Genomic DNA, 55,609 nt, shown 5'->3' with positions numbered 1-55,609 from the left:
TGACGGCCTGGCCCTTGACGGTCAGGGTCATGGCGCCGCGGCGGAAATAGATGGTGACGAGATCGTTGCGCGCGACGGTCAGTGGCCTGGTTACATCGGCAGGCTTGAGGATCATGCCTTGGCGGCTTTGGCGATTGAGCTGCATGCCCACGAGTTGATCGGGCTGCGCCACCCCGAGGCTTTCGGCGTAATGGGCGGGGATCGGGCGCATCACAATATCGGCCGGGGTGAGGACCGTGCCGGCGGCAAGATTGGCGGCGAGGTGGGGAGCCTCGACCAGAAGTTCGATCGAGCCGGCCAGATCGAGGGGAGCGGGATGGCCGGCAATGGCGAAGCGGGCGGTAAAGGCGCCGCTTGCGGGCAGGTAGCGCAGGCTTTCGATGCGGGCGGGCTCATCCACCGCTTCAGCGGCGACGGTGGGGACGGGGGTGCTGAAGAGGATTTCGGCTGAGGTGCCCGCAGCGGCGATGCCGCGGGTCTGCAGTTCGCGGGTAAGGAGGTCGGCCAGGACGGCTTCGTCGACCGTGGCGGCGGCGCGGCTGACGCGGACCGAGAGGGCGCCATTGTTCTGGAAGGCGACAAGGCCGGCGCGGGTTGCGGCGGCGGTGACTTCGGCGAGGGAAACCTGGCCGCTGGTGCCGGGCTGGGGGGCGCGGAACAGGGGTTGTTCGGCAACTGGACCGGCATCCGCGAACATGTCGCCCACGGTGACGATGGGGGCCGCGACCACAACCTCGTTGCGCAGCACCGGGGCGGCAATAGCCGTAGTGGCAAGTAGGGCGGTAGCCATGAGGGCGAGGATAGGACGGATCATGGGGCGGCTCCTCAACGCAGCTGGCTCGTGGCCTGCATCATCTCGTCGGCTCCGGAGATGACGCGAGCGTTCATCTCATAGGCGCGCTGAGCGGCGATCAGGTCAGCAATTTCGGTGACGGAATTGACGTTGGCCATTTCCAGATTGCCCTGGAGCAGATTGCCCATGCCTTCGCTGTTGGCGGTACCGATCTGGGCGGGTCCGCTGGCGGCGGTTTCGGTGAACAGGTTGTCACCGGCTGATTCCAGGCCCGACTTGTTGACGAAGCGGGCGAGCTGGAGTTGGCCCAGCTGGGTGGGGGTGGCGGCGGTGCCGATAAAGGCTTCGACCGTACCATCGGCAGAGATGGACACCGAATTGGCGTTGTCGGGAATGGCGATGCCCGGCTCGAGCTGGTAGCCGCTCGAGTTGACCAGGGTGCCATCGGGGCTGCGCTCAAACGAGCCGTCGCGGGTATAGCCCATGCGGCCATCGGGCATCTGAACCATGAAGAAGCCCTCGCCGCGGACGGCCAGATCCAACTCGCGGTCGGTGGGGGTAACGGTGCCCTGGCTCATGACGCGGGGTGTGGCGACAGTCCGCACACCAGAGCCAATCTCGAGGCCGGCCGGGATCATGGTGCCCTGAGCCGAGGTCTGCGAGCCGGCGCGGTTATATTGCTGGTAGAGCAGATCCTGGAACTCGGCACGCGCGCGCTTGTAGCCGGTGGTGCGCATATTAGCGATGTTGTTGGAGATGACTTCGACGTTGCGTTCCTGGGCACTCATGCCGGTGGATGCGATATAAAGCGCTTTCATGGCGGGTTCCTCAGGTTCAAGCGTTGGTGTCGCCCAGGCGCTGGATGGCGGAGCGGCGCAGCTCATCCTGCTTCTGGGTCAAGGACACGACGGATTCATAGGCGCGGGTGACGCGGATCATTTCGGCCATTTCGGCTACGCCCGAAACATTGGAGCGTTCGATAAAGCCTTGCATTACCCTGGTGCCGGTGGCGGGAACGGGTGTGCCACCGTTGAACAGATTGGCGCCGTCCCGCGTCAGCTGCTGGGCATTGGCGAACTCGACGAGACGGAGCTGACCCTTGGGGCCAGCGCTGGAGGTGACCGAGCCATCGGTGGCGACCGAGACGCCGGTTTCCTCGGGGCCGAACTGGAAGGGACCGCCTTCACCGAGGACGGGGTTGCCGTTCAGATCAACGAGAGTTCCGGTATTGTCGATGGCAAAGGAGCCCGAGCGGGTCCAGCGTTCGCCGGCCGGGGTTTGCACGGCAAAAAAGCCGTCGCCACTAAGGGCGAGATCGAGTTCGTTGCCGGTCTGCACCGTGGCACCGGCGGACAGATCGTGCATGGTGGCCCAATCCTGCACATAGGAGAGGGTCTGGTCGCCCCGCGGAAAGTCGCGGTTGCTGGCCACCGGCATCTTGTATTGCTCGAACAGGATGTTCTCGGCCTTGAAGCCTGTGGTGTTGATGTTCGCCATGTTGTTGGCCACCACATTCATCTGCCGCTGCAAGGCGATCTGCCGTGACAGGCTGATCAGTTGCGCATTCTCGATCATTCCGATCCCCATCGGTTACGAGACCGCCGCTTCCCCAAGCCTTGGTCTCGTTGTTTACCTTGCGAGAACCATGCCATTCCAGTTTGTCGTTACATTTCAACGATGTAGAAGAACGGGTGTGCGGCAATGCTTGCGGGAAGCGTAGGGCGTGCGGCAAAAGCTGCCCGGCAAAATCTGCCGCCCGCGCGCTAATGGTAACGGCTCGTTAACCATCTCGCCCTTAGCTGGAGCAGAGCCGGATTCCTCCGGTTTTTTCCGAGTCCGAGCACAGAACAAGCATGGCCGCAGAAGCAGAAGCCGGTGAGGCCGTGGCCCCCAAGAAATCGCGCAAGCTGATGATTATCGGCGCAGCAGCAGTCGTGGTGCTGCTCGCAGGCGCCGGGCTCTACATGTTCCTGTCGGCGGGCAGCGCGAGCGCCAGTGCCGAGGGGCACGGCGAGACCGCGCATGCCGAAGCGGCTGCCCCAAGTTTCATCTTCAACTTGCCCCCGATGACGGTGAACCTCAACTCGGAAGGCGAGGCTGCTCCCGCCTTCATGAAGCTGAGCGTGGCGCTGGAAGTGGCGAGCGAAGCGGTGATGGTCGAGATCCAGCCTCGCATGGCCAAGGTGGTCGATGCCTTTCAAGTTTATCTGCGTGAGTTGCGGCGCAGCGATCTTGAAGGATCGGCGGGAATTTACCGGCTGAAGGAAGAATTGCTGCGGCGGGTCAATGTTGCGATCTATCCCGCCCAGGTGGACAGCGTGCTGTTCAAAGAAATCCTGGTGCAGTGATGGCGAGCGACGACGACAAACTCGCTGAAGAATGGCCGCTCGATGAACTCGAAACTGCGGTGATGGCAAACGGGGTCAGGGAAGCATCTCGAAACGGGGGCTCCGCCGTAGCGGGCCCTGGCTTTGAGCCAGCCGCCAAGGGTGACGTGGAAGTCACGGGCGTTCAGGCGCTGATCAATTCGGCGCTGGTGAGCTATGAACGCTTGCCGATGCTCGAAATCGTGTTCGACCGTCTCGTGCGGTTGATGACGACGTCGCTGCGCAATTTTACGTCCGACAATGTGGAAGTGACGCTGGACGCCATTTCCTCGGTCCGGTTCGGCGACTACATCAATTCCATTCCCCTGCCGGCGATCCTTTCGGTGATCAAGGCTGAGGAATGGGAGAATTATGGCCTGCTGACCGTGGACTCGGGCCTCATCTATTCCATGATCGATGTGCTGCTGGGTGGCCGGCGCGTGACCAGCCCGGTTCGAGTCGACGGGCGACCCTATACGACAATCGAGCTGGCGCTGGCGCGGCGCATGATCGAGGTGATCCTTGATGATACCCACCGCGCGTTTGAGCCGCTGACCCAGGTCAATTTCAAGCTGGAGCGGATGGAAACCAATCCGCGCTTTGCTGCAATCTCGCGCCCCGCCAATGCGGCGATCCTGATCGAGCTCAGCATCGAAATGGAGGAGCGGGGCGGCAAGATCGAGATCCTGTTGCCCTATGCCACGATCGAGCCGATCCGCGAGCAATTGCTGCAGATGTTCATGGGCGAAAAATTCGGCCGAGACCCGATCTGGGAAGGGCATCTGGCGACGGAAATCTATGCCGCCGAGGTCGAGATCGATGCCGTTCTGCATGAGCAGCAGCTGCCGCTGTCGCGCATGCTGGCGCTCAAGGCGGGGGACACGGTGATGTTCGAGCGTGCGCCTACCGATCCCATCTTGCTGCGGTGCGGCGGGGTGGAGCTGACCGAAGCGATTATGGGCCATATTGGCAGCCATGTTTCGGTGCGGGTGACCCGGCCGCTCAACCCGCCCAAGGTGACGATGGCAGAATTCGAAGCGCTGGGCGAAGTGGGGGAAGGGCGATGATGGCTGGATTTTCTTTGGGGCTGGTGATCGAAGGCGCCGTGGCGGTGCTGCTGGCGCTAACCATCGGTTATTGCGTCGTACTGAACGGCCGCCTGAAGCGGCTCCATGCCGATCGCGATGTATTGCGGCAGATGATTTCCGACCTGGTGGGGGCGACCAATCTGGCCAACCAGGCGATCAAGGAGCTCAAAGCCACCGCGGTCGAGGCCGATGTGACGCTGAACACCCGGCTCGAGGAAGCCGAGCGCTTCGGGATCGAACTCGCCAATCATGTAAGTGCCGGCACGGCGCTGATGGAGCGCATCGTCAAGATCACCACGGCGGCCCGGGCGGCAAGTCCTGCAGAGCCGGCGGCATCCGTCCAGATGGCCGAGCAGCCAAGCAAGCTGCAATCAGCATTGGCGCAGCTGCAAACGCGGCAGCGCGAGCGGGAGAACGCGGCGTGAAATCGATCCGCCTGCTGCCCGTCCTCGTGGTAGCGATTTCGTCGCTGCTGGTGCTCAAGACCGCTGGACTGGTGTTCAACGGTTCATATGTGCTTGGGCCGATGCCAGCGCTTGCTGCCGGTGGTGGCAGTTCGGGCGGGCATGGCGCTCCTGCAGAGACCTCCGGAGCGGGGGAGGCCGGCGCAATGCTGAGCGAACCCACAATGAGCGATGCCAGCCCCACCATGGCTGATCCCGCACCCGTGCTCGGATCTTCGGGCGCGGCTGGCGGCCACGGTGCGCCGTCGGCACCTGCGGCCGAGCATGGTGCGCCTGCCGAGCACGCTGCCGAAGCCGAGCATGGTGCCACAGTGGCGGCGGAAACCAGTTGCGCAGAAGCGGTGACCACAGCGACGCATGGAGAAAGTGAGCCGGCGGAAACTGCTGGTGACGGGCACGGCACTGCCAATCCGCTCGCCGAGAGCCTGCTCAGCACCGAATGCGACACGGGCGGGGACGCTGTTCCCATGCAGTTCGACGCGCAGGGCAACAAGGTACCTCTCACGGGCCCCGACGGCGCATCTGCCGCTCAAGCCGCGCTGCTGGAGCGCCTGTCGGGGCGGCGCGGCGAGCTTGATGCCTATGCCGAAGAGCTGGCGATGCGGCAGGCGCTGGTGGATGCCGCCGAAAAGCGACTTGAAGAACGCCAGGGAACGCTCCAGGCCATGGAAGCGCAGATCACGGCTCTGGTCGACCAGCGCGAGAAGCTGGAAACCGGGCAGTTTGCCGGGATCGTGGCGATGTATGAGGCCATGAAGCCCAAGGACGCCGCCAAGATCTTCAATACGCTCGAGATGGAAGTGCTGCTGCGGGTCGCCAAGATCATGAGCCCCCGCAAGATGGCGCCCATCCTGGCGGCAATGGAGCCGGCGCGAGCGCAGGAGCTCACCGTGCGCATGGCCGATCTGGCGGACCAGCCTGCCGGGCAGATGACAGCCAATGACCTGTCGCAACTGCCGCAGATTGTGGGGCAGTAGCGCCTGCACACTGCGCGGCGGTTGCGTAAGCGGGTGTTAAGCCGAAGGAGCTAGGGTGGCGCTCTGATGTGTCGCCTGCGTGGGTTCGGTGGTTGCAAGCCTTGCCCGGAACCGCGCGGCTGGGTGCGGTAGGCAGTTGGTGAAGAGCGGCAAACAGAAGATTTTGTGCGGGTTGGGCGGCGTGTTGTGGCTGGCCACGCTGGCCATCCCCGCGGCGGCCCAGGAGCAGGGGCAGCTCTTTGCAACCGCCGAAGAGGGCTATGCCCGGCTGGTGCTGAGCTTTCCTGGCCGTGACGATCTGCCAAGGCACAAGCTGCGCGTTGAAAATGGCGTTCTGTCGGTTGAGTTCGATGAAGCGGTGCAACTCGTGCTGCCCGATGTAGGCACGACGCTGCCGCAATATCTGTCCATCGCCCGGCTCGATGCCAATGGGCGCGGCTTGCGCGTCGGGTTGAGATCGAGCTTCAATTTCAATCGCACTGAAGCGGGCGAAAAGCTGTTTATCGATCTGTTGCCGGCCGATTGGCAGGGCATGCCGCCGGCGCTGCCGCAGGAGGTGCTCGATGAACTGGCGGAGCGTGCTCGCCTCGAAGCCATCGAGACCGAGCAGGAGCGCAAGGCGCGGCAGGCGGCCGAGCTTGGAGCCACGCCCAGCGTTCGGGTGGGGCGCAACCCGACCTTTCTGCGCCTGCAGTTCGACTGGAACGTGCCCACCTCTGGCCAATACCTGCCCGAGGGCGAGCACGGGCTGATCGCCTTTGAATGGCCGGTGCCGGTGGATTTGCGCGATCTGCTGGTCGACCTGCCGGCCGAGATCGTGGCGGCAGATAACGTGGTCACGCCTGATGGGTCGTCGGTGCAAATGCAGTTTGCCAAGGGCGTGGTACCGCGCTTTTACCAGAACTCGGACCGGCAATATGTGCTGGATGTGGATCTGGCGGGGCAGGGGCTGCCCAGCCTTGATGCTGAAGATGTTGTCGCTGAGGTAGCACATGCCGAGGCGGAGGCGCATGGGACGGAACATGCCGCCGCCGGCAGCGAGCAAACCCGCTATCCGGCAAATCCCGCAGCGGTTGTGACGCCGTTTGCCAGCGTGCTGGGCTCCACGGTGCGGGTGGTATTTCCGTTTGAGCAGGAAACGCCGGCAGCAGTGTTTCGGCGCGGCGACACTGTCTGGCTGATGTTCGACACGGTGGCTGGCATTGCCGCGCCAACCCAGTCGCCCGAACTCGACACCATCGCGCAAGAGTTCAGCGTGGTGCCGGCTGCGGATACGCAGGTGGTGCGGATCGATCTGGCGCAGGATCGGCTGGCAACGCTTGGCTCGGAAGGCATGGCCTGGGTTCTCTCGCTGGGCGATGTGGTTTTGACCCCGACCCAGCCGATGCAGCTGACGAGACGGCGCGATAATGCTGGTTCGTTCGAGATGGTGGCCGATGTGTTGCGGCCCGCTCGCGTGCACGAGTTCCGCGACCCGCTGGTGGGCGATACCCTACAGGTGGTGACGGCTTATCCGCCGGCCCGCGGCATCACCCGGCTGCTCGACTATGTGGAATTTTCGGCGCTGCGCAGCGTGCATGGGCTGGTGATCAAGCCCGAAGCCGGCGATCTGGGCGTCAAGATCGAAGAGCAGCTGGCGGTGATCTCGGCGGCGCGTGGGCTGAGCGTTTCCGCCTATGATGCCCCACGGGGCGCAGGCCAGGGCGCGGGGGACGGCGCGAGGAACCGGTTCATCGACTTGGCGGCGCTGGAACAAAGCGATCCGAACGGCTTCATCGAGCGGCGCCAAGAGCTGATGCGCGCGGCCGCGGCGGCCGAAGGGCAGCAGCGCGACGTAGCGCGGCTGGATCTGGCGCAATATCTTGTCGCCAACCGGTTTGCCCATGAGGCGCTCGGCGTGCTCCGCACCGTGGCGGGTGAAGCCAGTGCGGAAGAACTGACCCGCCGGATCGGCATGACAGAGGTCATCGCCAATACGGTGGCCTCGCGATCGGCGGATGCGCTGAAGGTGCTCAATGCGCCGGCGTTTAACGGGGATGTGGATGCCCTGTTTTGGCGCGCCATTGCTCGGGCTGATCTCGCCGACTATCAGGGCGCTCGGCAGGATGCGCGGGAGGCGCAGGGCGTGCTTGCGAGCTACCCGCAATGGGCGCGCAATCGATTCCTGCTCGCCGCCAGCGGGGCGAGCTTGCAAACCGGGGATCGCACATTCGCAGAACAGTTGCTGGACAAGGTTACCCCGGCCGAGTTGAGCGCGGAGGAGTCGAGCCGCTACCATCTGCTGACCGCGCGCCTCCTGGAAGAAGGCGGGGCGGTGGAAGAAGCGATCGATGCTTATGGCCAGGTGATTGCTGCCGATTTTCGGCCTACGCGGGCAGAGGCGGTTTACCGCACCTTGCTGCTGTTGGATGGAAAGGGGACACTCAACCTCGAAAAGGCAACGCACACTCTGGCCGCTGAGGCACTGATGTGGCGCGGCAATGCGCTGGAAGCGGAAATGCAAAAGCTGCTGGCCGACCTTTACTTCAGGTCGGGCGAATATCGCTCGGGGTTTGAAGCGGTAAAGCAGGCGGTGGCCCAGCATGGCGCTGATCCCTCGATCAATGCGCTGGGCGATCGGGCGCAGCAGGTGTTCGAGGAATTGTTCCTGGATGGACAGGCCGACAAGCTCGGGCCGGTGGATGCGCTGGGATTGTTTTACGACTTCCCGCAGCTGACGCCGCCGGGCGCGCGCGGTGACGAGATGATCCGCAAGCTGGCGCGCCGGCTGGTCGGGGTGGATCTCCTAGCGCAGGCGGCCGAGCTGTTGCAGTATCAGCTGGAGAACCGCCTCCGTGGGGTGGCGCAGACGCAGGTGGCCGCTGACCTGGCGGTGATCTACCTCGCGGACCGGCGGCCGCAGGACGCCTTGCGCGTGCTCAACGCCTCACGCTTACCGGACCTGCCGGCCGGGCTGGCGCGGCAGCGACGGCTGCTCGAAGCTCGGGCGATGATCGATGGCGGACGCAACGAGCTGGCGCTGCAATTGCTGAGCGACATGGATGGACGCGATGCCGACCTGTTGCGGGTGGATGCCCAGTGGCGGGCCAAGCGCTACAGCCAGGCCAGCGGGTTGCTGGAAACCATGTATGGGCAGGCAGGCGTCAGCGAGCCGCTGAGCCAGCCGGCGCGCATGGACCTGATCAAGGCGGCCGTGGGCTTTGTGCTGGCCAATGACAATAGCGGCCTGTTGCGCTTGCGCGAGAAGTTTGCCGAGCGGCTGGTCAAGACACCGGAATGGGCGATGTTCGACTTCGTCACCGGGCCGATCACCGCCTCCAGCCTTGAGTTCAAGAGCGTGGCCAATGAGGTGGCCGGTCTCGATGGCCTTAATGCGTTTCTTGCGTCCTATCGTGAATTCTATGGCAAGGACGGCGCCTTGACGCCGCTGGCGGCAAGCAAGGCCGATGGGGATCTTGCATCGGCGAACTAGGCACTAGCCGCTGACAAAGCTGCGCACCAGCGATCCGGCGACCAGATACCAGCCGTCCACCAAAACGAAAAAGATCAGCTTGAAAGGCAGCGAGATCACCACGGGCGGCAGCATCATCATGCCCATGGACATCAGCACCGACGCTACGACCATGTCGATGATGACAAAGGGCAGGAAAAGCAGAAAGCCGATCTCGAAGGCGCGCCGCAGCTCGGAGATCATGAAGGCGGGGATCAGGAGCTGGAGCGAGATCGCCTCGGGATCGGCGGGAGGTTCGGCTTCGGTCAGGTCGTAGAAGAGCTCGAGATCCTTGTCGCGCACATTGGCGCGCATGAACGCATGGATGGGGGCGCTGCCCAGCTCAAAGGCCTCGGGGGCTTCAATCTCCCCGGCAATGAGGGGAGCAATACCCAGGTCATAGGTCTGCTGCAGCGTTGGCTGCATGACAAAGATGGTGAGGAACAGGGCTAGCGACACCATCACCGAATTGGGTGGAGCGGTTTGCAGGCCAATGGCGGTCCGCAGCAGCGACAGCACTACGACGATGCGGGTGAAACTTGTCACCATGACGAGGATCGAGGGCGCCAGCGCGAGAATCGTGACGAGGCCGATCAGCTGAACGGCACGCTCGGTCAGGCTGGCATCATCGCCGAAATCAATGTTGACGTCCTGGCCAAATGCCAGGCTCGGCGCCAGCAGCAAGATGATGCTGGCGAGGGGAAGAAGATGAGCGGCGCGCAACCGCCGCCGGCCTGGCTGCGAGTTATCGATCGCCTTTGGTGGTGCCGCCGACACTCTCCGCGTTTTCCCTGCTCTTCGCCCCAGTGTTCTCTTTAGCTGAGTCGAGCGGGTGCGCAGCCGAATTGTCGGGGTTATGCGCCGGGTGATTGTCGCCGTTGCTGCCGGGCTTGAGCAGGCCGGTGTGGCGCAAGGAAACTGGCTTGGGCTGAGTGCCCCGGCCGAAATCGCGCAAACGCTCGATGGCGGAAGGGGGCGGTGCCGCAACAGGAGCCACCGGAGCAGGTGCTGCCGGGGCGGGAGCAACTGCCGGTGTGGCCGCCTGAGGCGCCGGCGCGGGCCGGGTGCGGCGGGAGGGGACCACGGGGACCGGACGACGCGTCGGCGTGGGAAGGTCATCAACCGGGATACCCGCTTCAAGCAGCAGGTCCTGGGTACCGCCGGTCAGCACGAGATGTTCGACATTGTCGCGGCGAACGAGGAGCAATTGGCGCCGGCCATCGAGCTGCAGGGTTTCCACCACACCCAGACGTGGGCCGCGGCCGGCGCGCGCCGGCTTGCCGGTGGCGGTGAACACGAATTTGAGCAGCCATACCGCAAGCACGATCAGGACCAGCACCGCGCCCAGGGCGAACAGGGCGGTAAGGAGCGTTGCTCCCGAGTCGCCCAGTATGCTGGTGATGAAACCCATGATCATTCTCCTCCAAACCGCTTTGCCGGCGGTAATTCTTGCCGAGTAAACGCTGCAATCGCCGCTAATACGAGGCCGCACGAGCTATGACGACAATCAGATTAACGCGACGTTAACCATGGACCCGGCAAGAATTGCCCATCGCTCCCACCTAAAGGGTTTGCTGGCCATGGGCCTGATGGATCTGCCGGTCTTTAATGCCTTGACCGACAAAATGCGCTGGCACCAAGCCCGTCAAGGCTTATTGGCCGAGAACGTTGCCAATGCGGAAACGCCGGGCTATCGCGGCCGCGATTTAGCGCAGTTCGAATTCGGGGCGCAGGGTCCCAGCTCATCCGCCAGCATTGTCACTTCGGCGACGCAGCCCACCCATTTCAGCGTTTCAAGCAGCAATGGGGGCTTTGGCGCCCAGCGCATGGCCAATTTCGAGATCACGCCGGAAGGCAATGGGGTGACGCTGGAAGACGAGATGATGAAGGTGACCACCAATCTGATGGATTACCAGGCAGCCACCTCGCTCTACCAGAAGAGCATCAAGATCATTCGCACCGCGCTCGGCAAATCGGCTTAGGAGTATCAGGGTTCATGGATTTCAACGCCTCACTCCGCATTGCCGCTACGGGGCTGCATGCCCAGACCGCGCGGATGCGCGTCATCGCGGAAAACCTTGCCAACACCGATTCGGCCGGCAAGGCGCCGGGGGACGAGCCTTATCGTCGGCGAGTGCCGACCTTTGAGGTGGGGCTCGACAACGAGACGGGAGCACGCATCGTGGAAGTGGGCAAGCTTGCCTATGACATGAGCGATTTCACCAGCCGCTATGAGCCAGGCCATCCGGCCGCCGACGAGAGCGGCTATGTGCAATATCCCAATGTCGACCCGCTGATCGAAAGCATGGATATGCGCGAGGCCCAGCGCACCTATGAAGCCAATCTGAACGTCGTTTCCGTGACCCGCCAGATGCTCGGGCGCACGCTCGACATCCTGCGCGGCTAGTTCTTTTCCCTTCAGCAAGAAGTTCACCCATGGCCATCCCGTTCAATGCCGCCACCGCCGCCTATGGCAATGCTTCGCGCCTGATCAGCCAGGCGGCCAAGCCGGGCACGGACCTGCTCGCCAAGGGGGCTGGCGGGCCAGACTTTGCGCAGATGCTGGCGCAAAGCGTCCAAGGCGTGGTGGAAACCGGCCGAGCCTCGGACCAGATGGCCATCGACATGGTCAATGGCAAAGCCAATCCGGTGGACATGGTGACGGCCATCTCACAGACGGAAATCGCGATCGAAAGCATGGTAGCGGTACGTGACCGGGTGATTTCGGCTTATGAAGAAATCATGCGGATGCCGATCTAGGCCGGCACCGAGGGTAAGCTGAGCAGAAGCGACCGAGCTGGCTTATGATCGAAGCGGGCGGCCCATGATTCGCCGCTGACCCGAGATTGCGATGACCGGCGCTGAAGTTCTCGACATTGCCACCGATGGGATCTGGACGCTGATCATTGTTTCGGCGCCGATGATGATCGTCGGGCTCTTGGTCGGCGTGGTGATCGCGTTGTTCCAGGCGCTGACGCAGATCCAGGAGCAGACCCTGGTGTTCGTGCCCAAGATCATCGCGATCTTCATCACCATGCTGCTGACGCTGCCATTCGCGGGCGCGCAGATGGGGGCCTATATGTCTCGGGTCGTCGACATGATCATCGTGGGCGGTTGAGGTGTCTCTCGCGCTCAACTGGCTGCCCAACATGGCCTTTGTGTACCTGCTACTGTTTGCCCGGATCGGGGCCATTTTGATGCTGATGCCGGGGCTGGGGGAGCAAACCATCCCGGCGCGGATGCGGCTCAGTTTTGCGCTGGCGTTTACGCTGGTGCTGTACCCGCTCTTGGCCGGGCAGATGCCGCCGCTGCCGACAGGGATCATGGGCATCGTGCCGTTGCTGTTTCATGAACTGGCGGTGGGCCTGATCCTGGGCGCGATCGCCCGGATCACGGTGATGGCGACGCAGGTGGCGGGCGCGATCGTGGCGTTCAATGCCGGGATGAGCATGGCCCAGACCGCCGACCCTACCCAGGGCGGCATCCAGGGCGCGGTGTTTGGCACCTTTTTGTCGTTTGTGGGCGTGGCGCTGATCTTTGCCACCGATTTGCATCATGTGGCGCTCGCCGCGACCTATGACAGCTACACCCTGTTCAGCCCGACCGATCCGCTGATGTGGGAGGATGCGGCGCAACTGGCGATCCGCACGGTGAGCGGGGCGTTCACGGTCGGGGTGCAGATGTCGGCGCCGTTTATCGTGTTCGGTCTCGTGTTCAATCTGGGCGCGGGGATCCTGGCGCGGCTGATGCCGGCGCTGCAGGTGTTTTTCGTATTGATGCCGGCCAATGTGATGGTCGGATTGATCCTATTTGCCTTGCTGCTGACGATGATGATGGGCTGGTATATCACCGCCTTCGAGCAGCATCTGGCGATGTGGCGGGGCTAGGGCCGGGCAGATGTCGGACGAGGCGCCCGAAAAATCCAGCAAAACCGAAGACCCTTCCGCCAAAAAGCTCGAGGACGCGCACAAAAAGGGTGACGTGGCCAAGAGCCAGGAGGTGACCACCTGGTTCATGCTGGCGGGCTCGGCGGCGGTGTTTGCGCTGCTTGGGCCATCCACCAGCGCCAGCTTGATGGGGTCGCTCAAAACGCTGCTCACCAATGCCGATCGGTACGAGCTGGGTGGTCCCGCATTCGGCTCGTTCTTCAACGGGCTGGCGCTGGCGCTTGTCGGCACGATCATGGTGCCGCTGCTGATCTTGTCGTTCTGCGCTGTTGTGGCCAATCTGGTGCAGCATCGGTTCCTGTTTTCGGCCGAGCCAATCACGCCCAAACTGTCCAAGATTTCGCCGCTGGCGGGGTTCAAGCGGCTGTTTTCGGGGGAAGCGCTGGTCAACTTCCTCAAGGGGCTGGTCAAGCTGGGACTGGTGGGAGCGGTGCTGGTGGGTGTCGTTTGGCCCGAGCGCGACCGGCTCGACACGATGATGACGGCCGACCCGCTGCTGATCCTGCAATTCTTCCAGGATATCGGGCTCAAGGTGTTCGGTGCGACGCTGGCCGTAGTGACGCTGATCGCCATGGCGGATTATGTTTATGTGCGCCGCAAATGGTGGACGCGCCAGATGATGACGCTCCAGGAAACCAAGGACGAATACAAGCAGATGGAAGGCGACCCGCACGTCAAGGGCCGCATCCGCCAACTGCGCCAGGAGCGCTCGCGCAAGCGCATGATGGCCGCGGTGCCTGACGCCACGGTGGTGGTCACCAATCCGACGCACTTTGCAGTAGCGCTGAAATATGATCGCTCGATGCGAGCGCCGCTTTGCGTTGCCAAGGGCGCTGACGCGGTGGCCCTGCGCATCCGCACGCTGGCCGGCGAGCACAATGTGCCGATTGTAGAGAACCCGCCGCTAGCTCGGGCATTGTTCGCGAGCGTCGAAGTTGATGAGCCCATTCCGGCCGAGCACTTCAAGGCCGTCGCGGAGGTGATCGGCTTCGTGATGCGATTGCGCCCCAGCACAGGGTGGCGGCCAACACGCTGAGGCTGGCAAGCCTGTTGATAACAAGCAATATCTCCCCCCGCGGCAGACCATTTGCTAAACCTTTCTGGGCACCTGATTCGGGCGGCCAGATGGTGTACGCGCTTGCGTTGCGAACGAAAGCCAAGCATTGCCTTGGTAAGCTGGCTCTGTGCCAGACCATGCGAAGCGGTCCGAAAGCCTTGCGACCGAAGACCTAGGAGCTTGAACATGGCCGTCACGCCGATCCGGGATGACAATTATCCCGAGCCGCTGGTGGATTCGGGGCGGGGTGGATACGGGCTCTGGCGCGTTGTGGCACTGGGACTGGCGCTGGTGGCGCTGGCGGTGGGCTACGCGATGTTCGGTGATCACGTGCCGCTTGATCTGGTGATGACCTTTGTGGGCATGCTGGCAGTGGTCGGCGTGTTCTGCCTGTTTGGACTGGCTGCGGGCCTGTTCCGCTTTGCCGGTAATGAGGAGCGGCGCACCACGTCCCACGCGATCGTCGACAGCCTGCCCTTTGGCGCGGTGGTGGCGGATCGGGATGGGCGCATTTCCTATGTGAATGCGCACTATGGCAGCTTTGCGGGGGCGCTCAACAATGGGGTTCCGGTGGGCGTGCCGCGCTTGTTTGCCGGACAATCCGATGCCAGCGAAGCGATTTACCGCCTGTCGCGCGCGGCCAAGGACGGGCGCAGCGCGGTGGAGGATATCCGCCTGATCGGGGGGCTGGGGGGGTCCCAGGCCGAAAGCAATCGCGCCTTCTGGTACCGGGTTGGAGTGCGGCCATTGCCGGTCACCGAAGGCGAATCCAAGCCCAAGGTGATCTGGACGGTCGAGGACATCACCCGCGACCGCGACAATAATGAAAGCGCTTTCCGCGATCTGCAGCGCGCGATCGATTATCTCGATCATTCGCCGGCGGGCTTTTTCTCGGCTGATGCGCGTGGGCGGATCCAGTATCTGAACTCAACCCTTGCCGACTGGCTGGGTTACGATCTGGCTGAATTCAATGCCGGCCAGCTCAGTCTGCGCGACGTGGTGCATGGCGATGGCGCGACGTTGTTGATGCGTGGTCGCGGTGACGGGGAAATCCGCACCGAGATCATCGATATCGACCTGGTGCGCCGCAACGGCACAACATTGCCGGTGCGTCTCCTGCATCGCGCAGCTCGCATGGCCGACGGTGAACTGGGCGAAACGCGCACCCTGGTGCTCGACATGACCAGCGCGCCCGATACCGAGGAAGCGTTGCGGGCGGCGGAAATCCGGTTCTCGCGCTTTTTCAACGATACGCCATTTGCAATCGCGACGCTCGACAGCGAAGGGCGGATTATCCGCACCAATGCCCCATTTGGGCGCATCTTCCATTGGTCGGGTGAGGAAAAGAGCCTTGAAATGCAGCCGCTGATCGACCTGATCGGCCAAGGCAGCCGCGACCGTTTTGCGCGCGCCATCGCCGATGCTTCGGCGCATCGCTCGGCAGTGGAGCCGGTGGATGCGTTGCTGAGCGCGGAAGGCGAGCACGCCGTGCGGCTTTATCTATCGGGCTCTGAAACCCTGTCGGGCTCGCCCGAGCAGGTCAATGTCTATGCCCTCGACATGACCGACCAGCGCAAGCTTGAGGCGCAGTTTGCCCAAAGCCAGAAGATGCAGGCCGTGGGACAGCTCGCCGGCGGCGTTGCGCATGATTTCAACAACTTACTGACCGCAATCATCGGTTTTTCCGATCTGCTGCTGCTCAAGCATAAGCCGGGCGATCCATCGTTCAGCGAACTGATGCAGATCAAGCAGAACGCCAACCGTGCAGCGGGGCTGACACGGCAGTTGCTGGCGTTCTCGCGCCGGCAGACTCTGCGGCCGCAAGTGCTTGAGCTGCCGCTGATCGTTGACGATCTGACCGTGCTGCTCAAGCGGATGATCGGGGACAAGAACACGCTGGGCGTTGATCACGGCCGCAATATCTGGCCGGTGCGCGCCGATGTGGTTCAGCTCGAACAGGTGGTGATCAACCTCGTGGTCAATGCCCGCGACGCCATGCCCGATGGTGGCTCCATCACCATTCGCACCAGCAATGTCAGCCGCGCCGAGGCCGAGGCCATGCAGTTCGATGGCATGGTGGCGGCCGATTATGTGTTGATCGAAGTGCAGGACACCGGCACCGGGATGAGCCAGGAAGTGCTCACCAAAATCTTTGAGCCCTTTTTTACCACCAAGGAGCTGGGCAAAGGCACCGGGCTGGGGTTGTCGACGGTCTACGGCATCATCAAACAGACCGAAGGTTACATCTATCCGGTCTCGACCGTCGGGGTTGGCACCACGTTCAAAATCTTCCTGCCCCGCTATGTGCCCTCTGAGATCGAGGCAACCGCCAAGGTAGCCGCGGCGGCTGCGCCAGTGCGGGACCTGACGGGCGAAGAGCGTATCCTGTTGGTTGAGGACGAGGAAAGCGTGCGGGCATTCTCCGCTCGCGCGTTGCGCGCGACTGGTTACGAGGTGTTCGAGGCTGACGGCGGCGAAGAAGCGCTAGAGGTGCTCGAGGAGCTCGAGTTCAAGATCGATCTCATGATCTCGGATGTGGTGATGCCCGAGATGGACGGGCCGACGCTGCTCAAGCATGTGCGCAAGACCATGCCGCGGCTCAAGGTGATCTTTGTGTCGGGTTATGCCGAGGAAAGCGTCCGCCGCGATATCGAGGATGACCAGAGCGTCGAGTTCCTGCCCAAGCCTTATTCGCTGGACCAGATCAATTCCAAGGTCAAAGAGGTGCTGCAAAAGCAGGACGAAGGCCAGGCGCAGTGAACGCGCGCAATTTCGGTGAAGGGGCGGGGGAGCGCAATGTGCTCGGCGAACCGCTCGAGCCCTGCTCCACCAGTCCGCTGACGGGGTTCTTCCGCAGCGGCTATTGTGCCGCGGGCCCAGACGGCGTGGCCCGGCATCTGGTCTGCATCGAGGCGAGCGAAGCCTTTCTCGCCTACTCCAAAAGAGCGGGCAATGATCTGTCCACGCCCCGCCCCGAATGGGGCTTTCCCGGGCTCAAGGCGGGAGACCGCTGGTGCCTTCTGGCCGAGCGGTGGGCACAGGCGCTGGAAGCGGGGCAGGCCCCCCGCGTCTTCATGCACTCAACCAATGAAGCGGTGCTGGACGGGCTGAGCCTTGCTGATCTCAAGGCTCATGCACGCGATTTGAATTGAACGGCTCCCCCTAGTAGAGATCGCCGATGATCAGCGGATGCTCGTCCTCGATCCGGACGGGATTGCGCAGGGGAGCGCCGAACTGGCTTTCCTCGATCTCGAATACGTCATTGGGCTGGGTGACGATGTTATCGGCAAAGCTGAGCGTCGCCGTGCCGAACATATGCACATGCACGTCGCCGGGTTGGCGGAACAGGCCATATTTGAAGTGGTGATATTCCAGATTGGCGATGGTGTGGCTCATATTGGCCTCGCCCGAGAGGAACGGCTTTTCCCAGATCACCGCACCATCGCGATAGATGCGCGACATGCCTTCGATATGCTCCGGCAGGTCGCCGACCCGCAATTCGGGCCCAAAGGCGCAGGCGCGCAGCTTGGAATGGGCGAGATAGAGATAGTTGACCCGCTCGGTAACGTGATCAGAAAACTCATTGGCGAGCGCAAAGCCAAGGCGACGCGGCTGGCCGTTGGCGTCGATCAGGTAGATGCCGGCGATCTCGGGCTCTTCGCCAGCATCGCGGGCAAAGGACGGGGACGGAATGGGGTGACCGGGATTGACCACGGTGGTGCCGTTGCCTTTGTAGAACCATTCCGGCTGGACGCCCCGGGCGCCGCCTTCAGGCTTGCCCCCTTCAAGGCCCATCTGGAACATCTTCATGGAATCGGTCAGCTGTTCGGCTTGCTTGGCGGCGTTGCCCTTGTGCATGGCATCGCGCGTGGCGGCCGAGCCCAGATGGGTCAGCCCTGTGCCGGTGATATAAAGATGGGCCGGATCGGGATGATCGATCGGCGCGAGCATGCGCCCTTCAGCCAGGATGTCGTGCCGATTGACGGCGTCTCCAAGCCCACGCTGGGCCACGAGCGCCGCAAGACCCGTGCCTTGGGCGAGGGCGGTCGTGGCGAGCTCATAAACGCTGGTGGTGGTGTTGACCCGGCGGGCGACGTCACCCTCTACTGCGGCCACGGCGCGGGCGCCCGATTGATCGAAAAACTGGATGAGATTCACGGGGTTTGCTCCTCGATTGCCCGTTGCGGTCGTCCCGTGCATAAAGCGCAACCCGGGCCGGCCCGGCAAGCTCTTTTGCGCGCCGCGTGGCGGTCAGAGTTCCATCTGGGCACGGAAGGGCTGCGGTCCAGGGACTGCGGTTCTTTTGTTGCAATGGGCGCGAGAAATCGCCTTGACAGGAGCGGAACAAAATGAGAACAAGAGGGCACTTCTCGTGGATTGATCTTCCGGAAAGCAGCGCGTTGCGCCCGGTCCCGGAGCGTGGAATAAGGAGAGACTCGTATGGCAAATACCCCGCTTCGGATCGTTGAAGGTGGATCAATGGACAAGGACAAGGCTCTCGCCGCGGCGCTGAGCCAAATCGAACGCAATTTCGGCAAGGGCTCGATCATGCGCCTTGGCGAGGCTGCCTCGATCGAGGTTGAGGCAATATCGACGGGCTCGCTCGGGCTTGATATCGCCCTCGGAATTGGTGGCCTGCCCAAGGGCCGCATCGTTGAAATTTTCGGGCCGGAAAGCTCAGGCAAGACCACGTTGGCGCTGCATGTGATTGCCGAAGCGCAGCGCAAGGGTGGCGTTTGCGCTTTTGTGGATGCCGAGCACGCGCTCGATCCGATCTATGCCCGCAAGCTGGGCGTCAATGTGGATGATCTGCTGATCTCCCAGCCTGACGCTGGCGAACAGGCGCTCGAAATCACCGACACACTGGTGCGCTCGGGCGCGATCGATGTGCTGGTGGTTGATTCGGTAGCGGCATTGACGCCGCGGGCCGAGCTTGAAGGCGAAATGGGCGACTCGCTGCCGGGGCTGCAGGCCCGGTTGATGAGCCAGGCCATGCGCAAGCTGACCTCGTCGATTTCCAAATCCAAGTGCCTGGTGATCTTCATCAACCAGATCCGCATGAAGATTGGCGTGATGTATGGTTCGCCCGAAACCACGACCGGCGGCAATGCGCTCAAATTCTATGCCTCGGTGCGGCTCGACATTCGCCGGATCGGCGCCATCAAGGACCGCGAGGAGATCGTGGGCAACCAGACCCGCGTCAAGGTGGTCAAGAACAAGCTGGCCCCGCCGTTCCGCCAGGTTGAATTCGACATCATGTATGGCGAAGGTATCTCCAAGACTGGCGAGTTGCTCGATCTTGGGGTCAAGAGCGGCGTGGTGGAAAAGTCGGGCGCCTGGTTCTCCTATGACAGCCAGCGTATGGGGCAGGGGCGTGAGAATGCGCGCCAGTTCCTCAAGGACAATCCGGCGGCTGCGGCAACCATCGAGCAGGGCGTGCGCGAAAGCTCGGGCCTGCTCGGAGAAGTACTGCTGGTATCGGGCGGTGACGACGCTGCCGACAGCGACGAATAAGCAGTTCCCATGCAGGGTGAAGAAAGGCATCGCGAGAGCGGTGCCTTTTCTTTTGAGTCTGAACCGCAGGCGCCCGGCTGCAAGCAGGCGAGACAGAGCTGCCGCCAACGCAATCTAGCATCGTTTATATCGGGCCTGGCGATGCTCATCGAGCCCTTTAGCCGGCGTCCCCATACCTAGCAGTAAGCGGGGCGCACCGATGCTGGACAGCGCTGCGCCGCACGGGCTAGAAAGCCAGCCAAAGTCTTGCGGCGTCCACGGGCGCCAATCCGCCATGAAAGCCATTCTATGACCAGCGTAAACGATCTCCGCTCGAGTTTTATCGACTTTTTTGCCCGGAATGGTCACGAGGCGGTTCCGTCGAGCCCATTGGTACCGCGCAATGATCCCACATTGATGTTCACCAATGCTGGCATGGTGCAGTTCAAGAACGTCTTTACCGGTCTCGAAAAGCGCCCCTATACGATCGCCACTTCGGCGCAGAAATGCGTGCGCGCCGGTGGCAAGCACAACGATCTGGACAATGTCGGCTTTACCGCCCGGCACCACACCTTTTTTGAGATGCTGGGGAATTTCTCCTTTGGCGATTACTTCAAGGACCACGCCATCGAACTGGCCTGGACCTTGCTGACCAAGGACTGGGGTCTTCCCAAGGACCGGCTGATGGTCACCGTCTACGAGGACGACGACCAGGCCATGGAGCTATGGAAGAAGATCGCCGGGATCGGGGAGGACCGGATTGTGCGGCTGGGCGCCAAGTCCAACTTTTGGCAGATGGGCGACACAGGCCCGTGCGGGCCGTGCTCGGAGATCTTCTACGACCATGGCGACAAGGTCTGGGGCGGCCCTCCCGGCTCGCCGGATGAAGATGGCGATCGCTGGATCGAGATCTGGAACCTCGTGTTCATGCAGTTCGAGCAGCATGCCGACGGCTCGCGCACACCATTGCCACGCCCGTCAATCGACACTGGCATGGGCCTTGAGCGTATTGCCGCCGTGATGCAGGGTGTGCACGACAATTACGATATCGACCTGTTCAAGGCGCTGATCGGGGCTGCTGCCTCGGCGATCGGCACCGAAGTTGAGGGCGAGGGTAACCGCAGCCTGCGGGTGATCGCCGATCACCTGCGCTCGATGTCGTTCCTGATCGCCGAAGGCGTGCTGCCGTCTAATGAAGGACGTGGCTATGTGCTGCGCCGGATCATGCGGCGCGCAATGCGCCATGCCACGCTGCTCGGCGCTGAAGAGCCGGTGATCCATAAGCTCGTTCCAGCGCTGGTGCGCGAAATGGGCCAAGCTTATCCCGAGCTGTCGCGCGGGGAGGCCATGATCAGCGAAACGGTGCGGCTGGAGGAGGGGCGCTTCCTTAAGACCCTTGGACGGGGCCTGCAGATTCTCTCGGATGAAACGAGCACTCTCGCGGAAGGCGATACGCTGAACGGCGCCACCGCGTTCAAGCTTTATGACACCTATGGGTTCCCGCTCGATCTCACCCAGGATGCGTTGCGGGCGCGCGGCATTGCTGTCGACCAAGCAGGCTTTGATGCCGCCATGGCCCAGCAAAAGGCAGAAGCGCGCCGGAGCTGGTCAGGCTCGGGCGAGGCAGCCACCGGCGCGGTCTGGTATGGGCTGGCTGATCGGCTTGGGCCCACGGAGTTTCTGGGCTACGAAACCGAAACGGCCGAAGGGGAAGTCACCGCATTGCTGCGCGACGGAGCCGAGATCGATCGGCTTGAGGCCGGGCAAGAAGGTTATGTGGTACTCAACCAAACCCCGTTCTACGGCGAGAGCGGCGGGCAGGTTGGCGATGCCGGCTCCATGCGTGGTGACGGCGTCAGCGTTGTGGTCACCGACACGCAAAAGTACCATGGTGTGTTCGCGCACAAGGTGAAGGTCGAGACTGGAGCGCTGCGCGTGGGACAGGCCGTCGAACTCGTCGTTGACCATGCTCGCCGTTCGGCCATTCGTGCCAATCACTCCGCCACCCATCTGCTGCATGAAGCGCTGCGGATCGTGCTGGGTGACCATGTTGCGCAAAAGGGATCGCTGGTTTCGCCGGATCGGCTGCGTTTCGACTTTGTGCATACCAAGGCCATGAGCCCGCTGGAACTGGCGGAGGTCGAGGATCTGGCCAATGCCATTATCCTGCAGAACACGCCGGTCGAAACGCGGCTGATGGGAGTCGAGGAAGCCAAGGATTCAGGCGCCCGCGCGCTGTTCGGCGAGAAATATGGCGACGAAGTGCGCGTGGTCTCGATGGGCGAGCCGACGGGCAACAGCCTCGGGTGGTCGGTGGAGCTGTGCGGGGGCACCCATGTCAGGCGCACCGGCGATATCGGGCTCGTGTCGGTGGTAGCTGAAAGTGCCGTGGGGGCCGGCGTGCGTCGCATCGAGGCGCTGACCGGCAATGCGGCGCGCCATCGCGGCAATACCCATGTTGCCATTGTTGAAACTGCAGCGGGGATGCTGCGTGCCGGCAGCCAGGATGTGCTTGAGCGTATCGCAGCGCTGCAGGAGCAGCTCAAGCGCTCCGAGCGGGCGCTCAGCGATGCCAAGCAGAAGCTGGCCATGGGCGGCGGCGCCGCCGGGGGCAGTGAGGTGGAAGCGATCAACGGCACGCCCTTTATCGGCCGGATCGTCGACGGCTTGCAGCCAAAGGATCTGCGCGGGTTGGTTGACCAGACCAAAAAGCAGGTTGGCTCGGGCGTTGTTGCGATCATCGGCTTGGCCGAAGACGGCAAAGCCGGACTGGCGGTCGGAATCACCGAGGATCTGATCGGCAAGGCTTCGGCCGTGGATCTGGTACGGGCGGGATCCGCTGCCATGGGCGGGCAGGGCGGCGGCGGTCGTCCCGACATGGCGCAGGCCGGTGGTCCGGATGGCAGCAAGGCCGAAGAAGCACTGGCCGCTATCCGCGCGCTGCTCTAGACCAAGGCTAGGGACAAAAGGAAAGGCCCGCCTCCTGAGCTGGAGGCGGGCCTTTTTGTTCGGTTGTAGCGGGGCGTTTAAGCTTCCTGGATCGCCGAGAGCTTCCAGTCGCCGCCCCGCGGGCGGACAAAGGTCCAGAGCTCGGTGGCCTCGGTGGGTTCGGCAGGGTTGCCCTCGACGACCCGATCAGTGGCGCGTTCCACGGTCCAGTCGCGCAGGCTGTAGCGCAAGGCAGCGGTGGCGTAATCGCTGTTATCCTCGCGCCAGCTTTCGGCAATGTCACCCTGGAGCAGCTTGATGTCGGCAAGCTGGTTGTGCAGGCCGCGGGTGGCGTTGGCAGCCATTTGTTCGGCCAGGTAGCCCATCATTTCGGGCGTGGTCAGGCGACGCAGGGTTTCATAGTCCTCGGCGCCATAGGCAGTCTGAACCTGACCCAGCATCTGCTCGAAGCTATCGAGGTCCCGCTGGCCAACGCCCAGCTCGTCCGGATTGGCCGGGCGAGCGCGCGAGGGGCGGGTGGCATTGCCGGCACCCGAGCCACCCAGGCCGCCAAGATTGCGGCCGAAGTTCTCAAAGCCCGTGCGGTTGGTGTTGTCGGGCCCGCCGGCCATGGCCGGCCGGCGCGCGCCGCCGCGGACCAGGCGCATTACCAGCCAGACGACGCCGCCGATCAGGAGAACCTGGAAGAGCAGGCTGAACAAGCCGCCAATGCCGCCAAAGCCAGCGCCAAAGAGCAAACCGAGCAAGCCGCCAAGCATCAAGCCACGGAACAGGGAGCCACCAAGGCCGCCCAGGAATCCGCCACGCTGCTGGGCGGCGGCAGGGTTCTGGGCGTTAGCGTTGGGCCGTGCCTGCTGTGCGGGTGTGGTGGAGCGCTGGATAGGGGCTACGGTGTTGGGTGCCGTGTTGGTTGGAGGCGCCGACTGGAAGGTGCGGGTGCCGCGGCTGCCAAAGCTGCCACGGGCGCGCGCGTCCGCGGTATCCACGGCGGCCATCGAGAATGCGACAACAAGTGCGGCAAACGCGCTGGCTAGCCGGAAGCGGCGGGCGATGAACATCAGGAAAATCTCCTAGGACTGAACTTGAAGCCTATATGGGGGCAGGGCTAGGCAATTGCATCCCCTGAAAGCCATGAGAGCGCGGGAAAGTTGCGTTAGGCGGCTACGTCGCTCAAGGCACAGCGGATGTTACAACAGGCGCTTTATCCTTGAACCAGCCGGGGCCGATATCCTGTGCCCCGCCGGAGCGCGTGAGCCGGTCGCGCAGTCGCTGCTGATTTGGAGGGTCCCAATTTGGGGGATCGGTGATGGCGAGCCAGGCATCCAGATAATGCTGGGGCGCGTAAACATGGCCGAACCCAACGGGCGAGGTTTGGGCCAGGGCCATGTCGAGCGCGAGCTGCAGGAAGGTGACGACTGGGTACCAGGTGAGCTGGCGCGAGACGTCGGGCGGCCGATTGCTGGTCAGCCATTCGGGCGGACGATACAGCACCTGGGGTTCGAAGAAGACAATGGGGTCGCTGGCATATTGCAGGTAAACCAGGCGCATGGGACCCCAGCTGGCACCGGGAATGTCGAGGGCATTGCTCTGGTTGGTAAAGCGGATGATGGAACTGTCGTTGAAGCGCGGCAGCCATTCCGGAGTGCCGGCCTGGCGGTTCGCGGTGGCATTGCGCCAGGGCGGGCTGGCGAAGGGCGGGCCGGCCCAAAGCGCGCCCTGGAACGGATCGGCCAGCACATCGTAAAGGGTGGCGGAGGCTTGTGACGCATAGGCACCCAGGCTCAGACCATGCAGATAAAGCCTGGGCCGTGTGTCGGAGGGCAATTCGGTCCAGTAATCATAAACCGCGTTGAACAGCGCCTGGGCCGAAGCGGTGCCAACATCAGGTTCGGCAAGGAGCGAGAGCCAACTGGTGAGATATGAATATTGCAGCGCCACGCTCGCGACGTCACCGGCATGCAGGATTTCGAGGGTGTCAATTGCGGGGGGATCAACCCAGCCCGTGCCCACGGGCATGATCAGCACCAGCACCGAGCGATCAAAGGCGCCGATCCGCTCCATTTCTGCAAGGGCAAGCTGGGCCCGCTGGTCCACCGTTTCGGCCGAACGGAGCCCAACATAAACCCGAAGCGGGCTCTTGGCTGGGCGCCCGATTAGGGCTTGGATATCGGCGGCGGTGGGACCGGACTGGACGTAAACCCGGGCGTCGAGCCCAATCGTGTCCCAGTCGATGAGGGAGCCGGCGCTGCCCGAACGCAGGGGATCGGCCGGGGGCTCTTCATATTGGCCCGCGAGGGCATCCAGTTCGCCATAGAACTGATCGGCAGCATAAAGAACGCCGCGTACCACGATGCCGTTGACAAAGAGGCTGGTCACGACGCCGACGATGAGCATGCCGCCAACCAGCGCCACCCGGCGCGGCAGGATGCGGGCCAGCCAATTCGCCACGGCCCGCACGAAGCGCACGATGGCGGTGCCGATGCCGATCAGCAGGGCGGCGGGGAGAGCCGCAATCGCGGCAACGCGTACGGGCTGGGTGGAATGAACGGGGGTCATGCCCATGACCTCGCGGATGGAGTTTTGCCAACCGGTGGATAGCCACAGAAAAACAATGGCCGTGAGCGTGCAGACCAAAAGGGCGATCAGCTTGATCCGGCGCGCGCGGGCGCGACCCGGGATGCTCAGTTCCATGAAGGTCCACAGCCACTCGCCAAACACGCCGATGCCGTAGCCGGCAGCAAAGACGCAGCCGCTCAGAATACCCTGCAGCACGAAGTGACGAGGCAGCAGCGAAGGCGTGAGGGAAAGGGCAAAGAACAACACTCCGACTAGCACGCCGCCCGTGGGCAAGCGATCCAGCGCCAGGAGGAGGCGCGGCAGGAGACGCTGCATGCGCCAGGCGCTAGCGGCAGGTGCGCGCATGGCCATTCCACGGGAGCGCTGGAGCCCGAAATGCCAACAACCAGGCGCCCAATGCACTACCCCCTCAGAAAACCGCCGGCAGAAAAACCGAGCGAAATCACCGTCCAGATCACCCACGCATCGACCAGGAAGCCGACTGCCCCGATGAGGACGCCGATGATGAGGCCCAAACCGTCGCGGTTCAACCGGGACAGGCACATTACCGCGACCCCGACATTGGGGATGGCGTTCATAAAGGGGATAGGGACCACCATGGGCAGGCACAGCACCATGACGATGAGGGCGAAGGGGCGACCCGTTCCTGTTCCAACCAGGGCTCGGAAGCGGGGAAAGGAGATGCGCGCCAATGCGCGCGAATAGCGCAGCAAACGGGCCAGCAGTTTGAGCAGGAGCTTAACTGGGACGCGCCGGTCACCCACAAAACGCGGCAGGCGCACGGGGCGGCCCAGCAGCATGGCCATGGCAAAGCCAAACATGGCCAGTGCCACTACCCCGCCATAGCCTGGGGCACCCGGGATCATGTTGAGCAAGCTGAAAACGAAGATGATGAGAGTGTGGCTGTTGACGCCAAGAACCTGGATGAGGCCCGAAAAGGTCAGTTCCGGCGCTTGGCCGCTGGCAGACAGGTGCAGCGCCTGCCGCATGGCATCGAGCTGGAGTTCAACCGGGCTGGCGTGCGGAGAAAGGGGCATTGCTATTCAGGCCGGCGCGAAAGGCGCAAAAGCAAAACGGCGCCCAGGGGCGCCGCTCGCATTACTCTCTCGAGGTCGCTCAGGCCATGGCCTTCTGCAGGTTCTGATCGATGGCATCGAGGAAGCCGATGGTCGACAGCCATGGCTGATCCGGGCCGACGAGCAGGGAAAGGTCCTTGGTCATCTTGCCTTCTTCGATGGTGTCGACGGTGACCTTTTCGAGGGTCGCGGCGAACTTGGCGAGGGCTTCGTTGTCATCGAGCTTGGCGCGATGAGCCAGGCCACGCGTCCAGGCAAAGATGGAGGCGGTGGAGTTGGTTGAGGTTTCCTTGCCCTGCTGATGCTGGCGGTAGTGACGCGTCACGGTCCCGTGGGCAGCTTCGGCTTCGACGATCTTGCCATCGGGGGTGGCCAGAACCGAGGTCATCAGACCGAGCGAGCCAAAGCCCTGGGCCACGATGTCGGACTGCACATCGCCGTCATAGTTCTTGCACGCCCAGACATAGCCGCCGGACCACTTGAGTGCCGAGGCGACCATGTCGTCGATCAGGCGGTGCTCGTACCAGATCTTGGCGGCTTCGAACTTTTCCTTGAACTCGGCTTCGTAGATTTCCTGGAAGATGTCCTTGAAGCGGCCGTCATAGGCCTTGAGGATGGTGTTCTTGGTCGAGAGATAGCACGGCACACCGCGGGCAAGCGCGTAGTTGAAGCTGGAATAAGCGAAGTCGCGGATGGAATCGTCCAGGTTGTACATGGCCATGGCAACGCCAGCGCCGGGCGACTGGAACACTTCGTGCTCGATCACCTGGCCGTCTTCGCCGGTGAACTTGATGGTCAGCGTGCCCTTGCCCGGGAAGGTGAAGTCGGTGGCGCGGTACTGATCGCCAAAGGCGTGGCGGCCGACGATGATCGGCTGGGTCCAGCCGGGGACGAGGCGCGGCACGTTCTGGCAGATGATCGGCTCGCGGAAGATCACGCCGCCCAGGATGTTGCGGATGGTGCCGTTGGGCGACTTCCACATCTTCTTGAGCTTGAATTCCTCGACGCGCTGCTCATCGGGGGTGATGGTGGCGCATTTGATGCCGACGCCGTACTTCTGGATCGCCTTGGCGGCATCGATCGTGATCTGGTCGTTGGTGGCGTCGCGGCTTTCGACGCTGAGATCGTAATATTCGATCGGCAGATCGAGATAGGGGTGGATGAGCTTGTCCTTGATCGCCTGCCAGATGATGCGCGTCATCTCATCGCCGTCGAGATCGACGACCGGATTGGCGACTTTGATCTTGCTCATGAAGAGTTCTCCCTTGGTGTCCTGCCTGTCGGCCCACAGCCGTGTTGGCGCCCCTATAGCATTGCAGGGGAAAAGCGCAAAGACTGGCTCGGCAAGGCCTCTTGCCCAAGGCGGGCAGGTTCAGGCGGGCGAAGGGCGGTAGGTCTCGTGGTGTGGAAGGTGATCGGCAATCGAGTCCCAGCCCTGGTGGGTGCGGGCGAAGATCAGTTGATTGGGCACAAACCAAGCGTTGTCGCCGGCGAAAAAGCCTGCCGCGACCAGGCGCACGGATGGAGCGCGGGAGGACTGGCCATAAAGCGGCGTGCCGCAACAGGGACAGAAGTGACGGGTGAAGGTTGCGCCCGACGCACTTGGCCGCGAGAAACTGCCGGCTTGGCCGGAGACGATCAGGTGTTGCTCGGACACGAGGGCCACGGTGGAATGACCCGTGCCGCTCGCCTGCTGGCAATGTAGGCAAGCGCACATGAACATGGAGCCGACCGGACCGACGATGGCCATGGTCAGCGCCCCGCAGGCGCAACTGGCTTTCACGTTCACCGACACTCGGTCTTGTTTGCTCATGGAGGCAGGCTGCCATGCAGGTTGGCGAGGAACAAGAGCAATGGCCTTGCCTTGATTCTCCCGAACCGCAACAATGAACGGCTTCCGCCAGGAGGACGCATGGCGCTTTATCCGACCTATCCTATGGAAACCAAGCGGCTGCGTTTGCGCCCGTTTACACGCGGCGATGTTGATGCCGTGTTTGCCTATCGGCAGCGCGATGACGTGGCGCGATTTCTGTTCGACTCGGCACTCAGCCGGGAGGAATGCGCACTGGCGGTGCAGCAGCGGATCGCGCAAACCACGCTGATCGAAGAGGGCGACAAAATCGTTCTCGGGGTGGAACTGCCCGGCACCGGCGAACTGATCGGCGAAGTTTCGCTGATCTGGCGGAGCGTCGACAGCCAACAAGGGGAAGTGGGCTGGATCCTGCACCCGGACTATCACGGGCAGGGCTATGGCACGGAAGCGGCGGGCGCGATGCTGGACCTGGCGTTCAGGCAGGCAAATCTGCATCGGGTGATTGCCCGCTGTGCGGCCGAGAATGCGCCATCGTTCCATCTCATGGAGCGCCTGGGCATGCGGCGCGAGGCGCATTTCCGCGAGCACGCCATCACCAAGGGTGTGTGGGATGAAGAGTTCATTTACGCTATTTTGCAGGGCGAGTGGCTGAGCCGGAACACGCCCCAGACCTAGTCCCAGCATCTTCAACTAACTTGCGCTAGTGCTGGAACTTCCCGCTGACGTGATCCGTTCATGATCGGTCAGTATCTATTGGGGAGGTTCGCCATCATGTCGTCACCATCTTTGCCCTTGCAAACAGATCGGTTGATGCTGCGGACCTTCGAGCGCGCCGACCTTGCGGATCTCGCGGCCTATCATACCCTTCCATCCATGCAGCGCTATGTGTTCAGCCGAACGCGCGATGAGGCCGATGTTGCCGATGCGCTTAACGTCCTGCGGGGACATGTGAGCCTGCAGCGGCCTGGCGACACGCTGACCCTGGCCATGGTGCGCAAGGGCGACAAGAAGGTCATCGGCCATGTTTCGCTGAATTGGCAGGACGCAACATCGGGGCAGGGCGAAGTTCGCTTCTGCATCAATCCCAGCTATTCGGGACAGGGCTATGCCGCCGAAGCGCTGGGCGCCATGTTCGATCTCGCTTTCGAGCGGTTCCACATCCACCGGGTATTTGTCCGGTGTGACGGGCGCAACCACAATTCCATCAAGCTGATGCAAAAGCTCGGCCTGCGCCTCGAAGCGCATTACCGCGAGCATGCGCTGTTCCAGGGCGAGTGGGACGAAGAACTGCATTTCGCCATTCTCGACCGGGAATGGAACCGCTCCAGCAAGGTCAAGGAACTGCCGATCCGCCATCGCGTGGCCTGAACCGCGCTTGGATATCTCGAATTCAGAACGGCGCTCCAGCGGGGCGCCGTTTGCGTTTGCCGCGGCGCTCCGCTAAGTGCGGCTGATAGCGAGAAGGGGCATCATGGCCGGCACCGATTCATCCATTCCCATCACCCTGGCGCCGTCACCGGCGATTATCCTGTGCGAGCCGCAGCTGGGCGAGAACATTGGCACGGCCGCTCGGGCCATGGCTAATTTCGGGCTGTGGGACCTGCGGCTGGTGCGGCCGCGCGACGGCTGGCCTAATGAGAAGGCGGTGAACGCTGCTTCCCGTGCCGATCATGTGCTCGAACGGGTGCGGGTGTTCGATACGCTTGAAGCGGCGATCAGCGACCTCACCCTGGTTTATGCCACGACGGCCCGCTCGCGCGACTTGCAGAAGGCGGTGATCGGCCCCGACGAGGCAGCGCAACGGATGGCCAGCCATATCGGTGGTGGTCGTGGTGCCGGCCTTCTGTTCGGGCGTGAGCGCTGGGGGTTGCTCAATGACGAGGTGGCCTTGGCCGATGCCATCGTGACCTTGCCGGTGGAGCCTGCCTTTGCTTCGCTCAACATTGCCCAGGCCGTGTTGCTGCTGGCCTATGAATGGCGCCGCCACAGCGCCGCCGGAACCACGCTGCCATTCGATGATAATCTGGCGCAGGTTGCCCCGCGCGAAGAACTGGTTGGCTTGTTCGGGCATCTGGAAGCGACGCTGGACCAATCGGGGTTCTTTACCGCACCGGACAAGCGGCCCACAGTGGTCAACAATTTGCGCACGATGCTCGAGCGCGGCAAGTTCACCAGCCAGGAAATCCGCACTTTGCGCGGCGTAATTTCTTCGATTGACCGGCGCCATCAGCGCCCCAATCCAAACCGGCAGCCGCGCGAAAGTGACAAAGGCTAGAAAATCGGCGGTCGGTCTGAGTTCGGGTGTGTTTGAGGCTTTGACGAGCGTTTACCGGCATGCCATGGGCAAATGATGAGCACGCCCGCACCGCATGATAAATCCCGCCTCGCTTTCAGTTACACCGGCTTCCGCTTCTTTTGGCTGACCACGCTGCTGGTCAGCTTTGCCGTCCAGATCATGTCTGTATCCATCGCCTGGCAGATCTTTGCGATCACCGGCGATTATTTCCTGCTCGGGCTGGTGGGCCTTTGCTTGTTTATGCCGGCTCTGGTGTTGATGCTGGTGACGGGCCTAGCGGCGGACCGGTTCAACCGCCGGATGATCATGGCAGTGTGCCTGGCAGTGGAGCTGGGTTGCGCGCTCGGTTTTCTCATGCTGGTGAATGCGCAGGAGCATGAGGTTTGGCCGATCTTTGCCATCCTAGTAGTGCTGGGCACCGCCCGCGCCTTCTGGAGCCCGGCAGCCCAGTCGCTGGCCCCAAACCTGGTGCCCCCTGAAGCCCTGAGCAATGCGATTACGGTCAATGCTTCGGCCTGGCAGTTTGCGGCGATCATGGGACCCTCGATTGGTGGTGTGCTGTATGCCCTGAGCCCGGTCGTTGCGTTTGGCACCGCGGGCGTGCTGTTGCTGGTAGCCAGCGGTTGTGTGCTGCTGATCCCCAAGCCGCAGCAGCGCCAATCGCAGCAGGCGACCAGCCTTGAGACGATCTTTGGCGGGTTCCGTTATATCCTGAGCAACAAGGTGGTACTGGGCGCCATTTCGCTCGACATGTTCGCCGTGCTGATGGGCGGGGCAGTGGCCTTGCTGCCGGCCTTCACTGAAGAGATACTGCATGGTGGGCCGGTGGAGTTCGGCATTTTGCGGGCGTCGCCCGGCGTTGGCGCGCTGTTGATGGCGTTGACGCTGACGCGCTTCCCCATCCGGCATCATGCCGGCAAGATGCTGTTCGTGTTCGTGGCGCTGTTTGGTTTGTTCACGACGGTGTTCGGGCTGTCGAGCAATGTGTGGCTGTCGATTGGAGCACTGATGCTGGTGGGCGCCTCGGATATGGTGAGCGTGACCATCCGCGAGACCATCATGCAGCTCTGGACGCCCGAAGAGGTGCGCGGGCGCGTCAATGCGGTCAATTCGGTATTTATAGGCGCGTCCAACGAGCTGGGCGAGTTCCGGGCCGGAACCGTGGCCCATTTCATTGGGCCGGTTGGCGCGGTGGTGGTTGGTGGCGTGGGGGCCATGGCGGTCGCGGCGATCTGGAGCCGGGTGTTTCCCGGGCTGCGCAAGCAGGATACGCTTGACCGCAAGATGGTCAGGGATGGCGTGGCCGAGCCGCTGTCTACCCCTTAGAGGCCGGCCGGCTTGACTTTGCCGCTGGCCCCTTTTATCAACCGGCCACCTATTGCGGCCTTCGGGCCCCTAGGCGCACCCGGGATCTTCTTTCATCAGAGGTCTGTCAGCCTGTCGGTTCACCGGCAGGCAGAGGAGGGCGCGATCCATTTCGACGTTTCATGAAAGGATACGCGATGTCGAAGCGCATTTCTGCCAAGCACAAGATTGACCGCCGTCTTGGCGAAAACATCTGGGGTCGTCCGTCGAGCCCGCTTAACGCTCGTGCCTATGGCCCCGGCCAGCACGGCCAGCGCCGCAAGGGCAAGCTGAGCGATTATGGTCTGCAGCTGCGCGCCAAGCAGAAGCTGAAGGGCTACTATGCCTCGATCACCGAGAAGTCGTTCAAGAAGCTCTACAACGAAGCTGCCCGCGTCAAGGGCGACACCGGCGAGAACCTTATTGGCCTGCTTGAGTCGCGCCTGGACGCGATCGTCTATCGTGCCAAGTTCGTGGCAACCCCGTTTGCTGCCCGCCAGTTCGTCAACCATGGCCATGTGATGGTCAATGGCAAGCGCGTCAACATCCCATCCTACCAGGTCAAGGTTGGCGACAAGATCGAAGTGCGCGAGCGCTCCAAGCAGCTCACCGTTCTGCTCGAAGCCATTCAGCTGGCTGAGCGTGATGTGCCCGACTATGTGGAAGTCGACCACAACAAGATGACCGCGACCTATGTTCGCGTGCCGGCCCTCTCGGATGTGCCCTATCCGGTGCAGATGGAGCCAAATCTGGTGGTGGAATTCTACTCGCGCTAAGCGAACCAGAGTTTTGAATGTAAAAGGGCCGCTCTTCGGAGCGGCCCTTTTTTGTTTGTGGGCTGCGGGGGCGTTGGGGATGGTCACCGGGCAGAGCGGCGCGTCCTGATGTGGTGATCGGAACTCGTACCAAAGAAGAAGGGCCGCTCCATGAGCGACCCTTCATTGCGTCCGGCGAGGCAGTTGCTAGGCGGAGGCGCCGCTGAGGCTAACCTTTATCGGTTCCTGATCCTGGGGGATGTAGCTTTCGAACTTGCGCAGGCGCATGACGACCGATTGTAGCTCCACAATTACCGTCCAGGCGCGCGCGAAGAACTGGAAGGAGCTAAAAACCTGTCCGAAGGCGATCTGAATCTGCTGGTAGAGGCCCATCGTGAGTGTGCCGGCAAGGATGGAAGGCGCCATGACGAGGAGCGGCACATAGCCGACCATGTTGGTGTACCCGTACCTGGCAAGGTTGAAGTAGGTGTAGTGAAAATACAGGCGGAAGTAGTTCCTCTGCACATCGGCGAAGAGGTGACGGATCGTCGGGGGTTGGGCACGATCAGCATGGTCTTCGCCGAAGACCAGCTCTTTGCGGTAGGCTGCTTCGACACGCTGGTTGGCGAAGTTGAGGCCCGGCAACTTTATTCCGACGAGCGCCAGCAGCGCCGTGCCCGCTGCAGCACCCAGCAGAGCCACCCAGACTAGGCCACCTGGCGCGGCGCCAAAGATCGGCAGCTCGCTGATATTGGCAGAAAGGCTCCAGAGCAGGGGCAGAAAGACGACTAGCGTGATCAGTGAGTCGAAGAACGCGGTGCCCAGATCCTCCATGATCGAGGCGAAGCGCATTGTATCTTCCTGAACGCGCTGTGCCGCCCCTTCGGTGTGCCGGATCTCGGGCCAGTAAGTCATGTAGTAGAAGTTCATGGCCTTGCGCCAGCGGAACACGTAGTGGGACGTGTAGAAGGCCAGCGCGACGGCGACGAGCACATTGGGGATGGTGACGAGGATGATGGTCCAGGTCAGTCCGTAAAGCTGGTCGGGTGTTACTGATCCCGGCTGCGTCAATGCCAGCTGGATGGTGTTGAAGAACGAGCCCGACCATTCATTGACGAAGGCCTGCACCTGCACCTGGAAGTAGATGACCAGCAGGATGACAGCGGAAGAAACCACCGACCACCAGTACCATTCATTGCGTTTGTAGAAGTACCAGAAGACGCAGAAAACCAGCGCCACCATAACGACGTATTGGTAGAGCCATACCCGCTCGGCCGTCAGGAAATTGAGGCTGGCACCTTCGGCGGCAGCTGCCGCTGGATTGGGAGTGACCGGAGCTTCGCTCTCGGTGGAAGCGGGAGCATTAGGATTGGTTTGCTCGGCTCCCGCGGCAGGATCCGGCACCGGCTGGTCGGCGGTGGTGGGCTGATCGGAGACGGTGGCCGCCATCACTGGATGAGTGAACCGGTCAATGCTGATCACGGCGCGCAATGGTTCCCCGATGGAGAACCACAACAGCACTGATGCCAGCAGCCATAAGGCCGCTGAACTGAAGAAGATTTTTGGAACGGGGAAAAAGGACCGAAACACCGCGCGACTCCTTGGTGCCGAGAATATCGCCGCATCTAGCCGCCGAGTTTGGGCGAATGCAAGAAAGCGAAATTAAGCTTTGGTAAGGATAGCGAAGTCCGGTTTTCCTTCCCCTCCGTGTTCCATAGGGCTATCAGCAGGACACGTTGTTCAACGAGAGTTAACGCCATGAGTGCGGTGATGGACGATCTTGCCACGCCCGAGACAGATGCGGCGGAAAGCGGCGCGCATCCCATCTATGCCGATGCCCCGCGCAGCGTGGAGTTCAACAAGCTGCGCAAGCGGCTGATCCGCAATACGCGCGAGGCGCTCGAGAAGTTTGCCATGGTCCGACCGGGCGAGCGGTGGCTGGTGGCGCTGTCAGGGGGGAAGGACAGCTATGGCTTGCTGGCTTTGCTGCTGGATCTGAAATGGCGCGGGCTGCTGCCGGTGGAGCTGCTGGCGTGCAATCTCGACCAGGGGCAGCCCAATTTTCCCAAGCACATCCTGCCCGAGTTTCTCAGTGGGCTCGGGATCGAGCACCGGATCGAATACAAGGACACCTATTCGATCGTCACCGACAAGCTGCCGGCCGGTGCGACCTATTGTTCGCTTTGTTCGCGGCTGCGACGCGGCAATCTTTATCGCATTGCGCGCGAGGAGGGCTGTTCGGCGCTGGTGCTGGGGCACCACCGGGACGATAGTCTCGAAACGTTTTTCATGAACCTGTTCCATGGTGGCAAGCTCGCCGCCATGCCGCCGCGCCTGTTGAACGATGACGGCAATGTGGAAGTGCTGCGGCCGCTGATTTATTGCGCCGAGGACGACTTAGCGCGCTTTGCCGAGCAGATGCAGTTTCCCATCATTCCCTGTGACCTTTGTGGGTCGCAGGATGGGCTGGAGCGCAATGCGATGAAGGCCATGCTTGCCGATATCGAAAAACGCATGCCGGGGCGCAAGGACGTGATGATCCGTGCGCTAGGCAACATTAATCCCAGTCATATGCTCGATCCGCGGTTGTTTGACTTTGCCGGCCTGGCCGAACGGAGAAGCTAATCGTGAACATCGATATCGAGTGGCTTGCCGGCGTGCTGCGCGCAGCGGCCAAGGCTGAGATCCTCCCCCGGTTCCGGCGGCTTGAGGATATCGACATTCAGGTTAAAACCGAGGCCATCGACCTGGTGACCGCGGCCGATCTGGCTGCCGAGCAATTCATCAAGGCCGAGATCAGCCGGAAAATGCCATCGGCGCTGTTTGTCGGCGAAGAATCGGTGGCCGCCGACCCGCAACTGCTCAGGGCGCTCGCCGATGCGGAGCTGGCTGTGGTTGTTGACCCGATTGATGGGACCGCCAACTACGCAGCTGGCTTGCCGCTGTTTGCCGTGATGGCGGCGGTGGTCGTGGGCGGCGAAACGGTTGCCGGGATCATCTACGACCCGATGGGGGATGACTGGATGCTGGCGGAACAGGGCGGCGGCACCTGGCTGCGCCGGCCCGATGGCAGCGGCAGACGCCTGCATGTTGCCCCACCCTTGCCGTTGCCCGAGATGGTGGGCACCGCTTCCATTGCCTTTGTGCCGCCGGGCAAGAAGGTCGAGATCTTGCAGAACTTCGCCAAGGTGCGGCTCGTGTCGCATTACCGCGTGGCGGGGCACGAATACCGCACCTTTGTGTCGGGGCATTCGCAGTTCGTGAGCTACAACAAGCTGATGCCCTGGGACCACCTAGGGGGCGCGCTTATGGCGCAGGAGGCCGGTGGCTATGTGGCGCGGATGGATGGCTCGGCCTATCGTCCGCACCATATCGAGGGCGGTCTGCTGGCCGCCATCGACAAGGAAAGCTGGGAGCAGCTGCGGCGTAACGTTTTCACGTTCTGAGCCGCAGCAGCGGGGCCTAGTGGGCGGCGGAGAGATCGGCCGCAATGGGGCCGTTCTCGGTGCGGAACAGCTTGCCGCGTTCGGCCACGAGGATGCAGGCGATGGCGAGGCAGCCCATGATGAAGTAGCCGACGGCCACCGGCACCACGGTGCCATCGAAGTGCTGGCCGATATAGCCGCCGATGATCACGCCACCCACGGTCTGGATGAAGCCAAAGACCGAGGAAGCGGTACCGGCAACGGCGCCGAGCGGCTCCATGGAGAGCGAGTTCATGTTGGAGGCGGCCCAGCCAAAGCAGAACATGATGACGGCCAGGCAGCTCAGGAACAGCCAGAGCGGCAGGTTGCCGGTGACCGCGAGGACAACCCAGACGCCGCTCACCAGGGTGTAGACCAACACCGCCCCATGCGAGAGGCGGCGCATGCCGAAGCGGCGCACGATCTTGGAATTGGTGAAGGACGAGACGGCCATCAGGCCGGCAATGGCGGCAAAGGCGACGGGGAAGTAGACGCCCAGGCCATAGATGTCGACATAGATCTGCTGGGAGGAGCTGATGAAGCCAAACAGCGCCGCAAACAGGAACATGCCGGCAAGGCCATAGGAGAAGGCCACGCGGTTGGTGAACACGATGCGGAAGCCATCCACCACGGAGCCGAAGGTCAGCGGGCGGCGCTTGTCGAGCGGCAGGGTTTCGGGCAGGCGGAAATAGCCCCAGATGCCGAAGATCGTGGCCAGTACGCCCATGAAGATGAAGATGGTCTGCCAGGGGCCGGTCAGGAGCAGGATCTGCCCGATGCCGGGCGCAATCACCGGAATGGCCATGAAGACCATGAAGGTCAGCGACATGACCTCGGCCATGGCGCGGCCGGAATAAAGGTCGCGCACCAGCGAGGTGGTGATGACGCGAGTGCCGGCGGCGCCGATGCCCTGCACGAAGCGCAGAATCAGCAGGGTGGCGAAATTGGGCGAGAAGGCCGCGGCGACCACCGCGACGATATAAAGGATAATGCCGAGCAGGAGCGGCGCGCGGCGCCCGAATCGATCAGACAGTGGGCCGAAGGCAAGCTGGGCGGCGCCGAAGCCGAACATGTAGACCGAGACGACGAACTGGCGCTCGTTTTCGCTGCTGATGCCAAGGGCTTCGCCCATATAGGGCAGGGCGGGGAGCATGACGTCGATGGCGAGGGCATTGAGCGACATCATCGCTGCCATCAGGGCAATAAATTCCGGACGGGAAAGCACCCGGGTCAAATGTTTGGACATGTTCTGGATCTCGAGGCTGCCGCCGGACGCGACACGATGTGCCGGACCATGAACCCGGAAGCCTAATTTGGCAACCGGCTATATCGTTAAAAGGCGATGGTGGAAGCGCCTTTTAGGTCAAGGTCAGGCGGGTTGCGGGGCGAATTTTACGTCGACTTTTTCGTTGATGGGAAGGTGGATGGCGGCCGAGGCCAGGCCGAGAACTATGCCCAGATACCAGACCAGACTATAGGAGCCGGTCACGTCATAGACATAGCCGCCCAACCAGACGCCCACGAAAGAGCCGACCTGGTGGCTGAAAAAGGCGACGCCGTAGAGCATGCCCATGTAGCGGGCACCAAAGAACAGGGTCACGAGGCCAGCCGTGAGTGGAACGGTGGAGAGCCAGAGCACGCCCATGGTCGCGGCAAAGGCATAGGCGGTCCATTCCGAGACCGGGACCAGCAGAAACACGGCGATAGCCACTGCCCGCAGGAAGTAGATGCTGGCGAGCAGCATCTGCTTGGGGAGGCGACTGCCGAGATAGCCGGAGAGGAGCGAGCCGACGATATTGAACAGCCCGATCACGGCAATGGTCCAGCTGCCGACCTCGGGCGAGAGGCCGCACTGCACAAGATAAGCCGGCATATGAACGTTGATGAACGCCAGATGAAAGCCGCAGACAAAGAAGCCGATGACGAGAAGGCGGTATGAGCCATGTCCCCAGGCGCGCGCCAGCGCTTGCATGAAGCGCAGGTCGGCATGGCCGACGGGGTTCTCGGTGCGACCGCGCAGGGCGTAGCTCAAGGGGATGATGAGCACGAGCATCATGCCGAGATAGATGAGGGCGGTGTGCCAGCCAAAGCTGTTGATGAAGCCCTGGCTGATCGGGGCAAAGATGAACTGGCCGAAGGACGAGGCGGCAGTGGCGACGCCGAAGATCAGGGTGCGCTTTTCCTGCGGGACGGAACGGCCGAAGGCGACCATCACGACGCTGAAGGATGATACGGCGATGCCAACGCCGGTGATGACGCCGCCGGTGACGGTGAGCAGACTGGCCGTGGGAGAGAAGGCCATGAGAATTACGCCCAAGGCGTAGATGGCGGCGCCGCCGGCGAGGGTGCGGCCGGTGCCGTAGCGATCAGCCCAAGCGCCCGCAAAGGGTTGGGCTATGCCCCAGGCCAGGTTCTGGATCGCCATGGCCATGCCATAGCCTTCGCGGGTGAGGCCCAGATCGGTGGAGATGGGCAGCGTAAAAAGCCCGAAGCTGGTGCGAACGCCGTTGCCGATCGCGGCGATGAGGCAGCCGCAGATGATCAGCGCAAGCAGAGGTACGGCGGGGCGAAGGCTGCTGGGCATGGCAGGAATCCAAGAAAGACAATCCTGTCTACGCCTGCGGTCCTATGTCGCAAAGCGATAATGCGGAATGACTTCGATGAATTTGGGTGATGGGGTTGACCGTTGCCCCGCCGGCGGGAACAACACGCGCTTCGCGCAGGAGCCGTTTGCCTTGATACGCCATATCATATTCTTCACCGCCCCATCACCCGACAAGATCGAGGCGATCTGCCAGGGCCTTGAGCCGCTGGGCACTATCCCGCACTCGTCCCATTTCGAGGTGCGGCGCAACAGCAAGGTCGACCAAATCTCCAATGAGATTGACGTGGTGGTTTATGCCGAGTTCGCCGATGCCGCTGCACTGGCAGCCTACAAGGTGCATCCGACCTATGCGGAAACGACCCGCAAGGTGCAGCCCATGCGCGAGTTGCGCTTTTCGGCCGATATTGAGGTTTGAAACAAAAACGCCGGCCGCAAGGGCCGGCGTCGTTGTCTGAGTCGTCGCGATCAGGCGGTTTGCTTGACGGGGATGCCAGCCTGTTCGAAATGGGACTGCAGTTCACCAGCCTGGAACATCTCGCGCACGATGTCGGCGCCACCAACAAACTCGCCCTTTACATAGAGCTGGGGAATGGTTGGCCAATTGGTGAAGGCCTTGATGCCGTCGCGCAGTTCGGCGCTTTCCAGCACATTGGCGCTGCCAAATTCAACGCCGAGATAGTTGAGTATCTGGACGACTTGGCCGGAAAAACCGCATTGCGGGAAATCAGGCGACCCCTTCATGAAGAGGAACACGTCGTTGTTGGTTACCTTGTCGGTGATGAAGGCGTTGATGTCGGTCATGGCTGCTCTCTCGCTTGCACGCTCCGAAAAGCGGACATTGTTGGTGGATAAATAGGTCATCGTCCCAGCGGTGTCGAGAACGGTGGCAGCGAAATCACGCGGCTCTAGCGGCGAGAGGGCGCCGCGCCCAGTCCGACGAGCACTTCGGGCGTGATCTTGAGTTCGCGGATGACATCATTGTGACTACGGAAGCCGATGAGTTCACGCTGAACGAAGTAGGCCCAGACCGCCTGGCGGGCAGTTTCAAGACATTGCTGGCGGTTCGAGTCGGGCTCGGCGAGCGCTGCCATTGCCGCTATCACCCGGGCTTCGGCGCTGCCGAGCGATGACGCGCGCTCGGCAACAATCTCGTGCTCGATTGCCGATGTGCCCGCTTCCGGGCGGACCATGCGGATGAGATCGAGCGAGTCGCGCAGCGACATGGTGCTTACTCGGGCGGGGCGCTGGTTTGCAGCGCCAAAGCGTGGAGGGCACCGCCCATGTCGCCGCCAATCGCCTGATAAACGATCTGGTGCTGCTGCACGCGCGATTTGCCCTTAAACGCGGTGGACACGACAGTGGCGGCGTAGTGATCGCCGTCGCCGGCCAGATCGCGAATGTCGATTTCGGCATCGGGCAGCGCGGCCTTGATTCGGCGCTCGATCTCGATTGCGTCCATTGGCATAGCGCTACTCCGTCATAGGTCGCCGACGTGGCCGGTCACTTTGATATTGCATGGTCGCCGAGGCGCTTCAATGGCCGGCATTGTCGGCAGCCATGCCCGACATGAAGCTGGGGAACCAGTCGTCATGCGCCGACTTCAGCTGCGCCACGGGAAGGGGGCGGGCGGCGCCGAGGACAAGGTCCGTGCCGCCGGTCGAGCCGATCCAGGGTGCAAAAATGCCGAGCGCCTGGGCCTCGGCCCAGAGATCGGCCAGTTCCTCGCCCTGCGGGTCCAGGTTCACGGTGACAAGGTAGCGCCCCTGATCTTCGGCAAAGTATTGCAGAATTGGGTCCTGGTCCTCGAGGTCGACGACTGTAGCGCCGATGCCGGAGGCTACGGCCATTTCCGCTAGCCCCACGGCAAGGCCGCCGTCGGAGAGGTCATGCACGGCAGTGGCGATGCCCGAGCGGATCAGCTTGCGCACGAAATCTCCGGTGCGCTTCTCGTGGGCGAGGTCGACCGGCGGCGGAGCGCCATCGGCACGGCCGAAGAGATCGCGCAGATAGATGGACTGCCCGAGATGGGTGCCACGCTGCGGCGGGGCGCCCACGAGGAGGATGACCTCGCCAGCGGCCGCAAAGCCGGTGCGGGCCATCTTCGACCAATCATCGATCAGGCCGACGCCGCCGATGGTGGGGGTGGGAAGGATGCCTCGGCCATTGGTTTCGTTGTAGAGCGAGACATTGCCCGAGACGATCGGAAATTCGAGCACGCGGCAGGCCTCACCGATGCCCTTGATGGCGCCGACCAGCTGGCCCATGATTTCAGGGCGTTCGGGATTGCCGAAATTGAGGTTGTCGGTGGCGGCCAGGGGCTCGGCGCCGGTAGCGGTCAGGTTGCGCCAGCACTCGGCCACAGCCTGCTTGCCGCCTTCAAAGGGATCGGCCTCGCAATAGCGGGGGGTGACGTCGGACGAGAAGGCGAGCGCCTTGGCAGGATGGCCATCGACGCGGATGACGCCGGCATCGCCGCCGGGACGCTGGAGCGAGTTGCCGCCAATGAGGGTGTCATATTGCTCGTAGACCCAGCGGCGCGAGGCGATCTGGTGGCCGCCCATGAGCTTGAGGAGAGCGTCGGCGACATCCATCTGCGGGACGTCGCTTGCGGCGAGCGGCGCGGGGCGGGCCGGCTCGATCCAGGGGCGATCATATTCGGGCGCTTCGTCGCCGAGATCCTTGATGGGGAGATTGGCGACTTCCTCGCCGCGCCACATGACGCGGAAGCGCAGATCGTCGGTGGTCTTGCCGACGGTGGCAAAATCGAGTTCCCATTTCTGGAACACGGCGCGTGCTTCGGCTTCCTTGGCCGGATGCAGCACCATCAGCATGCGCTCCTGGGACTCGGAGAGCATCATCTCGTAGGGCGTCATTTCGGTTTCGCGGACCGGGACCATATCGAGGTTCAGCTCGATTCCGAGATCGCCCTTGGCGCCCATTTCCACGGCCGAGCAAGTCAGCCCGGCCGCGCCCATGTCCTGGATGGCGATGACGGCGCCGGTGGCCATGAGCTCGAGACAGGCTTCCAGGAGCCGCTTTTCGGTAAAGGGGTCGCCGACCTGGACGGTGGGGCGCTTCTGCTCGATGTCATCCCCGAACTCGGCGGAAGCCATGGTGGCGCCGCCAACGCCATCGCGGCCCGTCTTGGCGCCGAGATAAACCACGGGAAGGCCGACACCTTCCGCCTTGGAGTAGAAGATCTTGTCGGTATCGGCTAGGCCGGCGGCAAAGGCATTGACGAGGATATTGCCGTTGTAGCGCTGGTCGAACTCGACCTCGCCCCCCACGGTGGGCACGCCAAAGGCATTGCCGTAGCCGCCGATGCCGGCGACGACGCCGGACACCAAATGGCGGGTTTTTTCATGGTCGGGCGCGCCGAAGCGCAGCGCGTTCATGGCGGCAACAGGACGGGCACCCATGGTGAAGACGTCACGCAAGATGCCGCCCATGCCGGTGCCGGCGCCCTGATAGGGCTCGATGAAGCTCGGATGGTTGTGCGACTCCATTTTGAAGACGACCGCCTGGCCGTCGCCGATATCAACCACGCCAGCGTTCTCGCCCGGACCCTGGATGACGCGAGCGCCGGTGGTTGGAAGAGTCTTGAGCCACTTCTTGGAGGATTTGTAGGAGCAGTGCTCGTTCCACATCGCGGAAAAGATGCCCAGCTCGGTATAGGTCGGCTGCCGGCCAATCAGGGCAACAATCTTGTCGAACTCGTCGGGCTTGATGCCATGATCGGCGACGAGTTCAGGCGTGATGGCGATGTGATTGTCGTAGGGCATGGTTGAACTGTCCGGCTGGAGCGGCTGGGTCAAGCGACGAGATCAAGGGCGCTGGCAAAGAGCGCGCGGCCATCATCGCCGCCATGGGCGAGCTCGATTAAATTTTCCGGGTGCGGCATGATCCCCAGGACATTCTTGTTCTCGTTGAGAATGCCGGCGATGTCGTTGATCGAACCATTGGGATTGGTGCCGTCGGCATAGCGGAAGGCCACCCGGCCTTCGCCCTCGAGCCGCTCGATCGTCTCGGCATCGGCGAAGTAGTTGCCATCGTGATGCGCCACGGGGCAACGGACGACCTGACCTTGCTGGTAAAGCCGGGTAAAGGGCGTGTCCGCGTTAGCCACCTGCAGCTTCACCTCACGGCAGACAAATTTGAGTGAGGTGTTCCGCATGAGGGCGCCGGGCAGGAGACCGGCTTCGGTCAGGATCTGAAAGCCGTTGCAGACGCCCAGGATGCGAACGCCATCGGCGGCGCGTTCGCGCACTGCGTCCATGATGGGGGAGCGGGCAGCAATAGCGCCGCAACGCAAATAGTCGCCGTAGGAGAAACCGCCGGGAATGACGATCAGGTCGGCTTCGGGAAGGTCACGTTCTCCGTGCCAGACCGTCGTTGGCGCGCGGCCGGAAATCTTGGTGAGCGCAGCAACCATATCTCGGTCGCGGTTAAGCCCTGGAAAGATGATGACAGCGGCCTTCATCGGCGGGGTCCTCGCGAGCTAGGGATTATGCGGGGACCTTGTCGTGGCTCTTGCAGCAAAAGGCAAGGGGCAAGAGCCGAAGAGCGCCTATTCCGCTGGCGTCCGCACGGTCGTTGTGCCGATTCGCGCACCCGGTGTGCCGGGCAGACGCGCCCAAGCCGGGCGTTCGAATAGCCAGCGGCCGCGTCCGGTCCGCTGGATCAGCCAGAACAGAACCAAGGGCGTAAGGACGGCGCTGGACATCACCAGGGTGCTGATCAGATCAGCATTGGTGAATCCGACTCTGACAAGCAGGATGCGGGTCGCGGCCATGGGCAGGGCGAAGGCCAGGTAGACCACTATGGACTGAGCTCCGAGCCAGCGCAGCCAATCCATGAACGCAAGCTTGGACACTAGGCCCGCAACAACGCAAAGGGCGACAGAGCCGGCAAGCGCCAGCGCCAGGTGAATGCCCGGGGCGGTCGACAGGCCCATATGGATGGTCATGGGCAGAACCCGATAACCTGGCGAGAACACGAGCAGTGTTTCGAGCAGTGCCCAAAGCGAGAGGCCAGCCAAGGTCTGGACGACATGGTCCTGCGCCCAGGCAACCAGCCGGAACACGACCGGTGCGAAGACGTAGCCGGAATAGAAATAGATGAAGTGCTCGGCGAACTGGTCGAGCAGATACCAGCCGGTCTGAACATGGACGAGTTGGAGCAGAGCGGCGCCGATGAGCACAAGCCAATGGGGCGCCCTGGCGTTGTGGAGTAGCTTGGCTACGGCGCTGAAGGCGGCGAGCATGTAAATGAACCACAGCACGCCATAGGGCTCGACAATGGCCCAGAGCATATGGGTCATGGCCGTAACCGGATGGCCGGCGCCAACCGCTTCCTTGAACAGGAGGTGGATCAAGGCCCAGAGCGCGTAAAAGTAAAGATAATGGACCACACGCCGGTCGGCATAGCGCCGCCAGTCGCGATCAATGACCTGAGAAAGGAATAGGCCCGAGATCAAGAAGAACTCGGGCATACGGAATGGCGAGGCCCAAGCAATGATCCAATGCAGATAGCTGACCTGGCTGGTGACTTCACCGACCCCGATCGCCGAGTGCATCATCACCACCAAAAGGATCGAAATGCCTTTGGCAGTATCGACCCAATCCAAGCGTTGCTTGCTCTCGCTCATGGTTCACTCCGCGCCAGTTCGAGCCCCTTATAGGGTTGAACGGAGGTGAAGTGACAGTTGAGCTTGGAACAAGATTAACGCGCTGTCAGCTGCTCCGGTGAAGGGCAGGTGAACGGGCCGGGACGCTTGGGAGCTTCAGACCGGAACCGAAGCGTAGGCCGCAAACATCAGGCCAAGAGTGGCGAAGAACATGACCGAGAGGGAAACGGTTTTAAGCATGGCAATATGGTCCTGCGCCCCCAAGAACGGCGCGAATATAAAAATACAACAAAGGCGTTAATCGAGAATTTCGACGGCGTAGTTTTCGATCACGGTGTTCGCCAGCAGGCGTTCACACATGCTGTTGATCTGAAAACGCACGTCCGACTCCTCGGTTCCGTGCAGCTCGATATCAAACACCTTGCCCTGTCGCAGGGATGCAACACCGGCAAAGCCCAGGCTGGCCAAAGATCCTTCAATCGCCTGACCTTGCGGGTCGAGGACGCCTGGCTTGAGCGTAACGGTGACGCGCGCTTTCATGGTGTTGTCCTAAACGAGTAGTTACTGGACCAGCCGGGGGCCGGTGGTCAGCGCATTCTCGGTTTCCACCAAGATGCCGAGGCGCTGCGCTACTTCCCGGTACGACTCGACGAGGCCGCCAAGGTCTTCGCGGAAGCGATCCTTGTCGAGCTTGTTGCGGGTCTTGATGTCCCAGAGGCGGCAGCTGTCGGGCGAGATCTCGTCGGCCAGAACGATGCGCATCATGTCGCCTTCATAGAGACGACCGCACTCGATCTTGAAATCGACCAGCTGGATGCCGACGCCCATGAAAAGGCCGGTCAGGAAGTCGTTGACGCGGATGGCGAGCGACATGATGTCGTCGAGCTCGGCGGGGGTGGCCCAGCCAAAGGCGGTGATGTGCTCTTCGGAGACCATGGGGTCGCCCAGGGCGTCGTCCTTGTAGCAGAACTCGATGATGGAGCGCGGCAGCTGCGTGCCGGGCTCAAGGCCGAGACGCTTGACCAGCGAGCCAGCTGCGTAATTGCGCACGATGATCTCGAGCGGGATGATCTCGACTTCCTTGATCAGCTGTTCGCGCATGTTGATGCGGCGAAGGAAGTGCGTGGGAATGCCAAGGCCATTGAGCTTGGTGAAGATGAACTCGCTGATGCGGTTGTTCAGCACGCCCTTGCCGTCAATGACGTCGTGCTTGGCGCCGTTGCCAGCGGTGGCGTCGTCCTTGAAATACTGAACCAGGGTCCCGGGCTCGGGGCCTTCGAAAAGAATCTTGGCCTTGCCTTCATAGATTCTGCGCCGACGGGTCATGAGGGGTCCAATAGCGATGAAGGGGAAGGGGAGGAATGGGCCGCTTCATGCGCCAGAACCGCGCAAAAATGCAAGCTATTTCGAGTCAGCTTCCAAAGCCTTGCCGTGTGCAGAGTGCCGCAGCTGGAGTGTTGCGCCTGTCGCCGAAGCGTTGATTTGGCCGCGCCGACCGCCTATGTCGAGACTGAAGGCGGCCCCAAAGGGAGGGCGGCGAAGCAATCGGAGTGTTGCATGAGCGGATTCGAAGATCGTCGGCGGGGCGAGGAAACCAAGTTCGCCTTTGACGCTGAAAAGCAGTTCAAGGCAGAAGCGCGCCGCAACAAGTTGCTGGGTATCTGGGCGGCGGAACTGATGAGTCTGCCTGCGGATGAAGCCAAGAGCTATGCGGCGGAAGTGGTCGCTGCCGATTTCGCCGAAGCGGGCGACGAGGACGTGTTCCGCAAGGTATCGGGCGACCTCAAGGCCAAGGGGCTGAACATCGGCGAGGACGTGATTCGCCAGAAGATGGTCCAACTCAAGCAGACGGCCAGCGAGCAGATCGCCGCCGAGGGCTGAGTTGGCTTGCTGTCGAACGGAAGAACCCGCGGACCATGTCCGCGGGTTTTTTATTGGCGAATGCGCTGCATCAGTCGGGTGAACATCAAGAGACCCTCGGGCCAGGGGCCATGCCCCGAGTCGAGGTTGATGTGACCCGCTTCGCCTGCTTCGTGAAATTCCGAGCCCCAGCAGGTCGAGAACTCCACGGCGCGCTCGACCGTGCAATAGGGGTCATTGGTGGACGCGACCATCAGCGAGGGGAAGGGCAGCGGGTCGCGCGGGATCGGGCGGAAGGCACTTGCCGCTTCGGGCGCATCGGGGTGCAGTTCGACATCAGGAGGCGCCACGAGGAAGGCGCCGCGCACCTTGGTGTCGGTCAAGCGGCCGGCAGCGCCCACGGCGGCAAGCACGCCGAGGGAATGGGCAACGAGAACAACCGGACGGGTCGCCATCAACACGGCCTGCTCGATCGTCGAAATCCAGTCGTCGGGGTCGGGCTCGTCCCAATCGGCTTGCTCGACAATGGCGGCATTGGCCATGCGTTCGGCCCAGCGTTGCTGCCAGTGACCGGACGGCGAGCCGCCCAGGCCCGGAATGATCAGAATGTCAGCTTCAGACAGCTTCATGCCGCTTCCCCAAATACCCGGGCGAAGATCGTGTCGACATGCTTGAGGTGATAGGCATCGTCAAACATGGCGTCGATCTGCTCGTCAGACAGGGAGACGGCCGGATCGGCCTTTAGGTTGCGTGCAAACTGCCCGGTGCGGTCGCCGCGCATTTCCCAGACCTGCATGGCGTTGCGCTGTACGGCGGCATAGCTGTCCTCGCGCGAGTAGCCGGCCTGGGTCAGGGCCAGCAGCACGCGCTGGGAGTTGTGCAGGCCGCCCAGCAGGTCGAGATTGCGGCGCATGTTCTCAGGATAGACCACGAGCTTGTCGATGACGCCGGTGAGGCGTGCGAGGGCAAAATCGAGGGTGACGGTAGCGTCGGGGCCGATCATGCGCTCGACCGAGGAGTGGGAAATGTCGCGCTCATGCCAGAGGGCGACGTTTTCGAGCGCGGGGGTGACCATGCCGCGCACCAGGCGGGCAAGCCCCGTGAGGTTCTCGGTCAGCACCGGATTGCGCTTGTGCGGCATGGCCGAGGAGCCCTTTTGGCCCGGCGAGAAATATTCCTCAGCCTCGAGCACTTCGGTGCGCTGCAGGTGGCGGATCTCGACGGCGACGCGTTCAATCGAGGAGGCGACGACGCCCAGAGTCGCGAAGAACATGGCGTGGCGGTCGCGCGGAATCACCTGGGTGGACACCGGCTCGATGGCAAGGCCGAGCTTATCGGCGACATATTGCTCAACCGAGGGATCGATATTGGCGAAGGTGCCGATCGCGCCAGAAATGGCGGCAGTGGCGATCTCCTCCCGGGCGTGAACCAGGCGCTGCCGGTTGCGGGTGAACTCGGCATAGGCCTCGGCCAGCTTGACGCCGAAGGTCGTGGGCTCGGCGTGGATGCCGTGCGAGCGGCCGATGGTGATGGTGTGCTTGTGCTCTAGGGCGCGGCGCTTGAGGGCAGCCAGAAGCGCGTCAATATCGGCGATCAACAGGTCGGCAGCGCGGGCAAGCTGGACCGAGAGCGTCGTGTCGAGGATATCGGACGAGGTCATACCCTGATGCACGAAGCGGGCTTCGGGGCCGACGATCTCGGAGAGGTGGGTGAGAAAGGCGATGACATCGTGCTTGGTGGTGCGCTCGATCTCATCGATCCGGGCGACGTCGAAGGCGTAATCACCTTGCTCGGCCTTGCGGGCATTCATCACGTCCCAGATGCGCTGGGCGGCTTCCTTAGGCACGACACCAAGTTCAGCCAGCTTGGTGGTCGCGTGTGCCTCGATTTCAAACCAGATGGAGAAGCGCGTTTCGGCGGACCAGATGGCGACCATTTCGGGACGGGAATAGCGAGGGATCATTGATCTGGACCTTGAGTTTGAGCAGGCGGCGCGGCCCGGTAGCGCGTCAGGCGTTCCGACAGCGTTCCGGTATGAAGTTCGAACAGGTGATTGTCGTGATCGTGGAAATAAAGCGATCGGCCTTCTTCAGCAAGGCGGGGGCGGCTTTCGCGCAAGTCGAGCCCTAAAGCTGTGATGCGCTCGCGGTAAAGCTCGAAGTCGGCCTCGGCGATCTTGAAGGCGACATGATTGTAGCTGCGGGCGGGTAGGGGGTCGCCCTGCATGATGGCGATCCAGAGTTCGTCATCGCCCAGCAGGAAGAAGCGCTCGGGCGAGAGCGAAAAGGTCGTGCTGCCGCTGTCGTAGATCTTTTCCGCCCCAAGCACCCGGGTGAGGATGGTTTCCATCCGGTCCAGGTCGGCCACGATGAAGGTCAGGTGGCTCAGGCCCTGCGGCCGCGGATCAGACACTGAGTGTTGTGGCCGCGTCGCGGATGGCGGCAATGCGCGCGGCATAGGTGGACGGATCGTTGCCGCCATAGATGGAGGAGCCGGCAACAAAGACATTGGCGCCCGCTTCCGCCACGGCGCGGGCATTGTCGGCGGAAATGCCGCCATCCACTTCCAAATCGATCGGGCGGCCGCCAATGAGCGCACGGGCCTGGCGCAGGCGCGAAAGCGTGGAGGGAATAAAGCTTTGCCCGCCAAAGCCGGGATTGACGCTCATAACAAGAACCAGGTCGACATCGTCGAGCACGGGTTCGATGGCTGATACCGGGGTGCCGGGATTGATCGCAACGCCTGCCTTCACGCCAAGGCCACGAATGGCCTGGAGCGTGCGGTGAAGATGCGGGCCCGCTTCGGCATGGACGGTGATGATGTCGGCTCCCGCCGCAGCAAAGGCGGGCAGATAAACATCCACGGGGGAAATCATCAGATGCACGTCGAACGGCTTTTTGGTGCGGGCACGCACGGCAGCCATGACGGCGGGGCCAAAGGAGATGTTGGGCACGAAATGGCCGTCCATCACATCCACATGGATATAGTCCGCACCCGCCGCATCGATAGCGCTGATTTCCTCGCCCAGCCGAGCAAAGTCTGCCGAGAGGATGGAGGGTGCGATGCGGATGGGTTGGGTCATGAGGCTGGCCTTTTTGCCGCAGGAGAAGCCTTTGCTCTACATAAGGGCCACGGCTGCGACAAGGCAGTGCGTGGTGCGGGCGCGGGTTTCACAAGGGGGCGATGCGGCGGCGTGGCGGTTGCTTTGTGTGGGTGACGCGCTACACAGGGTCGCGATCAACGGAGCTGTGTTGTGGAGTTTTCGCTGCCGATGGTGTTTGGCGCCGGGGTGCTGAGTTTTCTCAGCCCATGCGTGCTGCCGCTTGTGCCGCCCTATCTGACCTATATGAGCGGTGCGAGCTTCGACCAGCTGCGGGCCGAAGAGGGTGGCGCCGGAGCGCTGCAGCGGCGGGTGATGGGCACTTCGGTGTTTTTCATCCTGGGCTTCAGCGTCGTGTTCATCGCCTTGGGCGCCACGGCTACCGCATTTGGGCAGGTGTTCCGGCAGGCGCTGCCGATCCTCACGCCGCTGGCGGGCCTCCTGATCATCGCCATGGGGCTGCACTTCCTGGGCGTGTACCGGATCGCCTTGCTCGATCGGCAAGTGCGCCATCAGGGGCCGGGCGTTGCCAGCGGTCCGCTGGGCGGGTTCCTGCTGGGCCTCGCCTTTGCCATCGGCTGGACGCCCTGTATCGGACCGGTGCTGGCGGCAGTGCTGTCCGTGGCGGCAAGCCGGGATACGGCCTGGGAGGGCGCTTCGCTGCTCGGGCTTTATTCCCTGGGACTGGGCGTGCCGTTCTTTCTGGCCGGCATTGCCATCGGGCCGTTCCTGACCTTCTTCAACGGCTTCAAGAAGCATCTGCACACGGTGGAGCGGGTGATGGGCTCTTTGCTAGTCGTGACCGGCGTCTTGTTCCTGACGGGCAATTTCACCCGCATCTCGTTCTGGTTTCTCGAGACCTTCCCGGTGCTGGCGACCTTCGGCTGAACTCAGATCAGCTTGAGTGCGCGCAGGGAGGCATGGCCGTTCTTGCCGATCACGAGATGGTCGTGCAGCGTGATGCCGAGGGGCTTGGCGATATCCGCGATTTCGCGCGTCATCCGCACATCGGCCGAGGAGGGGGACGGGTCGCCCGAGGGGTGGTTGTGCAGCAAGATCAGCGCGGTCGCGCCCAGCTCGAGCGAGCGCTTGATCACTTCGCGCGGATAGACCGGGGTGTGATCGACGGTGCCGGTTTGCTGCACCTCATCGGCAATCAGCCGGTTCTTTTTGTCGAGGAAGAGGATGCGGAACTGCTCGATGGTTTCGAAGGCCATCTGGGTGGTGCAGTAGTCGATCAGCTGGGACCAGGAGGAAAGGATCGGCTTTTCCACGGCGATCCTGTCGCGGCCAAAGCGGGCGGCGACGGCTTGGATGACCTTGAGATTGGCCACTGAGGTTTCGCCAAGCCCGTCAATGTTGCGCAGGCGGGCTTCGCTCGCAGCGAACACGCCCGAAAAAGACCCGAACTCCTTTAGCAGCTGTTTTGCCAGCGGCTTGGTATCCTTTTGCGGGATGACCAGGTGCAGGGCCAGCTCCAGCAGTTCGTAGTCCTCGAAGGCATCGCCCCCGACCTTGAGAAAACGGTCCCTCAGCCGTTTGCGATGACCCGCGTGATCGGGCTTTGGCGCGACACTCTTGGCGGGAGCCACCGAGGCCTGATCGTTGGGGGCAGGAGTGTCGGCGACAAGGAAACTGGCTTCGTCGAACTCCTCGCCCCGCGCCTTGGTCATGCGGCTTGCCGTGCGGCGAGAGGATTGAACAGGCCGGCCGGGGAGGTCGTGAAAATCTCGTGTCCGGTTTCGGTGATGCCGATGGAGTGCTCGCATTGCGAGGACAGGGTGCGGTCGCGGGTGACCGCGGTCCAGCCATCGGAGAGAATCTTGACGTGCGGCCGGCCCAGATTGAGCATCGGCTCGATGGTGAAGATCATGCCGGGCTTTAGGGGCACCCCCGTGCCGGGCTGGCCGAAATGGAGGATATTGGGCTCGTCATGAAAGAGCTTGCCAACGCCATGCCCCACGAAGTCGCGCACGACGCTGGTGCGCTCGCCTTCGGCCAGGGTCTGGATGGCGGCGCCGATATCGCCCGTGGTGTTGCCCGGCTTGGCGGCCGCAAGGCCCGCTTCGAGGCTTTGATAGGTCACTTCGATCAGCCGCTCGGCCTTGCGCGAAATTTCGCCCACCGGATACATGCGGCTGGAATCGCCGTACCAACCGTCCACGATCAGCGTCAGGTCGATATTGACGATGTCGCCTTCCTTGAGCGGGCGTTCATCGGGAATGCCGTGGCACACGACGTGATTGATGGAGGTGCACAGCGAGTGGCGGAAGCCCTTGTAGAACAGGGTTGCCGGCATCGCGCCATTGTCGCGCGCGAACTCATAGGCAATGCGGTCGAGCGTGGCGGTAGGCACGCCCGGCTCGACATATTCGGTGAGAATGTCGAGGGCGCGCGCGGTCAGCTGGCCGGCCTTGCGCATGCCCTCAAAGCCTTCCGGTCCGTGCAGCGGAATAACGCCTGGCGTGCGGCGGCCTTTGGTTTCGGCATCGACATAGGTAATCATCATGCTCTCCGGCTAAGGGGCAAAGATAATCGTCCAATCGGGTGATTGGAAGAGCCAACGCTTACTGCGTGTTGGCTTGACGCACCTTATGGGGCGGGGCATTGCTGGGGGGCAATAACAGGTTGATTTCCCATGTCGAGCGCAGCTTCCGTGACCGCCGGGCTTCTGGTGATTGGCGATGAGATTCTTTCGGGCCGCACCAAGGACGTCAATATCGGCGCCACCGCCGATTTCTGCACCGATCTGGGAATCGAGCTCAAGGAAGTGCGGGTGGTCAGCGATGACACCGACGACATCATTGCGGCGGTGAACGCGCTGCGCTCGCGCTACACCTACGTGTTCACAACCGGCGGCATCGGGCCGACGCATGACGATATCACCGCCGATGCCATCGCCAAGGCTTTCGGGGTTGCGCTGCCAATCAACCCGGACGCCCGGGCAATGCTCGAGGCGCGCTGGCGCGAAACCGGGACCGAGGTCAACGAAGCGCGGCTGCGCATGGCGCGCATTCCCGAGGGCGCCGACCTCATCGTCAACAGCGTGAGCGCTGCGCCAGGGTTCCGCATCGGCAATGTGCATGTGATGGCAGGGGTGCCGATCATCATGCGCGCCATGCTCGAGGCGCTGGCGCCGACGCTCCAGGGCGGCAAGCGCGTCCTTTCGGAGACGGTGCGCGCGGCGGTGGGCGAAGGCACGGTTGGCGGCCCGTTGGGCGAATTGCAGGCGCAGTATCCCGATGTGAAGATGGGCTCCTATCCGCAGATGGGGCATGGCCGGGTGATGACCGAGCTGGTGCTACGCTCCTCGGATGCGCAAAGGCTGGCTGAGGCGACCGAGAAGGTGCGCGCCATGGTGGATGCGGCACATCGCGCCGCGGGTGTGGACGCGCCGCAAGACTGATTGGCGTTGCATCCTAGGTTTGCTAAGGAAGCGACGGCTTCGAGCGCCTCCCTGGCCTTGGATGCGTATGGAGATCGATTTGAGCAACCCTTACCAAAAGAATTTTCCCGTCACCTGGGACCAGTTCCATCGTGATAGCCGCGCCCTGGCATGGCGCCTGATGGGGATGGGGAATTTCGACGCGGTGGTGGCCATCGCTCGTGGCGGGCTGGTGCCGGCGACCATTGCGGCGCGCGAACTCAATATCCGCGTGGTGGAGTCTGTTTCGGTGAAATCCTATGATCACCAGAACAAGGGTTCGGTTAAGGTGCTCAAGCCCATCGCGCCGCAGATCATTGAGATGGCGCAGGGCGGCGGCAAGGTGCTGATCGTCGACGATCTGGTGGACACCGGCAATACGGCGCGCGCCGTGCGCGACATGCTGCCCGGCGCCCATTTCGCGACCGTTTATGCCAAGCCGATGGGGCGCGAGCTGGTTGATACCTTCATCACTGAGGTCAGCCAGGACACCTGGATCTTCTTCCCGTGGGATCTGGACGTGGCCTATGTCGCCCCGATCAGCGGCGGCACCGACTAAGCACGAGTTTCGGCACTGCTGAAACCCAAGCGCGGGCGTGGTGGAATGGTAGACACACCGGACTTAAAATCCGGAGGGGGTATCCCCGTGCGGGTTCGAGTCCCGCCGCCCGCACCAGAACTGGACAGTCATGTTTGAACGAATTGAAACTGGCATTGCGCCTTCTTCGGCTCCCGTGAATGATGCGGTACGCGCCGGCGAACAGGTTTGGCTCGTGGCCGTGGCTGAAGACCCGGCAACCGGCGAAATCGTGAGCGGTGATATCGAGGTGCAAACCGAGCGCGCCATCGGCAATCTTGAGATTGCCATGCGTGCGGCAGGGGGCGCACTGGCCGATATCGTGCAGGTGCAGGTTTTTCTGATCGACAAGGCCGATGCGGCAGGCATGAACCGCGCCTATGCCCGGCACTTCCAGCCGCCTTATCCCGTGCGTGCAACGGTGGTGGTCAAGGACCTGCTCGCCGAGGGCTTGCGCGTCGAGATGCTTGCTACTGCTGTGCTGAGCTAGCAGTGCTGCTCAAACGCGAACTGCTCGAGGACATCAAGGCCGGCAAGGTCGATCTGGTGTTTAGGCGCTGGAGCCGGCCGACCGTCCGGGCCGGCGGCACGCTCAAGACCAAGGTTGGCATTCTAGCCATCGACGCAATGGATGAAATGGACCCGGCCGAGGTGAGCCTTGCCGATGCGCAACGGGCGGGCTTTGCCGATCTCGATGCGTTCCGGCGCTGGCTCGACAGCATGAAGCCGGGCCATCTGTTTCACCGCATCCGGCTGCGCTATCTGGGTGGGGATCAGAACGGCACGGGTGCCTGAAACAGAATGAACTCGCCGGTCGTGGGATGGGTGAAGCCCAGTTCCGCAGCGTGCAGCTGCAGGCGATCGGCGGCGGCGAAATCTTCAGGGCCGGCGTAGAATGCATCGCCCAGGATGACGTGGCCCATGGCCATCATATGCACCCGTAACTGGTGGGTGCGGCCGGTCAGGGGATGGAGGCGCACCCGGGTGGCGGCGGCTTCGCGGTCCAGCACGGTCCATTCGGTTTGGGCCGGCCGGCCATTCTCATAGTCGACACGCTGGCGCGGCTTGTTGTCCCAATCCGTGGCGAGCGGCAGGTCAACCAGGCCGGTATCGGCTTCGATGAAGCCGCTCACGCGCGCAACATAGCTCTTCTTGGTTTGCCGGTGCTCGAACTGCGAGCCGATACGGCCATGGGCACGCTTGTTGAGCGCCATGACGAGAACGCCAGAGGTGTCCTTGTCCAGGCGATGGCACATGCCCGCGGTCGGCCAGGTTTGGCGGGCGCGGTATTCGAGGCAATCCCACAGGGAGGGGTCCTTGCCGGGCACGCTGAGCAGGCCGCTCGGTTTATCGAGCACCAGAATATCGTCATCCACATGAATGACGGACAGGTAGGGCTCGAGTGGGGGATGGTAATTGAGGAGGGTGGGCATTGGACCGGGCATGGCGCGATCTAGCAGGTCCTGCCGGGCAGGCATAGTCGACAAGACGGCGCATTCGGAACCATGCGTGACGCCAGTCGTTTATTATACGACACCAAACAAAGGAGCTTTCGATGCATAAGGACGAAGCAAAGGGCGCCGGTAACCAGGCCAAGGGCGCGATCAAGGACGCCGTTGGCGGGCTCACGGGCGACGAACGTCTCCAGGCCGAAGGCAAGGCTGACAAGGCGCAGGGCAAGGTCCAGCAGAAGGTCGGCGAAGTTAAAGACGCCGCCCGAGATATGCTTAAAAAGTAGCACGTCTTGCACCAAGTTCTTCAAAGGCCGCCCAATAGGCGGCCTTTACTGTTTTTGAGGCGTTACGTGAGAAGGCGTGGGATGACCTCTAAGCCGGCTTGCCGGGTTTTGGAACTATGACAGTGGCGTCGTGCTTGATCCTGCAAGCAAGCAAAGGAGCGCAGCCTTGGGTTTCAAGTTTCAGCCGCAGGATGAGGGTTCAGGTGTAGGGGTTCGCCGCATCGCGCTTGAACAGGTAGAGGCCGCGCTCGCGGAAGCCAAAGACCTGTCCAATCCTGATGAGACGATCCATTCGCTGCGGCGGCGCTGCAAGAAGCTGCGCGGGCTGCTTCGGCTCATCAAGCCCAATTTCAAGCACTTTGCCGAGGAAAACGCCGCAATTCGGGAGGCAGCCACAGGCTTGGCAGGGAATCGCGATGCTGCGGTGATGATCAAGACGCTGGAAGGCCTGCGGGAGGAGGACGTCAACCTTCCCATCACCGCAGTGCGGGCAATGCTCGGAGCCAACATCGAGGCTGCTGCGGAACAAGGCGACCCAGACACGCTCGTCCAGCAGTTCAGCGAGCGCTTCGAGGCGTTGCAGGAACGCATTCCACATTGGAAAGTGCGTGGGCACGGGTTTGATAGTCTGGCGGATGGTCTGCATGACAACTATCGACGGATGCGCCAGGAAATGGACGCAGCTGAAGCAAGTGAAGATCCAAACGAATTTCACGAGTGGCGAAAGGCC

General features: G+C 62.5%; 60 protein-coding genes and 1 tRNA gene (2 of these 61 running past the window's edge). 32 read left to right on the top strand and 29 right to left on the bottom strand.

All coding sequences use genetic code 11. The features are described from left to right. The 3 genes in view from flgA to flgF are tightly spaced (at most 16 nt apart) and all read right to left on the bottom strand, a layout consistent with a single transcriptional unit that may run on beyond the window. Nucleotides 1–814, bottom strand: the 5' portion of a protein-coding gene (flgA, locus tag HRQ64_RS12890) for a flagellar basal body P-ring formation chaperone FlgA (protein ID WP_172123581.1). Its footprint begins 128 nt before the window's first position; the window shows 814 of its 942 coding nt (coding positions 1–814); its start codon is at nt 812–814; the stop codon falls past the left edge of the window. 11 nt (nt 815–825) lie between these two features. After that, complete coding sequence (flgG, locus tag HRQ64_RS12885) at nt 826–1,611, bottom strand: flagellar basal-body rod protein FlgG (RefSeq protein ID WP_172123580.1); 786 nt, start codon at nt 1,609–1,611, stop codon at nt 826–828. 16 nt (nt 1,612–1,627) lie between these two features. Then, nucleotides 1,628–2,365 carry a flagellar basal-body rod protein FlgF gene (gene flgF, locus HRQ64_RS12880; protein WP_172125034.1) on the bottom strand — a complete coding sequence of 246 codons (738 nt, stop codon included), beginning with the start codon at nt 2,363–2,365 and terminating at the stop codon, nt 1,628–1,630. Nucleotides 2,366–2,646: 281 nt separating this feature from the next. Between flgF and HRQ64_RS12875 the strand changes: the two genes are divergently transcribed. From HRQ64_RS12875 to HRQ64_RS12855, 5 genes are all read left to right on the top strand, one after another. Continuing rightward, on the top strand, nt 2,647–3,141 hold the full coding sequence (locus HRQ64_RS12875; protein ID WP_172123579.1) for a flagellar basal body-associated FliL family protein: 495 nt from the start codon (nt 2,647–2,649) through the stop codon (nt 3,139–3,141). Beyond that, nucleotides 3,141–4,226: a flagellar motor switch protein FliM gene (fliM, locus tag HRQ64_RS12870; protein ID WP_127753456.1), complete on the top strand. Its 1,086-nt coding sequence runs from the start codon at nt 3,141–3,143 to the stop codon at nt 4,224–4,226. The genes HRQ64_RS12875 and fliM overlap by 1 nt, the downstream gene beginning before the upstream one ends. Then, nucleotides 4,223–4,672 (top strand): DUF6468 domain-containing protein, encoded by a 450-nt coding sequence (locus HRQ64_RS12865; RefSeq protein WP_172123578.1) that lies wholly within the window; start codon nt 4,223–4,225, stop codon nt 4,670–4,672. Before fliM ends, HRQ64_RS12865 begins: the two co-directional genes overlap by 4 nt. Further along, nucleotides 4,669–5,688 (top strand): hypothetical protein, encoded by a 1,020-nt coding sequence (locus HRQ64_RS12860; RefSeq protein ID WP_172123577.1) that lies wholly within the window; start codon nt 4,669–4,671, stop codon nt 5,686–5,688. Before HRQ64_RS12865 ends, HRQ64_RS12860 begins: the two co-directional genes overlap by 4 nt. A gap of 139 nt (nt 5,689–5,827) precedes the next feature. Beyond that, nucleotides 5,828–9,160: a hypothetical protein gene (locus tag HRQ64_RS12855; protein WP_172123576.1), complete on the top strand. Its 3,333-nt coding sequence runs from the start codon at nt 5,828–5,830 to the stop codon at nt 9,158–9,160. A 3-nt stretch (nt 9,161–9,163) separates the two neighbouring features. Here the strand turns inward: HRQ64_RS12855 and fliP are convergent, their stop codons facing one another. Then, entirely contained in the window at nt 9,164–9,868 is a 705-nt protein-coding gene (gene fliP, locus HRQ64_RS20205; protein WP_349236740.1) for a flagellar type III secretion system pore protein FliP, read from the bottom strand. Between the two features lie 55 nt (nt 9,869–9,923). Then, nucleotides 9,924–10,589 (bottom strand): flagellar biosynthetic protein FliO, encoded by a 666-nt coding sequence (locus HRQ64_RS20200; RefSeq protein WP_248307054.1) that lies wholly within the window; start codon nt 10,587–10,589, stop codon nt 9,924–9,926. Between the two features lie 118 nt (nt 10,590–10,707). Here HRQ64_RS20200 and flgB point away from each other — a divergent pair, with 118 nt between their 5' ends. From flgB to HRQ64_RS12810, 8 genes are all read left to right on the top strand, one after another. Beyond that, nucleotides 10,708–11,160, top strand: coding sequence for a flagellar basal body rod protein FlgB (gene flgB / locus HRQ64_RS12845; RefSeq protein ID WP_248307053.1), 453 nt, complete (start codon nt 10,708–10,710; stop codon nt 11,158–11,160). 14 nt (nt 11,161–11,174) lie between these two features. Then, nucleotides 11,175–11,585 (top strand): flagellar basal body rod protein FlgC, encoded by a 411-nt coding sequence (flgC, locus tag HRQ64_RS12840; RefSeq protein WP_172123574.1) that lies wholly within the window; start codon nt 11,175–11,177, stop codon nt 11,583–11,585. Between the two features lie 29 nt (nt 11,586–11,614). Then, nucleotides 11,615–11,938 (top strand): flagellar hook-basal body complex protein FliE, encoded by a 324-nt coding sequence (gene fliE / locus HRQ64_RS12835; protein WP_172123573.1) that lies wholly within the window; start codon nt 11,615–11,617, stop codon nt 11,936–11,938. A gap of 91 nt (nt 11,939–12,029) precedes the next feature. Beyond that, nucleotides 12,030–12,296: a flagellar biosynthesis protein FliQ gene (gene fliQ, locus HRQ64_RS12830; protein WP_127753448.1), complete on the top strand. Its 267-nt coding sequence runs from the start codon at nt 12,030–12,032 to the stop codon at nt 12,294–12,296. A gap of 1 nt (nt 12,297) precedes the next feature. Continuing rightward, complete coding sequence (gene fliR / locus HRQ64_RS12825; RefSeq protein WP_349236706.1) at nt 12,298–13,065, top strand: flagellar biosynthetic protein FliR; 768 nt, start codon at nt 12,298–12,300, stop codon at nt 13,063–13,065. 10 nt (nt 13,066–13,075) lie between these two features. Beyond that, nucleotides 13,076–14,161, top strand: coding sequence for a flagellar biosynthesis protein FlhB (gene flhB / locus HRQ64_RS12820; protein WP_127753447.1), 1,086 nt, complete (start codon nt 13,076–13,078; stop codon nt 14,159–14,161). Nucleotides 14,162–14,368: 207 nt separating this feature from the next. Further along, on the top strand, nt 14,369–16,942 hold the full coding sequence (locus tag HRQ64_RS12815; RefSeq protein WP_172123572.1) for a cell cycle histidine kinase CckA: 2,574 nt from the start codon (nt 14,369–14,371) through the stop codon (nt 16,940–16,942). After that, entirely contained in the window at nt 16,939–17,334 is a 396-nt protein-coding gene (locus tag HRQ64_RS12810; protein ID WP_172123571.1) for a DUF2237 domain-containing protein, read from the top strand. The genes HRQ64_RS12815 and HRQ64_RS12810 overlap by 4 nt, the downstream gene beginning before the upstream one ends. A 10-nt stretch (nt 17,335–17,344) precedes the next feature. Here the strand turns inward: HRQ64_RS12810 and araD1 are convergent, their stop codons facing one another. Continuing rightward, on the bottom strand, nt 17,345–18,331 hold the full coding sequence (gene araD1 / locus HRQ64_RS12805; protein WP_349236739.1) for an AraD1 family protein: 987 nt from the start codon (nt 18,329–18,331) through the stop codon (nt 17,345–17,347). A 291-nt stretch (nt 18,332–18,622) separates the two neighbouring features. Between araD1 and recA the strand changes: the two genes are divergently transcribed. Continuing rightward, nucleotides 18,623–19,696, top strand: coding sequence for a recombinase RecA (gene recA, locus HRQ64_RS12800; protein WP_127753443.1), 1,074 nt, complete (start codon nt 18,623–18,625; stop codon nt 19,694–19,696). Nucleotides 19,697–19,984: 288 nt separating this feature from the next. After that, the gene (gene alaS / locus HRQ64_RS12795) at nt 19,985–22,624 is read left to right on the top strand and encodes an alanine--tRNA ligase (protein ID WP_172123569.1); all 2,640 of its coding nucleotides are present in this window, start codon (nt 19,985–19,987) and stop codon (nt 22,622–22,624) included. Nucleotides 22,625–22,701: 77 nt separating this feature from the next. Here the strand turns inward: alaS and HRQ64_RS12790 are convergent, their stop codons facing one another. The 5 genes from HRQ64_RS12790 to HRQ64_RS12770 form a co-directional block, all read right to left on the bottom strand. Beyond that, on the bottom strand, nt 22,702–23,682 hold the full coding sequence (locus HRQ64_RS12790; RefSeq protein ID WP_172123568.1) for a Tim44 domain-containing protein: 981 nt from the start codon (nt 23,680–23,682) through the stop codon (nt 22,702–22,704). A gap of 112 nt (nt 23,683–23,794) precedes the next feature. Further along, on the bottom strand, nt 23,795–25,546 hold the full coding sequence (locus HRQ64_RS12785) for an alpha/beta-hydrolase family protein (protein ID WP_248307052.1): 1,752 nt from the start codon (nt 25,544–25,546) through the stop codon (nt 23,795–23,797). A 56-nt stretch (nt 25,547–25,602) separates the two neighbouring features. Next, nucleotides 25,603–26,238, bottom strand: coding sequence for an exopolysaccharide biosynthesis protein (locus HRQ64_RS12780; protein ID WP_172123567.1), 636 nt, complete (start codon nt 26,236–26,238; stop codon nt 25,603–25,605). Between the two features lie 79 nt (nt 26,239–26,317). After that, the gene (locus HRQ64_RS12775) at nt 26,318–27,529 is read right to left on the bottom strand and encodes an NADP-dependent isocitrate dehydrogenase (protein ID WP_127753439.1); all 1,212 of its coding nucleotides are present in this window, start codon (nt 27,527–27,529) and stop codon (nt 26,318–26,320) included. A gap of 120 nt (nt 27,530–27,649) precedes the next feature. After that, a complete protein-coding gene (locus HRQ64_RS12770) occupies nt 27,650–28,090 on the bottom strand; it encodes a GFA family protein (RefSeq protein WP_172123566.1) in 441 nt (146 codons plus the stop codon). Nucleotides 28,091–28,189: 99 nt separating this feature from the next. Between HRQ64_RS12770 and HRQ64_RS12765 the strand changes: the two genes are divergently transcribed. The 5 genes from HRQ64_RS12765 (at nt 28,190) to rpsD (ending at nt 32,506) form a co-directional block, all read left to right on the top strand. After that, complete coding sequence (locus tag HRQ64_RS12765; RefSeq protein ID WP_172123565.1) at nt 28,190–28,765, top strand: GNAT family protein; 576 nt, start codon at nt 28,190–28,192, stop codon at nt 28,763–28,765. Nucleotides 28,766–28,861: 96 nt separating this feature from the next. After that, nucleotides 28,862–29,458, top strand: a complete 597-nt coding sequence (locus HRQ64_RS12760) for a GNAT family protein (RefSeq protein WP_164854834.1) — start codon at nt 28,862–28,864, stop codon at nt 29,456–29,458. A gap of 103 nt (nt 29,459–29,561) precedes the next feature. Continuing rightward, nucleotides 29,562–30,365 (top strand): RNA methyltransferase, encoded by an 804-nt coding sequence (locus tag HRQ64_RS12755; protein ID WP_172123564.1) that lies wholly within the window; start codon nt 29,562–29,564, stop codon nt 30,363–30,365. A gap of 72 nt (nt 30,366–30,437) precedes the next feature. Next, entirely contained in the window at nt 30,438–31,712 is a 1,275-nt protein-coding gene (locus HRQ64_RS12750) for an MFS transporter (protein WP_349236705.1), read from the top strand. Between the two features lie 176 nt (nt 31,713–31,888). Further along, nucleotides 31,889–32,506 (top strand): 30S ribosomal protein S4, encoded by a 618-nt coding sequence (gene rpsD / locus HRQ64_RS12745; RefSeq protein WP_127753433.1) that lies wholly within the window; start codon nt 31,889–31,891, stop codon nt 32,504–32,506. A 186-nt stretch (nt 32,507–32,692) separates the two neighbouring features. Here rpsD and HRQ64_RS12740 read toward each other — a convergent pair whose 3' ends face one another. Continuing rightward, nucleotides 32,693–34,075: an SbmA/BacA-like family transporter gene (locus HRQ64_RS12740; RefSeq protein ID WP_172123563.1), complete on the bottom strand. Its 1,383-nt coding sequence runs from the start codon at nt 34,073–34,075 to the stop codon at nt 32,693–32,695. A 168-nt stretch (nt 34,076–34,243) separates the two neighbouring features. Here HRQ64_RS12740 and ttcA point away from each other — a divergent pair, with 168 nt between their 5' ends. Beyond that, a complete protein-coding gene (gene ttcA / locus HRQ64_RS12735) occupies nt 34,244–35,110 on the top strand; it encodes a tRNA 2-thiocytidine(32) synthetase TtcA (RefSeq protein ID WP_127755248.1) in 867 nt (288 codons plus the stop codon). A 2-nt stretch (nt 35,111–35,112) separates the two neighbouring features. Continuing rightward, nucleotides 35,113–35,931, top strand: a complete 819-nt coding sequence (locus HRQ64_RS12730; protein WP_349236704.1) for an inositol monophosphatase family protein — start codon at nt 35,113–35,115, stop codon at nt 35,929–35,931. A 16-nt stretch (nt 35,932–35,947) separates the two neighbouring features. On the opposite strand, the gene HRQ64_RS12725 is transcribed toward HRQ64_RS12730, so the two are convergent. Further along, on the bottom strand, nt 35,948–37,195 hold the full coding sequence (locus HRQ64_RS12725) for a multidrug effflux MFS transporter (protein WP_172123562.1): 1,248 nt from the start codon (nt 37,193–37,195) through the stop codon (nt 35,948–35,950). Between the two features lie 123 nt (nt 37,196–37,318). Continuing rightward, entirely contained in the window at nt 37,319–38,533 is a 1,215-nt protein-coding gene (locus HRQ64_RS12720; protein WP_127753429.1) for an MFS transporter, read from the bottom strand. Nucleotides 38,534–38,684: 151 nt separating this feature from the next. On the opposite strand from HRQ64_RS12720, the gene HRQ64_RS12715 reads away from it, so the two are divergent. Further along, nucleotides 38,685–38,969 carry a Dabb family protein gene (locus HRQ64_RS12715; protein ID WP_172123561.1) on the top strand — a complete coding sequence of 95 codons (285 nt, stop codon included), beginning with the start codon at nt 38,685–38,687 and terminating at the stop codon, nt 38,967–38,969. A 50-nt stretch (nt 38,970–39,019) separates the two neighbouring features. Here the strand turns inward: HRQ64_RS12715 and grxD are convergent, their stop codons facing one another. The 8 genes from grxD to purC form a co-directional block, all read right to left on the bottom strand. Further along, nucleotides 39,020–39,355, bottom strand: a complete 336-nt coding sequence (gene grxD, locus HRQ64_RS12710; RefSeq protein WP_172123560.1) for a Grx4 family monothiol glutaredoxin — start codon at nt 39,353–39,355, stop codon at nt 39,020–39,022. Between the two features lie 104 nt (nt 39,356–39,459). Beyond that, a complete protein-coding gene (locus HRQ64_RS12705; RefSeq protein WP_127753426.1) occupies nt 39,460–39,777 on the bottom strand; it encodes a DUF6665 family protein in 318 nt (105 codons plus the stop codon). Between the two features lie 5 nt (nt 39,778–39,782). Continuing rightward, entirely contained in the window at nt 39,783–40,019 is a 237-nt protein-coding gene (locus HRQ64_RS12700; RefSeq protein WP_127753425.1) for a BolA family transcriptional regulator, read from the bottom strand. A gap of 67 nt (nt 40,020–40,086) precedes the next feature. Further along, nucleotides 40,087–42,336 carry a phosphoribosylformylglycinamidine synthase subunit PurL gene (purL, locus tag HRQ64_RS12695; protein WP_172123559.1) on the bottom strand — a complete coding sequence of 750 codons (2,250 nt, stop codon included), beginning with the start codon at nt 42,334–42,336 and terminating at the stop codon, nt 40,087–40,089. Nucleotides 42,337–42,365: 29 nt separating this feature from the next. Then, nucleotides 42,366–43,034 (bottom strand): phosphoribosylformylglycinamidine synthase subunit PurQ, encoded by a 669-nt coding sequence (purQ, locus tag HRQ64_RS12690; RefSeq protein WP_172123558.1) that lies wholly within the window; start codon nt 43,032–43,034, stop codon nt 42,366–42,368. Nucleotides 43,035–43,121: 87 nt separating this feature from the next. Next, nucleotides 43,122–44,201: an acyltransferase family protein gene (locus HRQ64_RS12685; RefSeq protein WP_172123557.1), complete on the bottom strand. Its 1,080-nt coding sequence runs from the start codon at nt 44,199–44,201 to the stop codon at nt 43,122–43,124. Nucleotides 44,202–44,477: 276 nt separating this feature from the next. Further along, on the bottom strand, nt 44,478–44,720 hold the full coding sequence (gene purS / locus HRQ64_RS12680; protein WP_172123556.1) for a phosphoribosylformylglycinamidine synthase subunit PurS: 243 nt from the start codon (nt 44,718–44,720) through the stop codon (nt 44,478–44,480). A 21-nt stretch (nt 44,721–44,741) separates the two neighbouring features. Further along, nucleotides 44,742–45,506: a phosphoribosylaminoimidazolesuccinocarboxamide synthase gene (gene purC, locus HRQ64_RS12675; protein ID WP_127753420.1), complete on the bottom strand. Its 765-nt coding sequence runs from the start codon at nt 45,504–45,506 to the stop codon at nt 44,742–44,744. Nucleotides 45,507–45,737: 231 nt separating this feature from the next. Here purC and HRQ64_RS12670 point away from each other — a divergent pair, with 231 nt between their 5' ends. Next, complete coding sequence (locus HRQ64_RS12670) at nt 45,738–46,061, top strand: DUF1476 domain-containing protein (RefSeq protein ID WP_172123555.1); 324 nt, start codon at nt 45,738–45,740, stop codon at nt 46,059–46,061. Nucleotides 46,062–46,111: 50 nt separating this feature from the next. Here the strand turns inward: HRQ64_RS12670 and HRQ64_RS12665 are convergent, their stop codons facing one another. Genes HRQ64_RS12665 through rpe form a run of 4 tightly spaced genes read right to left on the bottom strand, consistent with a single transcriptional unit; the run spans nt 46,112 to nt 49,122 of the window. After that, entirely contained in the window at nt 46,112–46,669 is a 558-nt protein-coding gene (locus HRQ64_RS12665) for an alpha/beta fold hydrolase (protein ID WP_172123554.1), read from the bottom strand. Next, nucleotides 46,666–48,003 carry an adenylosuccinate lyase gene (purB, locus tag HRQ64_RS12660; protein WP_172123553.1) on the bottom strand — a complete coding sequence of 446 codons (1,338 nt, stop codon included), beginning with the start codon at nt 48,001–48,003 and terminating at the stop codon, nt 46,666–46,668. Before purB ends, HRQ64_RS12665 begins: the two co-directional genes overlap by 4 nt. Further along, nucleotides 48,000–48,452, bottom strand: coding sequence for a FosX/FosE/FosI family fosfomycin resistance hydrolase (gene fosX / locus HRQ64_RS12655; protein ID WP_349236703.1), 453 nt, complete (start codon nt 48,450–48,452; stop codon nt 48,000–48,002). Before fosX ends, purB begins: the two co-directional genes overlap by 4 nt. After that, complete coding sequence (rpe, locus tag HRQ64_RS12650) at nt 48,445–49,122, bottom strand: ribulose-phosphate 3-epimerase (RefSeq protein WP_172123551.1); 678 nt, start codon at nt 49,120–49,122, stop codon at nt 48,445–48,447. Before rpe ends, fosX begins: the two co-directional genes overlap by 8 nt. Nucleotides 49,123–49,293: 171 nt before the next feature. Here rpe and HRQ64_RS12645 point away from each other — a divergent pair, with 171 nt between their 5' ends. Further along, nucleotides 49,294–50,028, top strand: coding sequence for a cytochrome c biogenesis protein CcdA (locus tag HRQ64_RS12645; protein ID WP_349236702.1), 735 nt, complete (start codon nt 49,294–49,296; stop codon nt 50,026–50,028). A 2-nt stretch (nt 50,029–50,030) separates the two neighbouring features. Here the strand turns inward: HRQ64_RS12645 and radC are convergent, their stop codons facing one another. Next, nucleotides 50,031–50,813 carry a DNA repair protein RadC gene (gene radC, locus HRQ64_RS12640; RefSeq protein WP_172123550.1) on the bottom strand — a complete coding sequence of 261 codons (783 nt, stop codon included), beginning with the start codon at nt 50,811–50,813 and terminating at the stop codon, nt 50,031–50,033. After that, nucleotides 50,810–51,646 carry a type I methionyl aminopeptidase gene (gene map / locus HRQ64_RS12635; protein ID WP_127755246.1) on the bottom strand — a complete coding sequence of 279 codons (837 nt, stop codon included), beginning with the start codon at nt 51,644–51,646 and terminating at the stop codon, nt 50,810–50,812. The genes radC and map overlap by 4 nt, the downstream gene beginning before the upstream one ends. A gap of 132 nt (nt 51,647–51,778) precedes the next feature. On the opposite strand from map, the gene HRQ64_RS12630 reads away from it, so the two are divergent. The 5 genes from HRQ64_RS12630 to HRQ64_RS12610 all read left to right on the top strand — a co-directional run bounded on the left by HRQ64_RS12630 (nt 51,779) and on the right by HRQ64_RS12610 (nt 53,936). Further along, nucleotides 51,779–52,546, top strand: coding sequence for a molybdopterin-binding protein (locus tag HRQ64_RS12630; protein ID WP_127753413.1), 768 nt, complete (start codon nt 51,779–51,781; stop codon nt 52,544–52,546). A 79-nt stretch (nt 52,547–52,625) separates the two neighbouring features. Beyond that, nucleotides 52,626–53,123: a xanthine phosphoribosyltransferase gene (gene gpt / locus HRQ64_RS12625; RefSeq protein WP_127753412.1), complete on the top strand. Its 498-nt coding sequence runs from the start codon at nt 52,626–52,628 to the stop codon at nt 53,121–53,123. Nucleotides 53,124–53,154: 31 nt separating this feature from the next. Continuing rightward, nucleotides 53,155–53,240, top strand: a tRNA-Leu gene (locus HRQ64_RS12620). Nucleotides 53,241–53,253: 13 nt separating this feature from the next. After that, nucleotides 53,254–53,631, top strand: coding sequence for a Rid family hydrolase (locus HRQ64_RS12615; RefSeq protein ID WP_172123548.1), 378 nt, complete (start codon nt 53,254–53,256; stop codon nt 53,629–53,631). A gap of 2 nt (nt 53,632–53,633) precedes the next feature. Then, nucleotides 53,634–53,936, top strand: coding sequence for a hypothetical protein (locus HRQ64_RS12610; protein WP_172123547.1), 303 nt, complete (start codon nt 53,634–53,636; stop codon nt 53,934–53,936). On the opposite strand, the gene HRQ64_RS12605 is transcribed toward HRQ64_RS12610, so the two are convergent. After that, nucleotides 53,915–54,586, bottom strand: a complete 672-nt coding sequence (locus tag HRQ64_RS12605) for an RluA family pseudouridine synthase (protein WP_172123546.1) — start codon at nt 54,584–54,586, stop codon at nt 53,915–53,917. The two genes, HRQ64_RS12610 and HRQ64_RS12605, sit on opposite strands and share 22 nt — an antisense overlap. Nucleotides 54,587–54,696: 110 nt before the next feature. On the opposite strand from HRQ64_RS12605, the gene HRQ64_RS12600 reads away from it, so the two are divergent. Further along, nucleotides 54,697–54,879 (top strand): CsbD family protein, encoded by a 183-nt coding sequence (locus HRQ64_RS12600; RefSeq protein ID WP_172123545.1) that lies wholly within the window; start codon nt 54,697–54,699, stop codon nt 54,877–54,879. Between the two features lie 166 nt (nt 54,880–55,045). Beyond that, a protein-coding gene (locus HRQ64_RS12595; protein ID WP_172123544.1) for a CHAD domain-containing protein crosses the window boundary here: on the top strand, nt 55,046–55,609 show its 5' portion. It continues 309 nt past the right edge of the window; only the first 564 of its 873 coding nucleotides appear in the window; it begins with the start codon at nt 55,046–55,048; its stop codon lies off the right edge, out of view.

The organism is Devosia sp. 919, assembly GCF_013185965.1.
Lineage (GTDB): Bacteria > Pseudomonadota > Alphaproteobacteria > Rhizobiales > Devosiaceae > Devosia.
Note: the sequence above shows the minus strand (reverse complement) of the source record. Positions and strands in the feature narration are given on the sequence as shown.

Bases quoted from the DNA above. Each gene is read 5' to 3' on its own strand.
- HRQ64_RS12785 (WP_248307052.1), bottom strand. From the start codon at position 25,546: ATGCGCGCACCTGCCGCTAGCGCCTGGCGCATGCAGCGTCTCCTGCCG.
- flhB (WP_127753447.1), top strand. From the start codon at position 13,076: ATGTCGGACGAGGCGCCCGAAAAATCCAGCAAAACCGAAGACCCTTCC.
- purQ (WP_172123558.1), bottom strand. From the start codon at position 43,034: ATGAAGGCCGCTGTCATCATCTTTCCAGGGCTTAACCGCGACCGAGAT.
- fliQ (WP_127753448.1), top strand. From the start codon at position 12,030: ATGACCGGCGCTGAAGTTCTCGACATTGCCACCGATGGGATCTGGACG.
- flgB (WP_248307053.1), top strand. From the start codon at position 10,708: ATGGACCCGGCAAGAATTGCCCATCGCTCCCACCTAAAGGGTTTGCTG.
- HRQ64_RS12700 (WP_127753425.1), bottom strand. From the start codon at position 40,019: ATGCCAATGGACGCAATCGAGATCGAGCGCCGAATCAAGGCCGCGCTG.
- flgG (WP_172123580.1), bottom strand. From the start codon at position 1,611: ATGAAAGCGCTTTATATCGCATCCACCGGCATGAGTGCCCAGGAACGC.
- HRQ64_RS12720 (WP_127753429.1), bottom strand. From the start codon at position 38,533: ATGCCCAGCAGCCTTCGCCCCGCCGTACCTCTGCTTGCGCTGATCATC.
- purL (WP_172123559.1), bottom strand. From the start codon at position 42,336: ATGCCCTACGACAATCACATCGCCATCACGCCTGAACTCGTCGCCGAT.
- map (WP_127755246.1), bottom strand. From the start codon at position 51,646: ATGATTACCTATGTCGATGCCGAAACCAAAGGCCGCCGCACGCCAGGC.
- HRQ64_RS12865 (WP_172123578.1), top strand. From the start codon at position 4,223: ATGATGGCTGGATTTTCTTTGGGGCTGGTGATCGAAGGCGCCGTGGCG.
- HRQ64_RS12630 (WP_127753413.1), top strand. From the start codon at position 51,779: ATGTCGAGCGCAGCTTCCGTGACCGCCGGGCTTCTGGTGATTGGCGAT.
- rpsD (WP_127753433.1), top strand. From the start codon at position 31,889: ATGTCGAAGCGCATTTCTGCCAAGCACAAGATTGACCGCCGTCTTGGC.
- HRQ64_RS12780 (WP_172123567.1), bottom strand. From the start codon at position 26,238: ATGCCCCTTTCTCCGCACGCCAGCCCGGTTGAACTCCAGCTCGATGCC.
- ttcA (WP_127755248.1), top strand. From the start codon at position 34,244: ATGAGTGCGGTGATGGACGATCTTGCCACGCCCGAGACAGATGCGGCG.
- HRQ64_RS12765 (WP_172123565.1), top strand. From the start codon at position 28,190: ATGGCGCTTTATCCGACCTATCCTATGGAAACCAAGCGGCTGCGTTTG.
- HRQ64_RS20200 (WP_248307054.1), bottom strand. From the start codon at position 10,589: ATGGGTTTCATCACCAGCATACTGGGCGACTCGGGAGCAACGCTCCTT.
- HRQ64_RS12685 (WP_172123557.1), bottom strand. From the start codon at position 44,201: ATGAGCGAGAGCAAGCAACGCTTGGATTGGGTCGATACTGCCAAAGGC.
- HRQ64_RS12815 (WP_172123572.1), top strand. From the start codon at position 14,369: ATGGCCGTCACGCCGATCCGGGATGACAATTATCCCGAGCCGCTGGTG.
- recA (WP_127753443.1), top strand. From the start codon at position 18,623: ATGGCAAATACCCCGCTTCGGATCGTTGAAGGTGGATCAATGGACAAG.
- HRQ64_RS12665 (WP_172123554.1), bottom strand. From the start codon at position 46,669: ATGAAGCTGTCTGAAGCTGACATTCTGATCATTCCGGGCCTGGGCGGC.
- radC (WP_172123550.1), bottom strand. From the start codon at position 50,813: ATGACCAAGGCGCGGGGCGAGGAGTTCGACGAAGCCAGTTTCCTTGTC.
- fliE (WP_172123573.1), top strand. From the start codon at position 11,615: ATGGCCATCCCGTTCAATGCCGCCACCGCCGCCTATGGCAATGCTTCG.
- HRQ64_RS12750 (WP_349236705.1), top strand. From the start codon at position 30,438: ATGATGAGCACGCCCGCACCGCATGATAAATCCCGCCTCGCTTTCAGT.
- HRQ64_RS12600 (WP_172123545.1), top strand. From the start codon at position 54,697: ATGCATAAGGACGAAGCAAAGGGCGCCGGTAACCAGGCCAAGGGCGCG.
- purS (WP_172123556.1), bottom strand. From the start codon at position 44,720: ATGAAAGCGCGCGTCACCGTTACGCTCAAGCCAGGCGTCCTCGACCCG.
- alaS (WP_172123569.1), top strand. From the start codon at position 19,985: ATGACCAGCGTAAACGATCTCCGCTCGAGTTTTATCGACTTTTTTGCC.
- HRQ64_RS12725 (WP_172123562.1), bottom strand. From the start codon at position 37,195: ATGTCCAAACATTTGACCCGGGTGCTTTCCCGTCCGGAATTTATTGCC.
- rpe (WP_172123551.1), bottom strand. From the start codon at position 49,122: ATGACCCAACCCATCCGCATCGCACCCTCCATCCTCTCGGCAGACTTT.
- HRQ64_RS12705 (WP_127753426.1), bottom strand. From the start codon at position 39,777: ATGTCGCTGCGCGACTCGCTCGATCTCATCCGCATGGTCCGCCCGGAA.
- purB (WP_172123553.1), bottom strand. From the start codon at position 48,003: ATGATCCCTCGCTATTCCCGTCCCGAAATGGTCGCCATCTGGTCCGCC.
- HRQ64_RS12670 (WP_172123555.1), top strand. From the start codon at position 45,738: ATGAGCGGATTCGAAGATCGTCGGCGGGGCGAGGAAACCAAGTTCGCC.
- HRQ64_RS12605 (WP_172123546.1), bottom strand. From the start codon at position 54,586: ATGCCCGGTCCAATGCCCACCCTCCTCAATTACCATCCCCCACTCGAG.
- HRQ64_RS12875 (WP_172123579.1), top strand. From the start codon at position 2,647: ATGGCCGCAGAAGCAGAAGCCGGTGAGGCCGTGGCCCCCAAGAAATCG.
- flgC (WP_172123574.1), top strand. From the start codon at position 11,175: ATGGATTTCAACGCCTCACTCCGCATTGCCGCTACGGGGCTGCATGCC.
- HRQ64_RS12790 (WP_172123568.1), bottom strand. From the start codon at position 23,682: ATGTTCATCGCCCGCCGCTTCCGGCTAGCCAGCGCGTTTGCCGCACTT.
- HRQ64_RS12775 (WP_127753439.1), bottom strand. From the start codon at position 27,529: ATGAGCAAGATCAAAGTCGCCAATCCGGTCGTCGATCTCGACGGCGAT.
- HRQ64_RS12615 (WP_172123548.1), top strand. From the start codon at position 53,254: ATGTTTGAACGAATTGAAACTGGCATTGCGCCTTCTTCGGCTCCCGTG.
- grxD (WP_172123560.1), bottom strand. From the start codon at position 39,355: ATGACCGACATCAACGCCTTCATCACCGACAAGGTAACCAACAACGAC.
- HRQ64_RS12755 (WP_172123564.1), top strand. From the start codon at position 29,562: ATGGCCGGCACCGATTCATCCATTCCCATCACCCTGGCGCCGTCACCG.
- HRQ64_RS12770 (WP_172123566.1), bottom strand. From the start codon at position 28,090: ATGAGCAAACAAGACCGAGTGTCGGTGAACGTGAAAGCCAGTTGCGCC.
- HRQ64_RS12760 (WP_164854834.1), top strand. From the start codon at position 28,862: ATGTCGTCACCATCTTTGCCCTTGCAAACAGATCGGTTGATGCTGCGG.
- purC (WP_127753420.1), bottom strand. From the start codon at position 45,506: ATGACCCGTCGGCGCAGAATCTATGAAGGCAAGGCCAAGATTCTTTTC.
- fliM (WP_127753456.1), top strand. From the start codon at position 3,141: ATGGCGAGCGACGACGACAAACTCGCTGAAGAATGGCCGCTCGATGAA.